Here is a 43,336-nt window from a genome sequence, read left to right on the forward strand (position 1 = left end):
ACCATAAGGTGATATCATTCAGCACAATTTTTTCATGGGCTACGCCACCGTCGGGCATCATCCCTAAACGGCCATTACCCAGGGGCAGGGTTTCTTCCCAGCGCGATGCCGGTTTATCATAGTGCAGGGTAAGCGGCTGTTTTTGCGCTAATGCTGCAACCGAGATTAATAAAAACGCCGTTGTAGCGGGTATAAAGCTTTTAAGTTTCATTTAAGTTTATGATTTTATTACGGGGATGTCTAAAGCGTTCACATCCAGTTCCAGTACAATTACAGAACAATTTTCGTCGGGCAAAGTAGCGGGCAACTCTATATGGTACCCCTTACTATCCGATTTCATGGCAACCACATTACCATTTAAAAAATATGATTTTAAAACTTTGGCATTAGGCAACAGCGGAATATCAAGCGTGCTATCCTTGCGCTGAAAAACATTGATGTAAATTTTGTTGCCGCTGCGGGTCGCGCCATATTCGGCAGTGGGCACATAGGGGCCGCCTTTGGTACCATAAATGGCTTCGCCGTTTTGCTTTAACCAAGTACCCATTTCTTTTAAACGCGCAACCTGCCTTGCCTCCATATGGCCATCCATTGCCGGCCCAACGTTAAACAACAGGTTACCATTACCCGATGCAGATGTTACCAGGGTTTGGATACATTGCTTTAATGATTTCATCTGGTCGTTTGGTTTCCAGGCCCATTGGTTGCAAATGGTGATGCAGCTTTCCCAGGCCTCATCCATATTAAGTTTGCCAATGGTTTGCTCGGGCGTTAAAAAATCGCCCACGGCATCACCACCCAATTTATCGCTTATTTTACCCAAACGGTTATTTACAACCACATTAACATTCACGCTTTTAATGTATTCGTAAATCTCTTTGCCATCGGCCTGCGTCCATGGTTTTTCCCAGTAGCCATCAAACCAAAGCATAAAGGGATGATATTTGGTGATCACCTCTTTCAACTCGTTTTTCATGCGGGTTTTAAAAGCAGTCATATCGCCGGGGCGGGCATTTATTTCCGGGTGATGCGGGTTATCAATAGGATAATCCTTATCGTGCCAGTCAAGCACAGTACAATAGATGCAAAAAGTCATCCCCTGGCTTTTGCAGGCACGGGCCAGTTCGCCAACTATATCACGTTTAAATGGCGATTTGGATACATTATAATCCGAAAACGCGCTTGGCCACAGCAAAAATCCATCGTGGTGTTTAGCGGTGATTACCAGGTATTTCATACCGGCATCCTTGGCCGCTTTTACCCAGGCATCAGCATTAAATAAGGTAGGATTAAACTCTTTGTACAGGTTATCATAATCATCTTCGGACACCTGGTCATTACGGCTCCAGCCAATTTCGGTTCCGCGCTGCGTAACCGGGCCAAAATGAATAAACATCCCAAACCGTTTATCCATAAATTCATCAACCGCCGCTTTAGGCGTTTTGAGCTGGCCAAATGTCAAACAGGTGCTTAATAAAAAGGCTGTTATCAGCCCTACTTTTCTTTTCATATAGTTTAAGTTAGATTAGGTTGATTAAGTTGGATTGAGTTGATTGAGGAGCTGCTTAAATTTATTTAAATACTTCATTTACCCCATTGAACACATACACAGCCGTCATTGCGAGGTACGAAGCAATCCCCGATCCACAGAGTCACCGTGCAAATCCGCTCTGTAATTGGGGGATTGCTTCGTCGTTCCTCCCCCCCATGACAAGTTGTAAAAAACAAAGAGGGCTGTCAGTCTGAGCCTGTCGAAGACTCGCGCGCAGAGGCCTTCGCCCGCGTGCTTCGACAAGCTCAGCATGACCCCATTTTTTTTTGATGCTGTCATATCCACTTTCAAAGCCCGCCGGTTTTATTCCTCGCAATGACGATCTTTTTATCATTTTTAAACAGACTATTATTTGCATAACCAAACTATTCAACCACTCAATCAACTCACTTCCCCACAAAAAAATTAACTATTCTACAGGCATTACCTTTACTTTGGTTATTTTTTTTGTCGCTTATTTTTATTTTAATGGTGTGGTTACCGTTGGGCAGGTTATCGGCCAGCAGGTGATAAACGCCCAGGTGAATCCAGCTGTAAAACTCGGTTAACAGGTCGAGGTCTTTGTAAGCTCCGCCATCAACCGAATAGGATATGATCCCGGCGTCCGGTCCGGCTACAACAGCTATGCCGGCGGCTGTACCTTTAAACGGCAGGGTTAGTTCGCTGCCGGGTTGGGTAGCTATCAGCATGGGCACATCAACAAAACCAGGGCGGGTTGAAAGACCATCGCGCGGGTTCCATTTCGGGTCTATGGACCAGCCCTTACCCAATTGCGCGTTATTAATATTGTAGTAGCTGCCGTTGTTATAGCTGGCTTTATCAATTGGCTTTGGCAGGTTGGTTTTTACCGGTTGTTTATAGTCTGCCGCAACACATTCCTGCAGCAGGGTTTTCATGGTTTCAAAGTACAGTTCCTGCCCATGATACCAGGGATGAATATCTTTAAAATCATCGGCCCAGGTTAGCTCCTTGTTTTTGATCTTATCATTTACCTCGAGCGCCAGGTTAACATAAGGCAGGTTGTAATGATCGGCCACTAACTGGTGGTTCAATAATTCGGGCGATACTTTCCCTTTAGCATAATTGTCCATCTTTTGCGGATCAACAAAGGCCATCATAATCACATCCATCATGGGGTTGCTTAGTTTGGCATGGCGTACAATACCTTCCAACGCGCGCACTTGGGTAGTACTATCGGTACCACGATCATTAACGGCAGCTTCTAAAAACATCAGGTCGGTTTTACCGCTATCCAAAATATCACGTTGTACCCTAAAGGCATGCGGCAAACTGCCCAGCGATGGGATGCCAGCCGCTATAAAATGGAAATCAGTTTCGGGGTAAGTTTCTTTGAGGTATTTACAGATCTTATCGCGCCAGCCGGGATTAAACGTAATAGAACCGCCCAGAAAAGACACGGTAGCTTTCTTTTTAACCGTTACCGCGTAGTAAAAATTATTTAAGCCGCCCGCGGTTTTAACATAATCGGCATAGGGTAATATTTTTTGAACCGGGTACGAGTTATTGTAAATGAAATCGGCATAATACGCCGGCCTGTCTACCGTAAAATGGTGCCCCTGCAACTCCAGCGGACCTTGCGTTATGGGATGAATGCTGATAGGGCCGCCCAGGGCGATATACCGTTTAGCTAAAATATCGCTATTCTCGGCAGGTGGGGCAAGTTTGTCTTCCAGGCTAATGGTATGCAAAATTGGCACACGGAAGGATGCCAGGCCTTCCAGGTTATCTATCGGGTTATCATTATAAGCTACAGCCTGTTCTTCGGTAAAATGGTAAACCTGTTTCAGCTCGTTCCATGAACCCGCATCGCCAGGGCTTTTTAGTTTACCAGCGGGCCAGCTTTTAAAATCGCAAACCGGGGTTTCGGCGTAAATACAGGTAACTTTATCGGGGTTTCGTTTTGCCCATGCATAAGCGTATAAGGCTCCCCTGCTTACCGCCTCAAGCGCTGCTTTAGTAGCAAAGCCGTGTTTACGGGTAAGTTCGGCATAAAAAGCTTCATAGGCGTTCATAGCTGATGGCGCGCCGTATTGGTTATCTACATTAATAAAAGCAACATAAAATCCCTTGGCAAGCAGGATATTGTCCATCTCGGTATGCCAATCAGGAAAAGACGTACGCCAAACCCAGGGATTACCAGGTAGTGGATGCGCAGGTTTAACGTAATAAGCATCATGACCCGCTACACTCATTTGCACCTTTTCAAAACCATTCCAAAGGGTGTTTTTTTCCTGGGCTTTTACAGATGCAAAACCAAGGGTTAAGAGTAGTAAAATAACAGTGTATTTACGTTTTAACATTGACTATTCTATTATTGATAAATGAGCTAATTGGTTTAATTTATTGGTGTTTTGCCCCAACAAATATTCCTGAACTATGACATAGCATGGCCCGGGATAGATGTTATAAAAGCGCTTCATTTACCTGAATTTGTTATTATTGGTTAGGGTAAATGTATTTGCTTATTGGCTTTCAAAAAATGGATAAAGCCTTTAAAAAGATGGATAATCCGCTGATAATTTATTAATAAGATACGCTCTGTACTTTGGCGACGACTCACCCCGACATCGCTACGCTCGTCTGCCCCTCTCTCCGACTTCGTCGCATAGAGGGGCATGGAATTTTTTGCATTATTTCCCCTACCCTCTTTGCGGCTTTAGCCGGAGAGAGGGTGGTCCAGCGCAGCGTAGACCGGGTGAGTCGTCCCTTGGTTAGTTCATACTATGCTCATAAACCATATCAGGGAAATCCGTTTTTCAAACCCAGCTATGCAATTTGGGCTAAGGCCACCTTTATATTTATTTTCTTTAACGGCAATGAGTTAAGAAAATCAACTTTGAAAGCTATCTGAAAACTCATTGCCGTCCCATTTATGGGGCGGAAAAAAAGCAATAAGCAAAATGGCTTTAGCCCAAAATGCGCTATAAAATTCTAAAAGCGATTTCCCTGTAAACCCTATCTCTTTTCAACACTTATCTTATTATCCGATACCTCCGTATTAACACAATCTTTAAACTTTACTAAATCCTCCGCTTTTTTCAATGCGTCTGAAAGGTTGAAATAATTACCGGTTACCTTAATGTTTGATGTACTTTTCACCGATACCGCAGTTGAAGCTTGCAACTGAAACCAGTTACGGGCAACTACAATATTGCTATGCACTTTTTGGGGAGCATCCAAAGTGTTTTCCGGTTCAATAAGCACAACAGGTTCACCACATAAATTAAATTTATTATTGCTGATGAGCATATTGTTCACCATGCCCGATTCATACCAGCTCGCGGCATCATCGGCTACCGAAATGGCGCTGTTATGGGTACGCAGAAAAACATTGTTTTCGATAACAGATTTACGGCGGGTAGTTACCAGCACGCCCCGGGTAGGGATTTGCGCTATGGTATTTTGGTGAATCCAAACTTCGGGCGTCCAGGTTATGTTTTCGATAACATCTGTCGAATCGGGGCTTTGGCTTACCGCGTTTTTCAACGTAAGCAGGATATCTTTATCATTTACCCGTTTTACTTCTGTTACCACATTTTGCGCGTATTGCAGCAATGTTTTGGAATGAATAAAGCCTACGCTATCCCCTACCACAAAAGCCTCAAAACCAAAAGTTTGCCCATGCATAAAGCGCAGCAAAACCTGGTTAGGTTTTGGCGTTTCAACAATACGCAGGTAGGTACCATGGATATTGACAGCATCATCATTAGCGCCCGATAAATACGAATTGCTGATAATGATCTTACCCCTACACCCCGAAAAGTGCAAAATATCTGCCCAGGCCGAGCAGGTGCGACCGGAACCAACCGCGGGTTTTACCAATACAGAATCGAGCGAGAGATTTTGACAAAACTGGCTTACCACACCCATGCCGTGCATAAAGTTGATGTGGATATTTTTTAATTGCAGATTTTTGCTGCGCACTAAAAAGATGCCGCTGCAATCGCGGGTGATATCCCTGCTTTGATAAATAAAATTTTGTACAAAGCCAGGGTTGGTTTTAAAATATACCCGTACCTGGTTTTTACCGGTTTCGGCATACTTTAAGTTGTCCATGCTGATGTCCTTGCGTTGCAATTCGTTGGTTTGCGTATTCAACTCCTGCCACAACCAGATTGGTTTACAACGCCAACCCTCCCCTTCCCAGGTGAGCAGGCTATCTTTGATGCTGTATTTTGAGTCGGGATGAATTTGCAGATCGGCATAATCAGCACTGGTTTTCAATATCTTTAATTCAGATACTGTAGGGCGTTTATAATCATAAGTAATGCCATGTAAACTAATGTTCTGGCTATGATCAACACAGGTTTCTATCATTTTACCCCGCATCAAAAACTTAGCGCCGTTGGCTTCAATATCTACATATTGTGAGCTATCAATATAAACCGCTATAGCTTTGGGCGTATAGGCATCATCATTGGTGTTGGTAATAAAAAGCTGTTTTTTAAAACTTGTTTCGGGGTAAAAATTATAAGTACCCGGCCCAAACATCACTTTCACATGTTTTTCGCTATTGCCATAGCCAACTAAAAATAAAGACTCCCTGATATCGCCGCCCCCGGTAATGATAACCCTATCACCGGCGGTTAAGGCAATCCTATTTACATGCGCAAATGTTTTCCAGGCCTTTTGCGGAGTTGAGCCGGCATTGTTATCATCGCCCTTAACCGGGTTTACGTAATAAGCTGCACTTCCTTTTGAAGCAACCCGTTGGTTAACACCATGGTAACCAACGGCCGATTGAGCGGATGCACGCGCATGCCAGGCAAGCATAAAAACAGATAGTAGCAAATAACTGTAGCGCGGAAATGCAGCGCGATAAACTGTAGCCATTATTTAGTCGATACTTTTAAAGACGTAAGCCTTACCAACCTGGGTTTGGAAACTGTATTGGTGATCGGCGCCGGTTGTGCCTACATTAATACCTGCAAAATCGGCTTTCAAAGCGTTTGGAACACGCAATTTACAAATGCCGCCGGCGCGTGATTTAACAATAAGCCTGGTAACTTTATCGTCTTTCCAATCCATAGATATTTCAAAATTGCCACGGGCTATTAAACCTTTCACATTGCCGGTTGGCCATGCTTTTGGCAAGGCAGGCAGTAGCTGAATTTCATCGGTTTGGCTTTGCAGCAGCATTTCGGTAACACCGGCTGTATAGCCAAAGTTACCATCAATCTGAAACGGCGGGTGCGCGCAGAATAAATTAGAATATACGCCGCCGCCCTCATCGTAATTAACACCCGACTTGCCAACAAGGGTAATAAAATTGTTCAGAATTTTATAAGCGTGGTCGCCGTCCTGCAAGCGTGCCCAAAAGTTCATTTTCCAGGCCATCGACCAGCCAGTTGATATATCACCACGCGCGGTTAAACTCACTTTGGCTGCCTGTGCCAGCTCGGGCGTTTTTATGGTACTGATCTGTTTACCCGGATGCAGGCCAAACAGGTTTGATGAATGGCGGTGCTTATCGTTAGGATCGTCCCTATCGGTTTCCCATTCCTGTAGCTGGCCCCATTTGCCAATTTTAGGTTTAAGCAGATGTTCGCGCATATCGGCCACATGATCGCGGTAACTTTTATCGGTACCTAAAATATCGGCAGCCTCTACGTAATTGGTGAACAGGTCATAAACAATAGCCTGGTCATAAGTTACGCCATCCTCGGTAGGTCCATGCTCCGGCGACCATCCCAGCGGCGATACCAAAGTACCATCAAGGCGGCGTTTTAAATGATCGTCCCAAAACTCAACTATCTCTTTTAATATAGGGTAGGCAAAAGTTTGCAGGTAGTTTTTATCCCTGGTAAAAGCATAGTGCTCCCAAATTCCCTGGGCATACCAGGCGCTGCCGGGCGTATTCCATAAATAACTGCCGCCGCCAAAAACGCCATTTTCAGTTTTTACCGTCCAACCGCGAACGCCGGGGTATTCTTTTTGTGTACTTACCTTTCTTGCTTCGCGAATACTATTGATATAATCGAGATAAGGGATATGGCTTTCAGACAGGTTGGTTGGCTCGGCCAGCCAGTAATTCATTTGTATGTTGATGTTGGAATGATAATCGCTGCGCCATGGCGGGTTATTGCTATCGTTCCAAAGGCCTTGCAGGTTGGCCGGCAAGCCGCCTTTGCGCGATGAGTTGATAAGCAGATATCTGCCATATTGAAATAGCAAAGCTTCCAACTGCGGGTCAGCTTGTTTATGATAATTTGCCAGGCGCGAATAAGTTGTTGCCGATGTAATATCTTTAGGCGTTTGCCCCAGGCTAAGATCCACACGATTGAACAAACCCTGGTAATCTGCCACATGAGTACGCAATAACTCATCGTAAGTTTTAAGCGATGCGGCAGCCAGATCACGTTTTATTTTAGTTGCTGGTGCTTCGCCGCACCAGTGTTGGTCACGTTTGTTGCTGTAATCCGTTGCCGCCGAAAGAAGGATGGTAAATCCATCGGCACTGCTGATATTTAGTTGCGAACCGCCTTTGCCGTCGCTTTCTACCTTAGCGGTACCGCCTTCTGTTTTTACTACTATTGATGCCTGGTAAGCCAGGCCGTTTACTAATTTACCTTCAAACTGTAAACCTTTACTACCGCCTGTTACCTTTGAGCCATGCGCATCTGTTAAACCAATAATAGCCGAGTAAGCTGCTTTTCTATCTGCAGTAAAATGCAGTACCATTACTTTATCCGGCAAGCTGCAAAAGTATTCCCGCTTGTAAGTAATGCCTTCATCGGTGTAAGCTATACGTTGCACAGCCTGGCTAATATCCAGCTTACGGGTATAGTTGGCAGGGATGGCCATGCTGGTATCTTTACCTTTAAAGCTGATGAAAAGATCGCCAAAATCCTGGTAGGCGCCGGTATCTTCTTCGTCGCCGGTCCACAGGCTGATCTCATTAAACTGGATATGTTCCTGTGCCACGCCGCCAAAAACCATCCCTCCAAAGCGCCCGTTACCCATGGGGTAAGCTTCGGTCATCCAGGTTTTGGCTGGCTTATCGGCCCAAATGGTTAAATCTTTTCGGGGTAGTGTAGCATGCTTGTTTTGCGCTTTTACTGTTTTTGCAGCACAAAAACCAAGCGTTAAAATGGTAATACAAAGTATCTTTTTAATCATGTTTGGTTTAAATTGAATGTCTTAAATATCTATATAAAAGGGGCTGCGTTTAACATCGATCTTGGCAAATTACTATGAAATTATAGTAACAGGTGTAAATTTTGTGTGATAAACAGCGATGATATTCTATAAAAAAAGAAAGTCCCGGGCATTACTACCCGGGAACATTTCCTTCCATCTATTCTAATTATAAACAATTAAACTTTTAAGCTTTAGTTAAGCACATCGTAAAATAATGATACCTGGGTCATGTTGGTATAGCTGCCTTCATTATCAGCGTTGTGGATAACCCTTACACGGATGTAACGGATTGGCGTATTAACATTATCCAAATCCGATTTTAATGGCGCCTGGCCATCATCGGTACGTTTAACTTCTTTTAATAATTTCCAGCCTTTTGCAATAGCTTCCGCTTTCCAACCGGCATCATTTGGTTGCAGGTTTGTAGCGGCATTGGTAATATCGGCTATGCCCCATATTTCGTAATCATTAGGGTTGTGGCAGCAGTTACGACCAATTTCCTCAACCTGGGTAAGTTTATTGTATAGTTTACCCATATCAAAAGTTAAAGTTTGCGGTAACGGGTGCGCGCCATCGCTATGGAAAATTTGCGGATAACCTTGCGGCGTGGTATAACCATCCCATAACCTATCTATATCGGTATCCCCTTCATATGGATTCATGTCATTAGGCAATTTCACTTTCTTGAACAGCGATTTATCGCACATGGCATAACCTAAAACGGTTGGGAAGGTATCAAACCTCGACGCATAAAAAGTATCAATAGCCGTACGCTGCGGAATGTACCCTGAGTTATAGGTAAGCGCTGTACCCCCCTTGTAATCAGGGATAGTTATTGAGGAGCTATCCGCGCTTAAAACTTTGGTAACTACCTGCCCCGCCCTATTGGTATACTTTATTTTAGTGCCAACGTTAATGGTATCCGGCGTAATAAAGTTAAGGGTAACATTTCCTTTAGCATCTACCGTATATGGCGCATTAGCATTATACGCCCTGTTTAATAAAGTAGACTGATAAATAGGGCCATAAACTTTGGCGTTATTTAATTCATAAGGAATTGACTTATTGCCTTTTGCATCATAAGAATAAATAGTAAATGAGTAGGTATATTCAGATAAACCTTTAATTACGGTTCTGATGGTATCTGTTTTTCCGGATACGGCTACCACCTGCGAATCGGCTTTGTTGTTGTAATAAACAACGTACTTAACAATGCTTGGATCGCTGCTTGCTTTCCATTTTAAACCAATTTCCAGGTTGCCCGGTTGTATAATGGCCAAACCAACAGCGCCTGTGTAAACAATTTCGTGACCGTTGTAAAAGTTTTTATAATCTGTAGCGTGGTTATCTTTTTGGCAACCATACCACGTGGCTAATGTTACGCAGCCTATTAGTAATAATATAATCTTTTTCATGTTTTAATTACTATTGAGGTTTACCATAAAATGAAAGCTCCATAATGTGGGCAAAGTTACCGCCCGACCATGTTTCGTTAACGCCTACACGTATAAAGTGAACCGGTGGCGCGGTAAGCGGAATATTAAAGCCAACCCCAGCCAGCACAAACGCGTTATCAGCAGCATTGTGAAGCGCCGGTGGTAGCCCCGATGGCGGGTTAGGATAAGTATAGTTACCCAGGTTAGTCCAATCGCCCACAACCGTACCTACCAGCGATGATGCCGGTAACTGGGCATCTTTAGGCGATGCCACATTTGAACCCCAAATAGTGAACTTGCGTGGGTTACCATGTCCAAAAGCGTATTGATCCGGACGTTCCCAGATTATAAAACGACTTAGCTTGTAGCTTAAACCAACATTGAAAGTACACACAAACGGTGCGGTATGGCCTGGGTTGGTATGCCAGCCGGCAGAGTTACCGTCGGTTTTTCCGTCCCAAAGGTTTGGAAGCACCCAACCATAACCTATCTCGGTATCGGTAGGTAACTGGTATACGCTGAATTTACTTTTATCCAAAAGCTCTTCAAACAAGGGGGTAATAGCCTGTTTAAGGGTATCAGATATATTGCCAAACCTATCTGTAATGTACACGCCAAAGTTACGTGGATCTGTATTATAACCTCGTACCGAGTAATTTATGGTATCGGATTGAGTGTAATGCTGATCCTGTATTTCCATTTGCCCGGTTGATTTATCAAAGGCGGTTACAATAACCCCTATGTCTTTTTTCAATGGATTTAAGGCCACCACGTTTACCCCGCCAAAATCGGCTGTTAAAGCGGTGGTACTTTTAATTGAAATATAGGGCGGTGTTTTTGGATGTACCGTAACCTTTACCGGATCTGATTGCACGTTTGAGCGCGACACAGTGTACAAGGTTACATCGTAATCGGCCTCTTTGGCAAACCCTTCAACATTTACCGTATCTGAGTAATATGATGATTTGGTTTGTCTTGTAACACCCTTCCTTATCTCGTACTGGGCCGATACATACAGTGTATTATCAGAGTTGGGTAACGTATAGGTTATATAAGCACCTCCCTCGTAATTAGTTACTTTAACATTGGTGATAACACCAGGTTTTGTTTTATCGGTTGATATGGGTTCCCTGTCTCCGTTATCGGTTTTACAGGCATATATGCTTGTCATTATCAAACCCATTACAAGCAGCAATGCGTAATTTTTTATCTTTTTCATACCTTTTAATATGTTGATGATCACTATTCTGTTGATTACCAGTTTAAATTTTGGACAAGGTTATCATTAACTATAAGGTCGTCATTATATATTGGCCACAGGTAATTACGAACATTGAAAACAGGAGATACCAATGTTCTTGGGCGGTAGTAGTTTATAGCATCCGGCTCGTAAATATTCCATCCTTGTAATGGTTGGCTTAACACTGATTGCAGCTCTTTCCAGCGGCGCAGGTCCCAACCCGGCTGGCATTCAAATGCAAGCTCGATGCGCGATTCCTGGTGTATAATCTGGCGTAAACCATCTTTTGTAGTAAACTTTGTTGGATTATTTGAATAAGTGCTCCAGGCGTTTACAACACCTGGTAAACCCGCCCTGGCTCTTACTTTATCTAAGTAAGGGACTACTTCGTTATATGTTTTGCCCTGTTCGTTCAACGCTTCGGCATACAATAAGTATAAACCGGCCAAACGGATAAGCGGCAAACGGAAATCGGCAATAGTATAACCATCATCATAAACGGTTAAGTAATTAACCAGTTTTTTGGGCCAGTAACCGGTAATGTTTAACCTCACATTATCTGTAGGACCTGCAAAAGCCGAGCTACCACGTCCCTGCAGATAGTACAAGCTTTCCTGGCTAACTAAACCATTACCAAACCAAATGCCTCCGTCAAAACCTAAATCGGCATAAAATCTTGGCTCGCGGTTAAAGTGGGCTTTAACGGTTGTATAGTTGTTGCCAATGTAAAACCGGCTCGCGCTATTACCAGTTTGCAAACTATAGCGGTTCGTATAATCAAAGGTTTTGTCTTCGTTGATAGGTACGCCCTTATCGCTGTAAAATAACTCCTGCTCAGAAATAGGCACAGCAAATGTTCCCTGGAATTGAGGGTTGGCTGCCGCCTTTGAAGTTAACCTTGGGCCGCAATAGGTTTGACCAGGAAAATACGGATTTAAGGCCCAGATGATTTCGGTATTCAGATCCCATTTTTCGGTGATGGCCGTTTGCAGGTCAAGTACGGTTTTCAATGAATCAGACAGGGTGGTGATATTTGCCGGCGCTATAAACGTGTGCAATTTGTTACCATTTGTCTCGGCCGATTGAATGGCCGCTAAACAGGCCGCTGCTGCTTTATCCCATTTAGTTGGATCATAAGCAGATGTAAACAGCGCTTTACCATCCTTATTTTTAATACCCGTATAATCCGGGTTGCCGTTAAACAATGGGCTGGCCGCAGTTGCCAATATCTGCGCTTTTACAGCCAAAGCTATAGGCTGTGTAATACGGCCCAGTTCTTTAGCCTGGTTTTGAATTACGGCAGGCAAATCCGGGGTAGCCTGGTCAAGTAACCTAACCATGTAGTTTACCACAGAATCGGCAGGATCTCTTTTTACCTTTACCTGTTCGGTTGAAGCGTTGATGGGCAAATTCACATCCGTAATAGGGATTGGACCATACATACGGTATAAAATAAAGTGATAATATGCCTTTAAAAACTTCACCTCGGCTATCCATCTCTTTTTTTCATCCGCACCTAAATCAACCGGCTTATCAATATTTTCAAGCATGGTATTACAACGCCTGATAGCCCTGAAGGTAGCCTGCCCGCCATTATAACCATCCCAGTAATCAAGACCGGGACTTTGAGCACTTTGGGTGCCCCGTATAAGGTTAAAACCGGTTGGGTCGATACCCTGGTTATCCGTTAAGTCATTCGGGAAAATAATTTCGGCCGAAGTTGTAAAACCAGCGTTATTTTGGGGGTAAATTAATTGTTGTAAGGTAGCGTAGCAGCTAAAAAGATAATTTTCTGCTTCGTTACGGTTCCTGAAGGCATAATCTATGGTACCTACGTTATCAGGCGTAACATCAAGGTATTTTTTACATGACACGCAAGAGACTGCAAGAAGTGCCATGAACAGATATTTATAATATGATTTCATATATCGAATTATATTCAGTTAATGCTATAAATTGGCGTTGATACCTATGTTGTATACTTTTTGAATTGGGTAAGCAAAACCATTGCCGCCAAGTTCGGGGTCCCATAATTTGAAAGGACTCCAGGTTAACAGGTTTAAGCCATTAAAGTATATCCTTAAATTTTTCACCCTTATAGCTTTAGCTATGCGCGGTGGCAAGGTGTAGCCAACCTCAAGCGATTTTAACCTCAGGAAGCTGCCATCACGTAACCACCAGGTACTGTTTTGCCTGTTGTTTTCAATAACAGCGCCATCAGGACCAAGCCTTGGATACAAAGCGTACAGGTTTTGATTATCCTCTGACCAGTGATCATCGGCATAAGCTTTTAACAATTGGGTATTACCGGTGTACTGCGATTCGGGACTTTTGATAAATGGTGACGTTGTACCCGGATTAATGAAGAACGATACTTTTGCCTGTCCCTGGAAAAAGCCAGATAAGTCAAAGTTTTTGTACGAAGCAGATATACCAAAACCATATACTATTTGCGGTACCGTGGGGTTACCAATAAAGGTTTGATCGGCACCATCAATTTTGCCATCGCCATTTAAATCGCGGTATTTGATATCGCCTCCTTTAGGGGCAAAACCACCGTTGCTAAATATTTGCGAAGGTGAGTTGGCAGCCTCATTATCATCTACAAATAAACGTTCGGCTACATAACCGTACTGACGATTAATTGGCTGACCTATGTTACTGCGGTAAGCTTCCGGATAAGCAGGTTGTTCAAACTGTGTGTATTTGTTGGCCGAGTAAGTAAAGTTACCCCTGGCAGCTATTGAAAAATTACGACCGATAGTTTGTTTGCCATCTAAAGAAATATCAATACCTTTTGAATTGGCTTTGCCAATATTAGCGGCTATGCCCGATTCAAGACCAAGTGTTGTTGGTACCGATGAACGGTTTTGTAAAATATCGTACCGGTTGTTATTATAAACCTCGGCAATAACATTTACTTTTTTCAGAACGGTAAACTCAAGTCCTAAAGTGGTTTGTTTTGATTTTTCCCAGGTTACATCGTCATTTTCGTAGTTATTGATGCTAACACCGTTACGGGTATAACCATTTGTTGTACCAAACGATGCGGGGTTACCGCCATTTAAGTTTACATCAGATACATAGTAAAACCGCTGGCCGCTTATCTGATCGTTACCTACCAAACCGTAGCTGGCACGTAATTTAAACCTGTCGATTACATTGTACAAATCGCCCCAGAATTTTTCTTCGCTCACTATCCATGATGCACCAATTGTTGGGAAGAAACCGAAACGGTGATTGGCCGAGAAACGCTCGGAACCATTGTAACCAAAGTTGCCCTCTAAAAAGTACTTGCTTTTGAATGAATAGGTTGCACGGCCCGCAACAGTTTGGTTACGATAAGGTAACGAACCTAACAAACTGCTGGCATTACTATAACGCGTTTGCTGCTCGGTACCTATCAACGCTGCGCTAACGTTATGATCTTTTGCAAATGTGTGCGAATAATCAACCACGCCCTGCAAATAAAGGAATGATGATGATACGTTATTACCAAACGGAACATATTGCAGATACTCGCGGGCCACGTTATTACCTGTAGGCAAACTGTTTATCCAGCTTAACTGGTAAGTATTGCTTGCTTTATCATAATTGGTTGCCTGGTAATAGAAAGGCGAGTAAGCCACATATGATTGAAAGAACGAATAACGGTTAGTACTTAAAATAGCATGAAAATTTAAGCCCGATGCTAAAAAATCCATGTTTTGATTTAACTCCAACTGAGCCAGCATTCTTGACTCTGATGAGTTTTGGTGACCTTTCAGCAATTCGGCATAAGGGTTAAGGTATTGGCTTGCACCATCACCGCCCGATGCCGACGCTACGTTACCAAATAAAATGTGTTTAGTAAGTACATTGGCCGAATCTGGCGGGTAATAGGCAGGGAAATCGACAGGGCTGGTATGCGTAGCCAGGTTATACAACTGGGTTTGCTGTGTACCATCGCTTGTAAGCGGACCATTGTAATCGCTAAATGTACCTGATAAACGTACAACCAATTCTGTTTTGCTGGTAACGTTTATATTAATGTTTGAGCGTAACTGGTAGGTTTTATAGTTAACGTTATTGTTATTGTTGTTCCTGATATCTGATCTTAATATACCGTTATCATTGTTGTATGAACCAGCTACATAATAGCGGGCCACACCACCGCCACCTTGCAAGCTTAAATCGCCGCGTTCGTTATTGGTGTGGTTTTTAAACAACATACCTAACCAATCAACAGCGGGGTAAACGTAAGGATTATTACCTGGCGCATGATTGATGGTGTTTTCGGTATTGATAATTTTATTTTCGCTGTATGGCAGCGGATTCAAGGGGTAACGTGTGCGGGTAGCTTCGTTAAAATCCCTCATGTACGTAATAGGATCGGCAAGTGCAATTGTTTTTACAGATCTTGAAGATGAATTTTCGACCCTGAAATTAATTTGCGCCTTACCGGCTTTACCTTCTTTAGTTTTAACCAAAATTACGCCGTTACCACCTCGTGCACCGTAAAGCGCTGTAGCGCTCGCGTCTTTTAATACCGAAAAGCTTTCGATATCATCTACGTTTAAACGGGCAAGATCATTGGTGGTTAACTCCACGTTATCAATCAAAATCAAAGGATCTTGCTTGTAACCAAAAGTAGTTACACCGCGGATAAAGAACTGGGCATTATCCTGACCAGGCTGACCGCTTGGTGTATAAGCAATAACACCCGCAACCTGGCCTGCCAAGGCATTGGTTAAGTTACTTGCCGGTATTTTTAAATCGCCGGGGCGTACCGTAGTAACCGAGCCAACTATGGCTTCTTTTACCTGCTTACGGCCATAGGCTGTTACAACTACTGTTTCGGCGGTGGCAATATCCTCTTCCAAAACAATGTTATACACCTTTTTATCGGCTGTAATGGTAAACGTTTGCGATTTAAAGCCAATGTAGGAAACCTTGATTACAGTACCCTCTTTTACATCTAACACAAACTTACCGTTGTTATCTGTTAAGGTGCCGCTTTTTTTCACTCCGCCAGCCGCTATGGTAACGCCTACCAGGGCTTCCCCTTTTTCATTTTTCACCGTACCGGTTATGGTAATATCCAGCGCTGCCGCATCGGTTGCAATTGCAGCGTTTACACCAGCTACATCTTTAATGATCACCGTTTTACCTTCAATAAGGTAAGTTAGCTGCATATCTTTTAAAGATTTGCCAAGCACCTGATCTATAGATGCATTGTTAAAATCGGCATCTATTTTATGGTTGCTGTCGATGTTTTTGGGCGACCAGAATATGTTGTAACCCGTTTGTTTATTAATTTGCTTAAATACTTGCTTCAGCGTAGCATCCTTATTTACATAAGTGATTTTTTGTGAAAAAACCGCTGCGCTCACCTGCATAAAGGCAAGCGTGAGAATAAAGCTTGTTATCTTCATTATGAGCAGAAATTTCTTGATGTAGCCCGAAGGCATACAAATGTTTGTAGTAAAATTTTTATACATTTGTTAAGGCTGTTAAAGTTAAAAAGGGTGTAGTCACATCACATTTAGCTTATAAGCTTTCATGATCGGGAACATCGCGAGTGTTCCTGATCTTACTTATCTATAAGCTATCATTTTACTTTTCAGGTAGCGTTTTTCTTCATACTCATTGTTTTTAATTAGGGTTAATAATTGGTTTATATTGGTATTGGATGGTTTATTTTTTGACCTTTTTACTGATAATGATCTTTGTCCCTTCAACACTAAAATTGGCATCAACAGTTTGATCCATTATTTTAAGCAGGGTTGAAAGGTTATCAAAACGCGTAGTCAGCGCGGCAAACAGGTAATTTTTCACCTCGTTATCCCTGTACTCTACATCTACGTTATACCAGCGGGATACTTTGCGCATAACGGTTTCCAGCTTTTCGTCGTCAAACCTGAAGTAGCCATTTTTCCAGGCTACGGCTTCTTCAGCATCCACGTCAGATACTTTAATACCATCGGTAAGGTTGGCCTGCTGCCCTGGTTTTAGCATGGCGCTTTCTTTATCGCCGGTAACTTTTACAGAACCTTCAAGTAGCGTAGTTTTGGTGTTGGGTTCATCTTTATAGGCATTCACGTTAAAATGGGTACCCAAAACCTCAACAACCTGCCTGCTGGTAACCACCCTAAAGGGGCGGCTTTTGTTATGGGCTACTTCAAAATAAGCTTCGCCGCTTAGTTCAACCTTACGCTCGCTGCCGGTATTAAAATCAACAGGATATTTGATTAAAGATGACGCGTTAAGCCACACCCGGGTGCCATCGGGCAACAGTAACTGGTATTGACCGCCCCTTGGCGTTTCCATACTATTGTATTGCACGGCCGCGGTAGCATTAGCAGCGTTTTTATCATCCCGGGCGGCGGTGTAAACCAATTGACCATCAACTGTTTTTGATATTTGTACCCCGCTTTGATTAATAACTGTACCTTTTTGAGCGTCGGTAAGAGAAATTTTTTGACCATTGGCCAATGTTAAGATAGCTTTGTTGCTACCGGGCACAATAACGGTATTATGAACTAATTCATTTTTTTTTGAATCGGCTGTTTTCCTGGTAAAGAAGTAGGTACCAAACGAAAGCACAAAAATTACAGATGCCGCAACCGACCAGTTCCTGATAGAATGACGACGACGCTTTAACGGATTAATTTGGTTATTAATGCGAAAAAGCATTTCCTCTTCCACAGTTTCTTCATCATCCGGAAATTCTGCATTCTGGTTAGCTACATTACGGTACCATTCGGTCAAAGTTTCCTTTTCCTGTTCCGTAGCAGTATTATCTCTATACTTGCGTATTAAGTTATAAATGGTTTGGCGGTTCAATTGGTTATTGCGCTTATTATAGGTATGTACCGCAAAAGCATCGATACCCTACATGGTTTATAAAAAAAACTTGATTATTTTTAAAACGACAGATTTGTCGGCTTTTTATTTAAACAGACGATACAATATGGACGCGGCGATGATCATCCAGCCGTGGTTTTTAAGTTCGCCCTTTATAATACGGAGGGCTCGTGTAAGGTTAGCTTCTACGCCTTTTTCGGTAATTTGAATTTTGGTAGCTATTTCTGAATTTTTCATGCCCATGTTACGACTGTAACTAAAAACAAGGCGGCATTTTTCGGGCATTTTTTCAACAATGCCGTTTACATACTCCTGCAAAAAGATGGCATCCAGTTTATCTTCGTCATTGACAGCAGTCTCAAACTGGTAATTTTGCGCGGCCAGGTCATTTCTGCGTTGCTCTTTCTGGTAATATTTATAAATGGTGAACTTTACCGATGTTGCCAAAAATGCAGGCAGGTTATCAATATCTACCTGGGCGTACCTTTCCCATAAGGATATAAAAACATCGTGCACAATATCTTTTGCAACAACTTTATCTTTACTATGATTCCAGGCTATTAACAGTAGCTTTTTCCAATATCTGCGGTAAATTTCTGTATAAGCTGCCTCATCTCCCTCTTTTAAAAGGGCAGTAAGCTGCTCATCGGTATAGGTGCTGTAATCAAACATAAAGCTTCACCTTTTTATTAAAAGGTTTTACCAGTGTTTGCAGCAAAGTATATCACATTTTTTTGCGGTAAATTAAATGGAGAAAAATCGCGAAAATGGACATCTAACTTAAGAAGTAAAGTTTTACTCATATTTTACGTTAACAGGTTAATATTCAAATTTATATTTAGTGTTTTTTACTCGTAATCTGTTTTATATAAATACCAAATTCGCTGTCAATACACAAAAGGTATCCACATATAAAATTAAAGCTAAAACTACGTTTGGTTTATAAGGTGTTTGTCGATAATGGTCGTTCGACAATTTTTAAAAATCAAAAATATAAAAATCCATTAAAAGTAGATATTCCATTTGTTACTAACAATGGAATATTCACCGCTGTGGCGCTTATTTTCCGCAAAGCCATAAAGCGGTTGTTAAATAATCTAATCAATTAGTATGGAACACCTCTTCCATTTTTTGCCATTGCTGCTTGCTTGCGGCGGCTTCGGGCAAAGGAATTTGTGTTGGGTCGGTTTCTTTCCACCAGCGTTGTGTAGTAGTATCGGCTGCCATTTTAGCCATATCTGCTTTAAAATCAGTTCCGGTATACTCAAAATAGCTAAACAGAAAATACCTTCCCTCTATTTTTTGAAGGTAGATAGAGTAATTGCGAATGTTGCATTCCTTTATCTTTTTCAATACATCCGCCCAGGCATGGGCGTGCAGTTTTTTATAATAAGCCATCTTTTCGGCCTTCAGCCCGGTTACCATGCCAAAGCGCTGTATTTTTACCGTTTGCTGTTCGGTTGATGCAGTATTCTGTTGTTTGGGGTTTTGTTGCCCGCTATGATTATATGCCGCTAAGCCAATACATGCAGCAACGAAGACGATAGAAAACAGGCTGATAAAGTTAATTTTGCTGATCATAATTGTTATCTGAATAAGTAAAATAAAACAGCCATAATGCCAATGAGCAATACGGATAGTACCTTATAATTTCCCAACCCACTCCAGGCAACGCCTCTTAGCGGTTCCAATGGCGATCGCCAGTAAAGGACATCGCTTTCCGCGGAATGTTCCACCGGGTACATATATGATAGTACTACCTGCATTAACAGGCAAATTAGAAACAAGTAAAAAGCCATCATCATAAATGGTATCGACCCAATAAACCCTGTAGGGTAAACTTTGCCTATAACGAATACAGCCACTCCAATTGCCGACCCAACCCACAAAGTATATTTTGCAGATATGGCCGATGCTTTTTGCCAAAACACACCTAACAAAAACACACAGGTTATGGGTGGGGCTATATGGGCTATGATATCATTTAGCCCGTTAAAGATGCTTTCATAATTATTTAGCAGCGGTAACATCAGCAGGGAAACTATGAGCGATATGGCCGCGGCAATTTTACCTACGCTTACCAATTTGGCATCAGTAGCCTGCGGCTTGTAGCGTTTATAGATATCGTAACTCACAATGGTTGATATAGAATTAAGCGCTCCCGAAATCTGGCTCATCAGCCCCGATAATAACGCCGCCACCAATACACCTATTAATCCGGGCGGAATTAACTGGGTGATCATCAATGTATATATACCTTTACTGTTTACAACCTCTTTCCCGTTTACAATACTCTTTAAAGCCGAGATATCCAGGTGGCCGCTTTGCGCCAACGTGTAAGCAAACAGGCCGGGCATCACAAAAATAAAGACAGGCAAAATTTTAATAAACCCACAAAACAGCGGACCGACGCGGGCATGGTTTTCGTCCTTAGCACCCAGTACCCGTTGTACAATAGTTTGATCGGCACACCAGTACCAGATGCCTAAAACAGGGTAGCCTAAAAACACAGCGTACCAGGGCATACCGCTGGCATCGCCATGCGGCCGCAGCATAGATAGCTTATTTAATTCGCCGGTGTGTTTCAATACATCAACCATTGGTTGCCAGCCCCCCATTTTGGTGTAGGCTGCAATACTCATGATAATGGCTCCTCCTAATAATACTATCGTTTGGATAGACTCTGTTACCACCACGGCAGTTAAACCTCCTACTACCGTGTATATGGTAGTAATTACCGAGATTACAATAACACTTGTATACATATCAACCCCAAACAACGTATGCAGTACAATACCACCTGCCAGTAAAGAAAATGCAATATGAATCAGCACGGCGGATACTACAGATATAATAGCCAGCCAGTCGCGGCTGGCACGGTCATACCGTTTCTCTAAAAAATCGGGCAGGGTAGCTACGCCCGATTTGATGTAGAACGGTGCAAAAAAAAGTGCCAGCAAAATAAGTGTAAAAGCTGCCATCCACTCAAAATCGCCATTGAGCAAACCTGTGTCAAAACCACTTTGTGCCAGACTTACCAAATGCACGCAGGAGATATTGGTGGCAAACAAAGCCAAACCAATCATGGGCCAGCGTAGCTTTTTACCCGCCAGGAAATATTCGCCGGCAGCGTTATTGTTATTTTTAGTACGGCGCTGATGACGAATGCCCGACCATAGCCCGATAATAAATATCACGGCTATGTACAAAGCGCTAATGATCAAATCTGGTGTGTGTATCATATCTTTTGGGGAATAGAATCAAGAGGCAAGAATCAAGAGTTAAGACTTTTTTTGTCAGGTGTTCCTTGATGTCACAGTTCCCAGACTTACGAAGTTTTAAAAACTTCGTAAGTCTTTCACCGCTTTGCTCCCCGTCTTGATTCTTGGCTCTTAATTCTTGATTCTTATTCTAAAACTTCGTAAGTCTTTCACCGCTTTGCTTCTGTCTTGATTCTTGACTCTTGATTCTTGACTCTTATTCTAACTTTTTCAAATCGCAACTGCTACCCGGCGTTTGCGGGGTTTTGTATACGCCGCCTTCAATATTCACGGGGTTTACAAAATGCTTTTGCAGGTGTGGGATGTGCTCTAAAAACAGCGCCTCGTGGCCCATGGCTATGTGGTTAAACAGTACCAGGTGCTGGTGCAGCTGGCCCATATCCCCTACGTGCGGCACTACCGGTACGCCATATTTTTTGCATAACAGACTCACGGTTATAAATTCGCTTACGCCCCCTACCCTTACGGCATCAACCTGAATAAAGGAGGCGCTGCCGGTTTGCAGGTAGTTTTTAAAGATGATCTTGTTAGGTACGTGTTCGCCAAGGGCAAGTTTTAAAGGAGATATGGCGTTGGCTAATGTTTTATGCGCCAGTACATCATCCGGGTGCGTAGGTTCTTCTATCCAGTAAGGGTTCATGCTTTTAAGCTTATTACATATGGATATGGCTTGCGGCAAGTTCCATTGCTGATTGGCATCTAACATCACTTTAACGCTATCGCCAGCTACTTCCCGCACGATGTGCGCCCGGCGAATGTCGCGCTCGGGATTTACAGATCCTACTTTTAGTTTCATGGCGGTAAACCCTTCTGCAAGGGCCATTTTGCAGTTTTCGCGCACTTTTTCGTCCGAATAGTTGAACCAGCCTATCGAGGTATCGTAACCCGGGTAACCTTTTTCAAGAATCCCTTCCCTGTTGCTTTTGGTTCCTTGTTGCGAACGCAGCATTTGGATAGCTTGTTCGTGGTTTAACTCATCCTCTAAATAGCTCAAATCCAAAGTGGCTACAATTTGCTCAGGCGATAGATCGATCAATAGTTTCCAGAGCGGTAACCCCCTTTTTTTAGCCCAAAGATCATAACAGGCATTGGTTACCGATGCCAGCGCCAGGTGTACCACGCCTTTATGCGGCCCCAACCAGCGAAACTGCTGATCATTAGATAAGCTTTTGAACAACTCGCCAAAGTTGGCCATGGTATCTTCAATATCTTTACCCTTAATCTTTTCGGCATAATATTGGGCGGCTTTGCAAACCAGGTCGTTACCTTCACCTAACGTAAAGGCAAAACCAATGCCGGTATGGCCGCTATCGTCAAACAAGCGGGTTACGGCGTATGAATAAATTGGATCGGTATGGATGGCATCGCTACCGGCCGCGCCATCAAGGGCGTAACGTACATCATCAACTTGTATATTTTTAATCATCTTAAATAGGATCGTTTTTTTGGGGGATAGATTGAACAGTTTGATTTATTACACGGCGATAACCTAATTCGGCACCACCGCTTACGGGCAAGATACAGCCGGTAACAAAACGGGCCTGGTCTGATATTAAAAAAAGACAGGCATCGGCTACCACGTCGCCTTCGGGGCAATAGCCCAGTGCGTGAATGTCATCAAGGTAATGTGCTATCGCGCCGGCGTCGGGCTGTTGCTGGCTCCAGGCACGCAGCATAGGCGTCCACACGCCAGCCGGTGCCACCGCGTTCACCCGTATGCCGTAAGGCGCGTAATCCAAGGCCATTGATTTGGTGAGGGCACTTATGGCACCTTTGGTGGCACTGTAAGCGGCGTGAATTTCCTGGCCTATTTCGCCAACCAGGCTACCGGTGTTGAGGATATTGCCCCTTGTTTTCTTCAATTCTTCAATACCGTACCGGGTGGTATTAAAAACACCTTTCACGTTCACATCAAACAGGGTATTCCATTCCTCTTCGGTAGTTTCATGAAGCGCTTTGGAGGGATTACTGACGCCGGCGTTGTTATGTATTACATCTATTTTACCAAAATAGACTACCGTTTGGGTAATGGCCTGTTGAATATCGGCAGCAGCCCCTACATCTGCTTTAATATATAGTATATCTTCCGTTTGTAGTTTCGTTCGGGCTTGCTCAATGCTTTGTTCCGAGTTGGAAATAATGCTGAGCCTTGCCCCTGCAGCGCTGTATGCTTTAGCGCACTCAAAGCCAATACCTTCGGTACCCCCGGTTAAAAAAATCACTTTATTTTGTAGTAGCATATTTAAAAATTGAGGCTGAGGCGTAAAATCCCACGGGCAGTTTAAGCTTATTGCCATAAGCGGCATTAGACTAAACTTTGTAAAGAATTACCTGCAGACCTGGTTATATTGGTTATGATGAACAAATCAAAAGTAAAGCGCTGTATTGACGTTTATAATAGCCAAAACATTTTTTTTAATGGATTATTCCACTAAACCAGATATTAAAATATGCATTTTTGGCATAATGGTATGCGCAGTATACATTTACCCCTAATTGGTTGGTATTTACAAATTGTTTATCTATAATAGCATCTTTTACACAAGGCTATATATTTCCTGTAATGTAGTATCCCACTGTAAAACCAATTATATCTAACATTTATTTTTGATGAGTACGAGCTTAAAAAGACGGCAGGGTTTTGAGGGTGAAAAATTCATTAGCATTCCGCAAAAAGTATTACGCGATGCTAAAGAGCGCGATCCCGAGCTTTTTCATATTTACATTACTCATATTGGTTACTTCCCCAAAGCAGCGTTCCATTACCGTGAGCGCCGTAAAGGGTGTGAAGACAACATCCTTATCTATTGTTTACAGGGCAAGGGCTATTTTATTGTAGATAACAAGCGTTACGAGGTGCGCAGCAATCAATACATCCTGGTGCCAGCCACAGATAAATACATGCGCTATTGGGCCGATAACGATGATCCCTGGACAATTTATTGGGTACACTTTACCGGCGATAAGATCCAGGATTTTAACCGGTCGCTTAATTTAACCATCAGCCGAGGACCGGTTCAAACGCCTTTTAACGAAAACGCTATCAATATATGGCATAACATCTACCAAACATTAGAGATGGGCTACAGCCTGGAAAACATCAACAGCGCCTGCTTTTGCCTGTACCATATTATAGCCACCTTTTTAATGCCCGAGCGGCATATACAAAGCGACAAGGATGATGACGGCGATATCATTACCAAAACCATCCATAACATGCGCGATAACCTCAGTAAAAAGCTAAGTGTAGAAGACATGGCTGGCAAACATAATTTATCGGTATCGCACTTTTCCAACCTTTTTCGCAAAGCTACCGGCATGCCGCCTATTGATTATTTTATTCATTTAAAAATGCAAAAGGCCTGCCAGCTGCTGTATGCCAACGCCGATAAAATAAAAGACGTAGCCGCGTACCTGGGTTATGAGGACCCCTATTATTTTTCGCGCATTTTTAAAAAGTATATCGGCTCATCGCCAGAGCAGTACCGTATTACCGCTAAAAACACCGGCTGAGCCTAATATTTAAGGGCGAATATTCAAATCAAAAGATTGTCCATCCTTTTTGGCATTTTATCTATTGGTATAGCCCTCTAAGGGCTATACATTCGTCCATGCAGGCGTTTGCGTTAATGCAAGCTAATTACGCCTGTTAAAATCAATTATAATTGCCTCCTATTTTTATGACACCAAAGCTGTTCATTAAATCGCTGCTTGTTTTAAGCTGTGGTCTGCCGTTCCTTACATCGGCACAAACAAACCCTAAACTAACCCAATATGTTAACCCGTTTATAGGGACCGGTGCGGTAAAAGGCAGTCTATCAGGCAATAATTATCCAGGTGCTACTGTACCCTTCGGCATGGTGCAACTAAGCCCCGATACGCGCGACGAGCCGGAATGGGATGTAGCCTGTGGTTATGACCATAACGATAATTTTATAGCCGGTTTTAGCCATACCCATTTGAGCGGCACCGGCGCGCCGGATTTATTTGATATTTTGTTTATGCCCTGCACGGGCGACGAAAAAACCAGGGCCGGCAACGCGCAGCAGGTTGGCAGTGGTTATGGCTCAAGATTTTCTCATGACCACGAGTCGGCAAAGGCGGGTTATTACCAGGTTAAGTTAGATGATTATGGCATCAACGCAGAACTTACCGCCACCGAACACGCCGGCTTTCATAAATACACGTTCCCTAAAAATAGCCAGGGCCGGGTGGTTATTGATTTAGCACACTCTATTAAAAAACCAAACTTTGGCTGCCACGTTATTGCAGCTCAATTTCATATGGTGAACAACCACACTATTGAAGGTTTTAGGGTGATTACCGGCTGGGCCAAACTGCGCAAAGTTTATTTTTATGCCGAATTTAACAAGACCATTAAAAGTAATGACCTGGTTGATGGCGGCACCCAATACTTTGATCAAAAATTATTAAACGGCACAGATTTACGCGCTGTACTTAATTTTGATACCGGCGATGGCACGCCATTGTTGGCCAAAGTAGGCCTATCAACGGTGAGTACACAAAATGCAAGGTTAAACCTTAATACCGAAATCCCCGACTGGGATTTTAACAAAACCGTTGCCCAGGCCAATGCCAAATGGGAAACAAAATTAGATAAAATTAAAGTTGATGGTACGGAGCAACAAAAGCAAATTTTTTACACGGCCCTTTACCATACCTTCATCCAACCCAATAATTACGCCGATGTAAACGGCGATTATACCGGTATTGATTATACTATTCATAACAACAAAGCGGGCTTTTACAGCACTTTTTCGCTATGGGATACTTACCGCGCAGCCAATCCGCTTTATACACTGATACAGCCGCAACGCACAGCTGGTTTTGTAAACAGTATGCTGAGCCAGTACCTGGCCTATGGTTATTTACCCATTTGGCAATTATGGGGACAGGAAAATTACTGTATGATTGGCAACCATGCTATCCCTGTTATTGTAGACGCGGCGCTGAAAGGCATCCCGGGTTTTGATATACAAAAAGCGTACGAGGCAGTTAAAAACTCATCGGTTACAGATCATCCCGGCTCGCCGTTTAAGGTTTGGGAAAAATACCATTACATGCCCGAGAATTTGCTGACCCAATCGGTATCGGTGACCCTGGAGTCGGCTTACGATGATTGGTGCGTGGCGTAGTTGGCTAAAAAACTCAACAAAACCGCCGATTATGAGCACTTTATGGAGCGCTCGCAATATTTCAAAAATCTATATGATGCGCAAAGCGGTTTCTTTAGGGCGAAAAACAGCGATGGAAAATGGCTAACGCCTTTTAACCCCTTACAGTACGGCGGCAATGGTGGCAACCCTTACACCGAAGGCAACGCCTGGCAATATTACTGGTATGTGCCCCAGGATGTTAAAGGACTGATTGCCTTAACAGGTGGCGACAATAAATTTACCGCTAAGCTGGATACCTTTTTTACCCTTGATAGCAAACCGGGAGAGGTTAACGGCAACGCGTCGGGCTTTATTGGCCAGTACGCGCATGGTAACGAGCCGAGTCACCACATCAGTTATTTGTACAACTACGCCGGGCAGCCCTGGAAAACCCAATATTACGTGGCTAAAATTTGCAGGGAATTGTATAATACCTCATCATCGGGCTATGCCGGTAATGAAGATTGCGGACAAATGTCGGCATGGTATGTTTTCAGCGCAATGGGCTTTTACCCGGTTAATCCAGCCAGCAGCGTTTATGTTATTGGTACACCGGTGCTGCGCAAATCAGTGATGCAGTTATCAGCCAATAAAAAATTCACGGTACTTGCGCCAAATAGCTCGGTGGATAATATCTATATCCAATCAGCAAAGCTAAATGGTAAAACATATACGCATACTTATATTACGCAGCAGGATATTATGAATGGCGGCACGTTGGAATTTGTGATGGGCGATAAACCTAATGAGCATTGGGGTGTGGGCGTAGCCGACAGACCGGTGAGGTAATAGAGCTATAAAATCGTGATTGCCGGGTATTCAGGAGCAAAATAGCAAAGCGACGAAAGATTTACGAAATTTTAAAAACTTAGTTTACGGCAGCTAAATTTAGGGATATTATCGCTTGGGGCATATCAGAAAAAAAGCTTTTAGAGAGGAGGCACCTAACGGAGCCAAAAAGTCACGCGCGTTTGATATAAACAGATACTCCTACAGAGTGTTGAAAAAAGCGTCGACGTAAAACTATTAATAATTACAGGTTACAGCGTAGCCCCGTGTTTGTAGCAAAAATGACGTTGATGATTTGGCTCCGTAGGTGCCTCCTGGTTTTATGTTTTAAAATGCTATTCTGCTACCCCAGCTGCTCTTCCAACTGAAACACATTCCCTTCAACATCTTCCCCATCACAGAACAAAGCCTTTATACCTTCAAAAGATTTAATCTCCCCCAATAAAACGCCTTTATCTATCAATCGTTCCCTTAAACCAGCAAGGTCACCTTCTACTTTGAAAATCAATTTCGTATTGCTTACCGCTTTGAACTCTTCGGTAGTTTGGTATGCTTCGCCAATTTTATGAAAAGCGAGTTCCATTGATCCGGCTTTTAAAACTGCCCATTGGTCTTCAATCTCTTCAACAAGTGAAAAGCCAAAGTTTTCGATGTAGAAATCTTTTAGTTTGGTAATATTTTGGCCGAATAATATGATTCTGTATGGGGTGACTTGCATTTTGTTAAATGGAATTAACTTACCCCCTCACCAAACGCTCACCCTCTATCTTCTTCTGCAGCTCCAATATTGAGCCAATCAGCGCTTCGGGGCGGGGTGGGCAGCCTTGTACGTATACGTCAACCGGAATTACCCTATCAACGCCTTTTACCACGTGGTAACCGTGCTGCCAGTATGGACCGCCACAGTTGGAGCATGAACCCATCGATATCACGTATTTGGGTTCGGGCATTTGTTCGTACAGGCGTTTAATACGCTCGGCCATTTTGAAGGTAACGGTACCGGCTATAATGATAACATCGGCCTGGCGGGCAGATGGGCGCGGGAATACCCCAAAACGATCCAGATCATAAGTAGATGCCATAGAACCCATCATTTCTATCGCGCAGCAGGCTATTCCAAAACTTAGCGGCCATAAGGATGACAGGCGCGCCCAGTTTAGTAAATCGTCTATCTTGGTGACTACTACGCCGCCGCTTTCGCTGGTGATATCACTACTCATTTGCAGGCTTTTTAAAGGTGGGTTTAAACATTGGCTTTTTTACAGCCGGGGTTTCGGCAGGTGCATCAGCGGTAACAGCCTCTGCAACTATAGGCTCGTTTGTCATGCTAAAAGGTTTTACAACAAACTTGCCCTGTTCCAGGTTCAATTGCTCATAAAAAGATGCAGGGATATTTACATCTGTTGTAGGCACCAGTGGCTTGGCTTTTATCCATTCCAGATCGCCTTTTGCCCAAACATAAACCAGGCCCAGGATCAGGATGCCCAAAAACACAAACATTTCGGCCAGCGAGAACCAGCCCCAACGGCTGTCCTGTGCTATCAATTCATGGTTACCAAAAACCGTAGCCCAGGGGAACACAAAAACCATTTCTACGTCAAACAATAAAAATATTAAGGCAATAACGTAAAAACGCGAATTGAAAGGTAACCAGGCATTGCCTGTAGGCTCTTCGCCACATTCATAGGAACTTAGCTTTTCGGGATTGGGGTTATTTGGTGCCAGTAACCTGTTGATAAAAAATATCACGCACACCATAATTATTCCGGTGAGCAGAAAGATGAGTATCTTTCCAAATTCTGATATTTGCGAAACCTCGGTCATGACAACAAAACTAACAAAACAAACCCATTTTGACGCAATAATTATTGGCGGCGGGGCATGCGGACTCATGTGCGCCGTACAAGCCGGCTTTTTGGGCAAGCATACGCTGATATTGGAAAAGGCCGACCGCGTAGGCGCCAAAATATTAATAAGCGGCGGAGGCAGGTGCAATTACACCAACCTTTACGCTACAGATCAGCAGTTTATTTCACAAAACCCACATTTCTGTAAATCAGCGTTTTCACAATGGACGGTGGAAGATACCATCGGCTTTTTTGAAACTTATGGTATTGAAGGCAAAGAGAAAACCTTAGGTCAGCTTTTCCCTGTAAGTGATAAAGCCAAAGATATTGTACAAGTTTTTACTAACCTGTGCGACGACCTTGACCAGGAGATTTGGTGCAATGCCGAAGTTAAAATAGTTGAAAAAACTGACGATGGCTTTACCGTTCGTGTGGAAATTGACGGCAAACAGGAATACATTAGCGCGCCAAGTGTAGTTATAGCAGCGGGTGGCTTACCTATCCCCAAAATGGGCGCTACCGATTTTGGATTGAGAACGGCGCGGCAGTTTGATATGAAAATTGCAGACACCGCCCCCGCCCTGGTGCCTTTAACCATTACCGGTAAAGACCAGCCCTGGTACGAGCAATTAAGCGGAAACAGTATTTTTTGCCGGGTTTGGAACGACAGGATCAGCTTTGAAGAAAACATTTTGTTTACCCACTGGGGATTGAGCGGGCCGGCTATATTACAGATCTCGTCATATTGGAAACCCGGAGAATCAATTTACATAGACCTGCTCCCCAATCAAAACATTGCCGACCTGATACAACAGGAAAAGGAAACCAACGGCAAAAAAATGCTGCTGGCTTATCTTGCAGGCCTGTACACCCGCAAATTTGCCGAAGCACTGAGCGAGAAACTCCCGGTTGAAAAGAACCTGGCATCGCTTACCAAAGCAGATATAGAAGACCTGAGCGAGCTGATTCATAACTTTAAAGTTAAACCTGCCGGCGATAAAGGCTACGATAAAGCCGAAGTAATGCGCGGCGGTGTATCAACAGATGAACTATCGTCCAAAACGTTAGAGGCAAAGAAAGTACCGGGAATGTTTTTCGGCGGCGAATGCGTGGATGTTACCGGCTGGCTGGGCGGCTACAATTTTCAATGGGCCTGGGCTTGTGGTTTTGTGATTGCGCAGAATATTTGAGGGGGAAGAAGTCGGGAAGTCCGGAAGTCGGGAAAGTCCGAAAGATAGCTTCTATCCCGCGGGGGTAGCGAACCTTTCTCCCGCGGGGTTAGCGCAGCGTAACCCGTGGGTAAATCTGGTGTAAGCTTTCAGCTTACGTCACTAATGCAGTGAGCAGAGCAGCTAAAAGCTGCAACCATGATAACCCACGGGCTGAAAGCCCGCGGGAGTTTAGATCTTCACAAAATACCTTCCGGACTTTCGGACTTCTCCGACTTCCAGACTAACATTAAAAGTTTGTGTTTATTTGATTTCTTCTGTACTTTGCAAAGTACCTTCCGGACTTTTGGTCTTCACCGACTTCCGGACTAAAAACATATATATATATGTCGCCCGGAGTATTACTTTCTTTTATTATAGGTTATTTTTTGGTGCTACTGGTAATTTCCTGGCTTACATCTAAAAAATCCGCAGATAACGATACCTTTTTTGTAGCCAACCGCAACTCCAAGTGGTACCTGGTTGCTTTTGGCATGATAGGCACAGCGTTGAGCGGCGTAACCTTTATTTCGGTACCGGGCAAAGTAGGTGCGCCATCGGGCGATGAATTTTCTTACTTTCAGTTTGTATTGGGTAACGCGGCCGGGTTTATTATTATAGCCACTGTACTACTGCCGCTTTATTACCGGTTAAAGCTAACTTCCATTTACAGTTATATTGAGGGAGCCTTGGGTACCTGGAGCTATAAAACCGCGGCGGGGATCTTTTTAATCAGCAGGGTAATTGGCTCGGCATTCAGGCTTTACCTGGTAGTGATTGTTTTACAGAAATTTATTTTTGATAGTTACCATATCCCCTTCGCGGTTACGGTGTTAATTTGTTTGTTGCTCATTTGGTCGTACACGTTTAAGGGCGGCTTAAAAACTATTATTATTACCGATAGTTTACAAACGTTTTTCCTGGTGTTATCGGTTTTCCTGTCGATATATTTTATTTGCAGCAGCCTGAATATGAATATTTTTGAAGCTGCCGATGCTATCAAAAACAGCAGCTACGCCAAAATATTTTTCTTCAATGACTTTTTGAGCAGTAAATTCCATTTCACCAAAGCGTTTTTAGGCGGCTTGTTCATCACCGTTGGCATGACCGGACTTGACCAGGACCTGATGCAAAAAAACTTAAGTTTAAAAAACATCAAAGAGGCGCAAAAAAACATGTTCAGCTTTACGGGGGTGTTTGTGGTAATCAATATTTTCTTTTTAAGCGTAGGCGCTTTACTTTGGATGTACGCCAACAAATACGGCATTCACGTTGAAAAAACCGACTACCTATATCCAACCATCGCCCTCAAATACCTGGGTATTGTACCGGCCATGGTTTTCATGTTAGGCTTAACGGCAGCAACCTTTGCCACTACCGATTCAGCCTTAACCGCGCTTACTACCTCTTTTTGTGTAGATTTTTTGGGCTTTAATAAAAAGGCCGATATCAACAGTAAAAAAATGGTTACCACACGCCACGCCGTACACATCGCGTTTTCGGGGTTGATGTTTTTGACTATAGTAATTTTTAACGCTATTAACAATGATGCCGTAGTAAGCGCCATATTCGCGGTGGCATCTTACACCTACGGACCACTATTAGGCTTATACTCCTTTGGTTTGTTTGTAAGTAACCGCCAGGTGAGGGATAAACTGGTGCCATTTATTTGCGTGGCATCGCCCGCCATATGTTACTTTTTAAACGCAGAGTCAAAATCGCTTTTAGGGGGCTACGTTTTTAGCAATGAGCTGATCATTGTAAACGGATTAATTACATTTGTTGGACTGTGGGTGGCTTCCCGTCCGAAAGTCGGGAAGTCCGAAAGTCGGTAAAGTCCGGAAGGTTGGAAGTTCATTTGCAAAACATTTAAAAATCGCATCAACAACAAAAACATAAATAATTAAAAAAGTATTAATAACTACTTCCGGACTTTCCGACTTCTCGGACTTCCGGACTAAAAGAACTCTTCCGGACTTTCGGACTTCCCGACTTCCGGACTAATAACAAAAAGATATGACCGGAGAAGATAAAATAAGACAAGCGTTTGAAAACAAAAACTGGCAGGAAATTAAGGTAACTGATAGCTGGCAGATTTTTAAAATAATGGCCGAGTTTGTGGACGGCTTTGAAAAACTGGCTAAAATAGGCCCCTGTGTATCCATCTTTGGATCGGCACGTACCCACAACGATAATAACTACTACAAACTGGCCGAACAAACCGCCCGCCTGCTTACCGAGCATGGTTATGGGGTAATATCGGGCGGTGGACCGGGCATTATGGAAGCTGCCAACAAAGGCGCTTATGAGGCCGGCGGTAAATCGGTAGGTTTAAATATCGAGTTGCCTTTTGAGCAATTCCATAATAAATACATTGATAGGGATAAGATCATGGAATTTGATTACTTCTTTATCCGTAAGGTTATGTTTATGAAGTACTCTCAGGGCTTTATCATTTTGCCGGGCGGCTTTGGTACTATGGATGAATCTTTTGAGGCGATGACACTGATTCAAACCGGTAAAATCGCCCGCTTCCCCATCATATTTGTGGGCATTGATTACTGGAAAGGTTTATTTAGCTGGATAGAAGATAAGATGCTGAACGATCAACACAACATTAATCCTGATGATTTGAACCTGTACAGGTTAGTTGATACCGCCGAAGAAGCGGTTGACCACATTACACGTTTCTACAATAAGTATGTGCTGAAACCGAATTTTTAAAGGAACCTATTTTCAAAGAAATCGTCATTGCGAGGAACGAAGCAATCCCCAACTATCCAGATTCGCTCTGTAAATTGGGGATTGCTTCGTCGTACCTCCTCGCAATGACGATTTTTATTTGACCAGGCTTTGATATTCAATCTACCCTATTTACTCTTAACCTCGGTTGATGCCGTTGCTGGTTCCTTAGCCAGATCAATCATCGCGCTTACTTCATCAACCAAACCATCAGCCGAGCCGTCAAAGCCGACTACTTTAAAGCGAATATTTCCGCTTTTGTCGATGACAAATTTAGTAGGGATACCATCTACCCCAAATTGCGATACCACTTTTGATTGCCTGCCATCGGTACCTTTTTCGTCAAGCAAAACATAAAAGCTGTATTTTTTATCGGCTATAAATTTCTTTACGCCATCGGTGTATTTGTCGCCGTTTTCCCAGGTATCAACAAATAAAAACTTCACATCGGCATCATCCTTATATTTATTCACCGCTGTCTGCATACCTGGGAATGATGCTTTACAAGGGCCGCACCAGGTAGCCCAAAAATCAACTATTACAACTTTGCCCTTTAAGCTTGCCAGCGATACGGTATTACCATCAAAATCTTTTAAAGCGAAAGCCGCGGCTGGTTGATTGATCATTTGCTTAGTAATTTCCTCGCGTTTTTTGTTTTTCGCAAAATTTGTAAGGGAGGCCAGGTATTCATCATAACCGGCATCGGTGCCTTTTAATTTGGCGTAACCGATTTTTAATTCACTTTTCAAAATATCAGAACCTTTACCATCTTTTAAGGCGCTTTCAATAACGGCCTTTGCGTCGGCATATTTACCCAAGGCATCTAAAATCAAAACGTAGTGCTCATTTATTTCCGGGTCGTTATAAGTATTAGTGGCGTAAACTTGCTTTTGGTATTTTAAGGCTTCGTCGTACTTTTTCTCTTTATATAAAATAAAAGCGTAAGTATCGGCGTACATATCATAAGATGCTTTGGCGTTTTTTGCGGCTGCTTTAGGAGATGTATATAATCCGGGTTGTGGGTTTTTAACCTGATCAGCCATTATATCCAACGATTGCTTCGATAACTTTTCAGCCTCATCCAGCTTTTCGCCTTTTTTAGCCAACTCATAAGCAAAGTTATTGTAGGCACCGGCCAGGCTTGCCTTATTCTGAATTTTGCTTGCGTAATAGGTAAATTTGGCATTATCACCTTTTTGCATAAAACCTGTAGCAAGCTGGCCGCGGGCGTAATCAACCATGCCATTTTTATCATTCGCTTTTGAAGGAAATTTCTGTTCAAATGCCTGATAAAGTGAATCTTTTTTAGCGAGATCCTGCTCCCGGTAAACAGCCATGCCGGCCTCATTGCTAACAGATATGCCCTGAGGAAACTTTGCTGTAATAATTTTGCCTAATGAATCGGCAGATGCGGCGTGTTTTGTCCAATTAAGAATATTGGCGGCAAGAATCAAATCCTCCTCTTTATTACTTGTTTCAAGCGATTTTACTTTAGCATTCAGTAATGCGATAGTTTCAGCATCATTGTTCTTCGCCAGCATCGAGTAATATTGAATACCGAATAACTTTTCGGCCGTTGGGTTAAGCTCGTCTTCTTTTTTAAATAGTTCTAAGGCCCTTTCTTTATCGGCTTTCATTTTTCCAAAGCGCGTTGCCAATCCACTGGTTAGTATAAATGCCTCCGATTCATAAGCGCCTACTACAGGTTGCTTTTCTTTATAAACAGGATATAGATATCCTTTATCGCCATTATTATCAACATCTTCGCCACCGGCCACTTTAATAAAAAAAGCCTTGGCATTGGCCGGTACGGTAAAATCGCCGGTTAGCAGACCGCCATTAGCTTTAAAATCAACATCAGCTACGGGGTTATCCTTGCCATCAATAAAATATACCTCGGCGCTGATATCTTTTTTACCTTCAAGGGCCGTCCCTTTTGAATTATAAGTAATTTTTAGTTTTTCTGATTGTTTGGGAAACGCATCTGATAAGGTAAGCGCATTGGTTTGCGCAAATGAGGTTTGCAGGGCAAATAACGCCGGCAACACCAATAACAGTTGTTGTTTTTTCATGATAAGTATATTTTCAGTCAGTCGAAATGTATTTTATAAATATATAAACATTGATTCAAGGTTTCATAGTTTCAATATGTTAAAAACACTTAAATAATACCCATCAAGAAATAATAGCACATCGCTTTTTTTAAAATTGCAGCTTTTTTCTCGGCTCTTGATTCTTAACTCTTGACTCTTTTTCCTAATTTGCGGATTATGGACCAACCTGCCAAACTCAAACCACAGGCTGCATTAGGCTTTATTTTTGTTACTATACTTATAGATGTTATTGGCTTTGGTATCATTATACCAGTGATGCCTACACTGATAGAAACATTGATACACGGAACGGTAAGCCAGGCTTCACTTTATGCTGGTTTGATGCTATTAGCGTATTCGGCCATGCAATTTTTGTTTTCACCGGTTATTGGTAATTTGAGTGATAAATATGGTCGGAGACCTATTTTGTTAACTTCACTTTTGGGGTTTGGCGTAGATTATCTTTTCCTTGCCTTCGCTCCGTCTATAGGTTGGCTTTTTGTTGGTCGTGTTATAGCTGGTATAACCGGTGCAAGCTTTACTACCGCATCTGCCTACATTGCAGACGTTAGTCCGCCCGAAAAACGTGCGCAAAACTTTGGATTAATTGGAGTGGCCTTTGGGATAGGGTTTATTATTGGCCCCTTGATTGGTGGTGTTTTAGGCGAATGGAACATACGATATCCGTTTTTTGCAGCAGCTGGTCTTGCTTTGTTGAATGCGGCTTATGGTTTCTTTATTCTGCCCGAATCGTTATCCATGGATCACAGACGTCCATTTGAATTGAAGCGCGCTAACCCTATTGGTTCGTTATTACAACTCAAAAAATATCCTTCTATTATTGGGCTCGCCGTTTCCTTATTTCTGATTTATTTCGCGGCACAATCTGTACAAAGTGTCTGGACATTTTATACTATCCTTAAATTTAACTGGAGCAAGTTTTTAGAAGGCTGTTCATTAGCTTTCATAGGTACAATGATAGCTTTAGTACAAGGAGGCTTAATACGAATAACGCTGCCCAAACTTGGAATTGAACGAAGTATATGGATGGGCTTATTGCTATACAGCCTTGGCCTGATATTGTTTGCATTTGCTACCAATAGCTGGATGATGTTTGCATTTATGATTCCCTATGCACTTGGCGGTATAGCCGGCCCTGCCTTACAAGGTTTGATGAGCAACCAGGTACCGCCAAACGAACAGGGAGAACTACAGGGTGGATTAACCAGTTTAATGAGCTTAAGTTCGGTATTTGGACCGTGGACAATGACCACGTTGTTTTACTATTTCACCAACTTTAAAGACAAGCGATATTTACCCGGTGCGCCGTTTATACTTGGCGCGTTGTTGATGCTGATAGCAGCCCTACTTGCTATAAGGAGTTTTAATAAAACTAAAAAAACAGCCCCGAAAGAAGCCACTGTAACCGATTTATTATAATCGGCGCAAAACTTTTATAGCGCTTAAACCTTTAACAACTTAATGAGTACAAAACCTAAAAAGCACTCAGCAGCGCTGGGATTTATATTTGTTACGCTGTTTATTGATGTGCTGGGTTTGGCGGTTATTATTCCGGTGATGCCCAAATTGCTGGAAACCCTGGGCCATGTTGATGTAAGTACCGCGGCGCAGTATAGCGGCTATTTAACGTTCACTTACGCCTCTATGCAATTCCTGTTTTCGTCTGTAGTTGGTAACCTGAGCGACAGGTATGGCAGACGACCTGTTTTACTCAGCTCATTAATAGGTTTTGGTATCGATTATGTTTTTATGGCCTTTGCCCCTACCATAGCCTGGTTGTTTGTGGGCAGGGTGATAGCCGGCATTACCGGCGCAAGTACATCTACCGCCACAGCTTATATTGCAGATATCAGTACAGGTAGAAACAGGGCGGCGAACTTCGGCCTGGTGGGTGCTGCTTCGGGCGTTGGTTTTATTGTGGGCATAGCCATGGGTAGTTTCCTGGGCGAACTGAATATCAGGCTACCTTTTATGGCTGCCGCTGCATTCGCGTTTATCAACGCGGGGTATGGTTATTTGGTACTACCCGAGTCCTTAGCACCGGAAAACCGGCGTCCGTTTGAATGGAAAAAATCAAACCCAATAAGTTCATTACGCAACCTTGCCAAATACCCCGCTTTAACCGGTTTAATCGCAGCTTTTTCCCTGGTATACGTAGGGCAAAAAGCGGTGGAGTACGTAATGTCGTTTTATGTTACCCTTAAATTCGACTGGCAATTGAAAAGCATTGGCTACCTTGGTTTTTTCATCGGCGTGGTATTGGTAGCCATACAGGGCGGCTTAATTAGGTATACTATTCCCAAATTCGGACAGGAAAAAAATATCATCTGGGGCCTGCTATTTTATACGCTCGGCCTTACGCTTATCGCCTTTGCAAACCAGGGTTGGATGATGTACGTTTTCATGATCCCTTACTGCCTTGGCGGTATATCCGGGCCATCATTACAAGGGATGATCACGAGTACGGTATCGGCCAAAGAGCAGGGAGAATTACAGGGATCATTGGCCGGCATCAGCAGCCTTGCGGTGATTATCGGCCCACTGCTCATGAGTTCGGTATTTCACTTTTTCACCCATAAAAACACAGCTACCTATTTCCCGGGCGCGCCATACATATTAGGTGCCTTGCTGATGTTGCTGAGCACTTTTATGGCGATACGGAGCTTTAAAAAGAATCCTTCACTGGATGTAAAACAGAGCGAGCCGGCTACTCCAGCCCACTAACACCGCCGGATATTACAAACTTCATCATATCGGCTGCGCTTTTATCAATATGCTTAACCTTGGTGGCATCAACAATAACAACCTGCCCGGCAAACGAGTAGGAATAAGGAAAATAAACAGCTACTTCGCCGGGTAAGCCCAGCGTGGCTAAATCTTTTTGCACCAGGAAACCTATTTTTTTTAAGCCAAATTCATTCACCTCCACCAAAACCGCTTCATTAAATTTTTTCTCTTCGCCTACAAAAGCTTCGGTCAAATCTTTTATAGACGAATACAGAAACGCGAAAATTGGCAAACGGTTAAACCAGCGCTTAAACCAACGTTTTATAGGTTCGGTAATTACATTGGTTACCAATACGCCGGCAATCATAATAACCACAACTACATTTAGTATCCCAAGACCCGGGATATACAAATGCTTCCCCGCCTTATCAACCAGCAGATCACTTAAATTTAAAGCTTTATCAATAGTTGATACGCCCCAGTACATTAAAAATATGGCAGCCCCAATGGGTACCACTACCAATAATCCCTTTGCAAAATACCGGAATAATATACGTGCAAAATTGTTCATAAGCCCCCTGAATTTCTACTCGTAAAAGTACACTCTTTTAACCCTTTGCGAAACATTAGTTAGTATTTCATACGGGATAGTACTTATTTGCCGGGCCAATTCTTCAATACGTTGATGCCGCGGATCAAACACAATTACTTCGTCGCCTTCGCGTACATCAAGACCGCTTACATCAAGCATGCACATATCCATAGTGATATTGCCCACCGTAGGTACCAGGGTACCTTTCACCAGCATTTTACCAATCCCGTTACCAAAAGCACGCAGGTAACCATCGGCATAACCAATGCGAACTGTGGCTATTTTACCATCTTTATTTAATTTACCACTACGGCCATAACTAATGGTATCGCCGCCTTTTATCTTTTTCACCTGGGCTATGCTTGTCTTTAAAGTAGCTATAGGTTGCAATTCACTTTCGTTAGCACCAACGGCCGAATCTACTCCGTACAAGCCTATACCCAATCTCACCATATCATAATGGGCCGGCGGCCACCTGATGATGCCTGAAGTATTGCACAGGTGTTTAATTACTTTATAACCCAGCGTTTTTTCTATCTCTTTAAAAGCTTTCTCAAAACGTTTGATTTGCGTTTTGGTAAAGTCATCGTGTTTTAAGGCCTCACTTGCTGCCAGGTGCGAAAACACCGACTGGATACGCACATACCGGTTTTGCTCCAACATATCGCAAAGCATTTCTATTTCATGATTTTCAAAACCCAGCCTGTGCATACCAGTATCAATTTTAAGATGTACCGGGTAATTTGATATGTTACGATCAAGCGCGTACCCTACAAAATCATCCAACAAGCCAAAACTATAAATCACAGGTTCTAACTTATACTCAATGAGTTTATCAAATGCCGATGCTTCGGGATTTAACACCATAACAGGCAAATTAATACCCGCCTGCCGTAGTGAAACACCTTCATCAATATAGGCCACTGCCAGATAATCAACTTTGTTATATTGCAGCATATTGGCTACCTCAAAAGTACCACTACCGTAGCTAAAGGCTTTTACCATAGCCATTACTTTTACTCCTGGTGCTATTTTTGACTTGTAAAAATTAAGGTTGCCCAACAAGGTATTCAGGTTAATTTCTAATATAGTTTCATGGGCTTTTTGCGCCAATGCCCTGCTGATGCGTTCAAACTCAAAACTCCGTGAACCCTTAATCAGTATTGTTTCCTCTTTGAAATTCAACTGTCTTAACTGTTGTAGCATGGCGGCCGTATCTTTAAAAAAGTGCTGTTCGGCTACGTTAAAAAAATGTTCATATGCCATTAAGGCCTCGCCTACCCCAACAAATTTATCAACCTTTTTACTGCTGATGAGGTTGGCAACTTGCCGGTACAGTTCGTCCAGATGCAAGCCCGATTGGTAAATATCTGACAGGATGAGTGTCTTTTTCTGATGCTGATTTTGCTGCCCCAAAAAGTTAAGCGCGATCTCTAACGATTGCAGATCTGAGTTATAGGAATCGTCAATTACCGAGCAATTGTTGACCCCGTTTTTTAACTCCAAACGCATACTTACCGGAGCCAAACGCTCAATACGTTTATCGGCTTCAACAGGGCTATAGCCCAAAGCAAGCATGGTAGCCCAGCAAACAATGGCGTTTTCTACCGAAGCTTCGTCGGCAAAAGGGATCAGGCATTCGATCTCACGCTTTTGGTAATGCGCACGCAGATAATAACTTTTACCAATGGCTGTTTCACTAAATACATGCAAATCGGCCTGGTTCATTTTGCGGCTCCAGGTAAAGGTTTCCTTCGCTTTGATATCAGCCTGAAAATTGAGAAGCTGATCATAATTATAAATCAGTTTTTCGCAATACTTAAATAGTTGCAATTTTTCGAGCACCTTTTCCCGGCGGTTTTTAAAACCCTCATCATGTGCCGTGCCTATATGAGTCAAGATACCTATCTGGGGCTTTATAATAGCCTCCAGCTTATCCATTTCGTCTACGGTTGATATTCCTGCTTCAAAAATCCCAAGTTCGTTACGGCTGTTTATTTGCCATACAGAAAGCGGCACCCCAATTTGCGAGTTATAACTTTTAGGGTTGCGTACTATATTCTTATCTGCAGCCAACAGCTGGTATAGCCATTCCTTTACGATGGTTTTGCCGTTACTGCCGGTAATACCAATCACCTGGAGGTTAAAACGACTGCGATGGTAAGCCGTCAAAGTTTGCATCGCCACCAAAGGATCATCCACAATTAAAAAATTAGCTTGTGGCAGGTTAAACTCCGGGCCATGCTCAACCACAAAATTACGTACACCTGTTGCATATGCCTCGGCAACAAACTCGTGCCCGTTACGCCGGCCGCTTAAAGCAAAAAACAAGCCCTCAGCTGGGTTGTTAATCCGTCGGCTATCGGTAAACAGGGTATTAATAGTATATTCTTTAACAATTTGCCCACCTGCGTTAATGATTTGCTTTACCTCGGTTATGGCGTACTGATTGCTCTGCATGGTACGAAATTGCTTATATTAATTTAACAATAGAAAGATTTTTAACGAATTTTGACGCTATAAATGGATGGCCAAAAGAAAATAAAGATCACCGACGAGAAAGTTGCCCTTGTAAAAGCCGAACATTTTTGTGCCTACCAGGAACGCTCGCAACAGGAAACCCGCGATAAACTTTATGAAATGGGCCTATATCCCGATGCGGTTGAACGGGTAATAAGCGAACTGATACAAGGCAACTTTTTAAATGAAGACCGTTTTGCCAAAGCCTACACCAAAGGCAAATTTGCGCAAAAGGCCTGGGGCCGCATCAAGATAAAACAGGGCCTTAAGTTTAAACGAGTGCCCGATGTTTTGATAAAAAAAGCCCTGCAAACCATCGATCTCGATGATTATCACGCCGCATTAACCCGCATTATTGAGAAAAAAGCGGCCACCCTTACCGAAAAAAACGAGCTAAAACGTCGCTACAAGCTACAACAGTACGCTATGAGCCGTGGTTACGAAGCTGACCTCATAGCTGATATTTTGAAAACCAGCCAGTTATAAACTATTTAAAAAAAAGTAAAAATTTCTCTTGCAGAACATTCAATTCTGTCTATATTTGCACTCCCGCAAACGAGATAGGCACACAGCCAACTCCAAGCAGGAAAATACCAATGCGAAAGTAGCTCAGTTGGTAGAGCACGACCTTGCCAAGGTCGGGGTCGCGAGTTCGAATCTCGTCTTTCGCTCAAAGCCTTTCTTTTAAAAGAAAGGCTTTACTTTGAAGATCAAAAGGCTGTTAAAAGGCATGATCATCATGCTCAGATGGTGGAACTGGTAGACACGCAGGACTTAAAATCCTGTTCCCGTAAACGGAGTGCGGGTTCGATTCCCGCTCTGAGTACAGAAGCTGAGGTCAAACGCTTCAAAAAGCCCTTAAATCAATGATTTAGGGGCTTTTTTATTATACCCCCCCTCCAAAAGATTCATTCAATCGCATGTTTTAGTTGAACGATTCGTTGAACTCGGAAGTGATTTCAAAATCGTTCAACGAAAAGCTTACAAACAACTGTATATCAAGATGTTCAATAACTGAACATCTTGATAAAAAAGCCGTCAAAATCGACATTTGTTTAACTTTTTATTGAATGATTATGTTAGAAAAAAGCTTCGGGTTGATGTTCTTCATCCGCAAACCCAAAAACAGCCCAGAGGGCGTCTACCCTATTTACCTGAGAATTACTGTCGACGGCAAATCCAGTGAACTATCCACTAAACGAAAATGTCACACTTCAACCTGGAATGCGAAGACTGGGCGATCCTCCGGCAACAAAGAGGCCACAAAGGAGTTCAATTTTTTTCTGGATACGCTGATGCAACAGGTTTACCAGGCTAAGCGACGATTGATGGACGCCGATAAAGAATTAACATCTGATGCCATTAAAAAGAACATGACGGGTGCAGATGAAGAAAAAAGAACGATTATTGAGGTATTCACTAAACATAACCAACAAATTAAAGCACTTGAAGGTGCCGAATTTGCGAGTAATACCGTTAAGCGATATGCGACAACATTGGAGCATACGAAGAGTTTTTTAAAATGGAAGTATGGTTCCGAAGATCTCGATATCAGAAAATTGGATCATGAAACGATAGCTGAATTTGATTTCTGGTTAAAAGGAATTCAAAAATGCAACCATAATTCGACCATGAAATATCTGTCCAATTTCAAAAAAATTGTTTTGATTGCCGTTAAAAACAAGTGGTTACCATCAGATCCTTTCGCTAATTTCAAATTCACTAAAAAGCCGGTTCAGCGACTCGCATTAACCGAACATGAACTAAATAGCATCGCCACTAAAAATTTCAGAAATGAACGCCTGCAGACCGTGAGAGATATTTTCATTTTCAGCTGCTATACAGGACTCTCCTACGCAGATGTGCAAAAATTACGAGCTGAAGAAATTCACATCGGAATTGATAAAAACCTATGGGTATTTACAAACCGGCAGAAAACCGGAGCTGCCTCCAGGATGCCACTAATGCCCGAAGCTATGGCAATTGTCGAAAAATATAAGGAACATCCAAAGTGCATTGTATGTATATTATGGAGATGTTGACCACCCTGTTCCGGGCCAAATTGACCACTGGGTTAGCTGACTTTTGAGTTGCAGCAAATGCT

At 42.8% G+C, this 43,336-nt stretch carries 29 protein-coding genes, 2 tRNA genes and 1 pseudogene (1 of these 32 only partly in view); 11 read left to right on the forward strand and 21 right to left on the reverse strand.

Annotation, left to right across the window (positions count from 1 at the left end; all coding sequences use genetic code 11):
- The 15 genes from QWZ17_RS16465 to QWZ17_RS16535 form a co-directional block, all read right to left on the reverse strand.
- Positions 1 to 211, reverse strand: the 5' portion of a protein-coding gene (locus QWZ17_RS16465) for a glycoside hydrolase family 95 protein (RefSeq protein ID WP_290306370.1). 2,126 nt of this gene lie to the left of the window's left edge; only the first 211 of its 2,337 coding nucleotides appear in the window; its start codon is at positions 209 to 211; its stop codon lies off the left edge, out of view.
- 6 nt (positions 212 to 217) lie between these two features.
- The gene (locus QWZ17_RS16470) at positions 218 to 1,510 is read right to left on the reverse strand and encodes an alpha-L-fucosidase (protein WP_290306371.1); all 1,293 of its coding nucleotides are present in this window, start codon (positions 1,508 to 1,510) and stop codon (positions 218 to 220) included.
- Between the two features lie 428 nt (positions 1,511 to 1,938).
- Positions 1,939 to 3,873, reverse strand: a complete 1,935-nt coding sequence (locus QWZ17_RS16475; RefSeq protein WP_290306373.1) for an SGNH/GDSL hydrolase family protein — start codon at positions 3,871 to 3,873, stop codon at positions 1,939 to 1,941.
- A 655-nt stretch (positions 3,874 to 4,528) separates the two neighbouring features.
- Positions 4,529 to 6,406: an alpha-1,3-galactosidase-related protein gene (locus QWZ17_RS16480; RefSeq protein ID WP_290306374.1), complete on the reverse strand. Its 1,878-nt coding sequence runs from the start codon at positions 6,404 to 6,406 to the stop codon at positions 4,529 to 4,531.
- 3 nt (positions 6,407 to 6,409) lie between these two features.
- On the reverse strand, positions 6,410 to 8,692 hold the full coding sequence (locus QWZ17_RS16485; protein WP_290306375.1) for a glycoside hydrolase family 95 protein: 2,283 nt from the start codon (positions 8,690 to 8,692) through the stop codon (positions 6,410 to 6,412).
- A 212-nt stretch (positions 8,693 to 8,904) separates the two neighbouring features.
- Positions 8,905 to 10,128 (reverse strand): DUF4998 domain-containing protein, encoded by a 1,224-nt coding sequence (locus QWZ17_RS16490; RefSeq protein WP_290306376.1) that lies wholly within the window; start codon positions 10,126 to 10,128, stop codon positions 8,905 to 8,907.
- Between the two features lie 10 nt (positions 10,129 to 10,138).
- Complete coding sequence (locus QWZ17_RS16495; RefSeq protein ID WP_290306377.1) at positions 10,139 to 11,368, reverse strand: DUF5000 domain-containing lipoprotein; 1,230 nt, start codon at positions 11,366 to 11,368, stop codon at positions 10,139 to 10,141.
- Positions 11,369 to 11,403: 35 nt separating this feature from the next.
- Complete coding sequence (locus tag QWZ17_RS16500; protein ID WP_290306378.1) at positions 11,404 to 13,287, reverse strand: RagB/SusD family nutrient uptake outer membrane protein; 1,884 nt, start codon at positions 13,285 to 13,287, stop codon at positions 11,404 to 11,406.
- Between the two features lie 51 nt (positions 13,288 to 13,338).
- Positions 13,339 to 16,869: a TonB-dependent receptor gene (locus QWZ17_RS16505; protein WP_290306379.1), complete on the reverse strand. Its 3,531-nt coding sequence runs from the start codon at positions 16,867 to 16,869 to the stop codon at positions 13,339 to 13,341.
- A gap of 196 nt (positions 16,870 to 17,065) precedes the next feature.
- The gene (locus QWZ17_RS16510) at positions 17,066 to 18,214 is read right to left on the reverse strand and encodes a FecR family protein (RefSeq protein ID WP_290306380.1); all 1,149 of its coding nucleotides are present in this window, start codon (positions 18,212 to 18,214) and stop codon (positions 17,066 to 17,068) included.
- Positions 18,215 to 18,319: 105 nt separating this feature from the next.
- Positions 18,320 to 18,907: a sigma-70 family RNA polymerase sigma factor gene (locus QWZ17_RS16515; RefSeq protein ID WP_290306381.1), complete on the reverse strand. Its 588-nt coding sequence runs from the start codon at positions 18,905 to 18,907 to the stop codon at positions 18,320 to 18,322.
- A gap of 429 nt (positions 18,908 to 19,336) precedes the next feature.
- Positions 19,337 to 19,816 carry an L-rhamnose mutarotase gene (locus QWZ17_RS16520; RefSeq protein ID WP_290306382.1) on the reverse strand — a complete coding sequence of 160 codons (480 nt, stop codon included), beginning with the start codon at positions 19,814 to 19,816 and terminating at the stop codon, positions 19,337 to 19,339.
- A gap of 5 nt (positions 19,817 to 19,821) precedes the next feature.
- Positions 19,822 to 21,477, reverse strand: a complete 1,656-nt coding sequence (locus QWZ17_RS16525) for a sodium:solute symporter (RefSeq protein WP_290306383.1) — start codon at positions 21,475 to 21,477, stop codon at positions 19,822 to 19,824.
- 235 nt (positions 21,478 to 21,712) lie between these two features.
- A complete protein-coding gene (locus QWZ17_RS16530; RefSeq protein WP_290306384.1) occupies positions 21,713 to 22,942 on the reverse strand; it encodes an enolase C-terminal domain-like protein in 1,230 nt (409 codons plus the stop codon).
- A 1-nt stretch (position 22,943) separates the two neighbouring features.
- Positions 22,944 to 23,756, reverse strand: a complete 813-nt coding sequence (locus QWZ17_RS16535; RefSeq protein WP_290306385.1) for an SDR family NAD(P)-dependent oxidoreductase — start codon at positions 23,754 to 23,756, stop codon at positions 22,944 to 22,946.
- Between the two features lie 370 nt (positions 23,757 to 24,126).
- On the opposite strand from QWZ17_RS16535, the gene QWZ17_RS16540 reads away from it, so the two are divergent.
- Together QWZ17_RS16540 and QWZ17_RS16545 are read left to right on the forward strand one after the other, a co-directional pair.
- Complete coding sequence (locus tag QWZ17_RS16540; protein ID WP_290306386.1) at positions 24,127 to 25,029, forward strand: AraC family transcriptional regulator; 903 nt, start codon at positions 24,127 to 24,129, stop codon at positions 25,027 to 25,029.
- 167 nt (positions 25,030 to 25,196) lie between these two features.
- A pseudogene (locus QWZ17_RS16545) lies at positions 25,197 to 27,482 on the forward strand (GH92 family glycosyl hydrolase).
- Between the two features lie 343 nt (positions 27,483 to 27,825).
- On the opposite strand, the gene QWZ17_RS16550 reads toward QWZ17_RS16545, so the two are convergent.
- The 3 genes from QWZ17_RS16550 to QWZ17_RS16560 are packed head-to-tail and all read right to left on the reverse strand — an operon-like array spanning position 27,826 to position 29,306.
- Positions 27,826 to 28,200, reverse strand: a complete 375-nt coding sequence (locus QWZ17_RS16550) for a VOC family protein (RefSeq protein ID WP_290306387.1) — start codon at positions 28,198 to 28,200, stop codon at positions 27,826 to 27,828.
- A 19-nt stretch (positions 28,201 to 28,219) separates the two neighbouring features.
- On the reverse strand, positions 28,220 to 28,702 hold the full coding sequence (locus tag QWZ17_RS16555) for an NADH-quinone oxidoreductase subunit B (RefSeq protein ID WP_290306388.1): 483 nt from the start codon (positions 28,700 to 28,702) through the stop codon (positions 28,220 to 28,222).
- Positions 28,695 to 29,306: an NADH-quinone oxidoreductase subunit A gene (locus QWZ17_RS16560; RefSeq protein ID WP_290306389.1), complete on the reverse strand. Its 612-nt coding sequence runs from the start codon at positions 29,304 to 29,306 to the stop codon at positions 28,695 to 28,697. Before QWZ17_RS16560 ends, QWZ17_RS16555 begins: the two co-directional genes overlap by 8 nt.
- Here QWZ17_RS16560 and QWZ17_RS16565 point away from each other — a divergent pair.
- The 3 genes from QWZ17_RS16565 to QWZ17_RS16575 all read left to right on the forward strand — a co-directional run bounded on the left by QWZ17_RS16565 (position 29,305) and on the right by QWZ17_RS16575 (position 33,261).
- On the forward strand, positions 29,305 to 30,519 hold the full coding sequence (locus QWZ17_RS16565; RefSeq protein WP_290306390.1) for a BaiN/RdsA family NAD(P)/FAD-dependent oxidoreductase: 1,215 nt from the start codon (positions 29,305 to 29,307) through the stop codon (positions 30,517 to 30,519). The genes QWZ17_RS16560 and QWZ17_RS16565 overlap by 2 nt on opposite strands.
- 365 nt (positions 30,520 to 30,884) lie before the next feature.
- The gene (locus QWZ17_RS16570; RefSeq protein WP_290306391.1) at positions 30,885 to 32,372 is read left to right on the forward strand and encodes a sodium:solute symporter; all 1,488 of its coding nucleotides are present in this window, start codon (positions 30,885 to 30,887) and stop codon (positions 32,370 to 32,372) included.
- A gap of 181 nt (positions 32,373 to 32,553) precedes the next feature.
- Positions 32,554 to 33,261, forward strand: a complete 708-nt coding sequence (locus QWZ17_RS16575; protein WP_290306392.1) for an LOG family protein — start codon at positions 32,554 to 32,556, stop codon at positions 33,259 to 33,261.
- 146 nt (positions 33,262 to 33,407) lie between these two features.
- Here the strand turns inward: QWZ17_RS16575 and QWZ17_RS16580 are convergent, their stop codons facing one another.
- The gene (locus QWZ17_RS16580; protein ID WP_290306393.1) at positions 33,408 to 35,351 is read right to left on the reverse strand and encodes a redoxin domain-containing protein; all 1,944 of its coding nucleotides are present in this window, start codon (positions 35,349 to 35,351) and stop codon (positions 33,408 to 33,410) included.
- Between the two features lie 198 nt (positions 35,352 to 35,549).
- On the opposite strand from QWZ17_RS16580, the gene QWZ17_RS16585 reads away from it, so the two are divergent.
- Positions 35,550 to 36,812 (forward strand): TCR/Tet family MFS transporter, encoded by a 1,263-nt coding sequence (locus tag QWZ17_RS16585; RefSeq protein WP_290306394.1) that lies wholly within the window; start codon positions 35,550 to 35,552, stop codon positions 36,810 to 36,812.
- Positions 36,813 to 36,854: 42 nt separating this feature from the next.
- Positions 36,855 to 38,117 (forward strand): TCR/Tet family MFS transporter, encoded by a 1,263-nt coding sequence (locus QWZ17_RS16590; RefSeq protein WP_290306396.1) that lies wholly within the window; start codon positions 36,855 to 36,857, stop codon positions 38,115 to 38,117.
- Here QWZ17_RS16590 and QWZ17_RS16595 read toward each other — a convergent pair.
- Both QWZ17_RS16595 and QWZ17_RS16600 read right to left on the reverse strand, forming a co-directional pair.
- Complete coding sequence (locus QWZ17_RS16595) at positions 38,101 to 38,691, reverse strand: DUF502 domain-containing protein (protein WP_290306397.1); 591 nt, start codon at positions 38,689 to 38,691, stop codon at positions 38,101 to 38,103. The genes QWZ17_RS16590 and QWZ17_RS16595 overlap by 17 nt on opposite strands.
- A 15-nt stretch (positions 38,692 to 38,706) precedes the next feature.
- Positions 38,707 to 41,172 carry a bifunctional UDP-N-acetylmuramoyl-tripeptide:D-alanyl-D-alanine ligase/alanine racemase gene (locus QWZ17_RS16600; RefSeq protein WP_290306398.1) on the reverse strand — a complete coding sequence of 822 codons (2,466 nt, stop codon included), beginning with the start codon at positions 41,170 to 41,172 and terminating at the stop codon, positions 38,707 to 38,709.
- Between the two features lie 63 nt (positions 41,173 to 41,235).
- Here QWZ17_RS16600 and QWZ17_RS16605 point away from each other — a divergent pair, with 63 nt between their 5' ends.
- The 4 genes from QWZ17_RS16605 to QWZ17_RS16620 all read left to right on the forward strand — a co-directional run bounded on the left by QWZ17_RS16605 (position 41,236) and on the right by QWZ17_RS16620 (position 43,274).
- The gene (locus tag QWZ17_RS16605; RefSeq protein WP_290306399.1) at positions 41,236 to 41,718 is read left to right on the forward strand and encodes a regulatory protein RecX; all 483 of its coding nucleotides are present in this window, start codon (positions 41,236 to 41,238) and stop codon (positions 41,716 to 41,718) included.
- A gap of 112 nt (positions 41,719 to 41,830) precedes the next feature.
- Positions 41,831 to 41,903, forward strand: a tRNA-Gly gene (locus QWZ17_RS16610).
- Between the two features lie 70 nt (positions 41,904 to 41,973).
- Positions 41,974 to 42,058, forward strand: a tRNA-Leu gene (locus QWZ17_RS16615).
- A 244-nt stretch (positions 42,059 to 42,302) separates the two neighbouring features.
- Positions 42,303 to 43,274, forward strand: a complete 972-nt coding sequence (locus QWZ17_RS16620; RefSeq protein WP_290306400.1) for a site-specific integrase — start codon at positions 42,303 to 42,305, stop codon at positions 43,272 to 43,274.
- The last annotated feature ends 62 nt before the right edge of the window (positions 43,275 to 43,336 follow it).

Source organism: Mucilaginibacter flavus, assembly GCF_030409315.1.
GTDB lineage: Bacteria > Bacteroidota > Bacteroidia > Sphingobacteriales > Sphingobacteriaceae > Mucilaginibacter > Mucilaginibacter flavus.

Coding starts and splice junctions, on each gene's coding strand:
- QWZ17_RS16470 (WP_290306371.1), bottom strand. CDS start 1,510: ATGAAAAGAAAAGTAGGGCTGATAACAGCCTTTTTATTAAGCACCTGT.
- QWZ17_RS16475 (WP_290306373.1), bottom strand. CDS start 3,873: ATGTTAAAACGTAAATACACTGTTATTTTACTACTCTTAACCCTTGGT.
- QWZ17_RS16480 (WP_290306374.1), bottom strand. CDS start 6,406: ATGGCTACAGTTTATCGCGCTGCATTTCCGCGCTACAGTTATTTGCTA.
- QWZ17_RS16485 (WP_290306375.1), bottom strand. CDS start 8,692: ATGATTAAAAAGATACTTTGTATTACCATTTTAACGCTTGGTTTTTGT.
- QWZ17_RS16490 (WP_290306376.1), bottom strand. CDS start 10,128: ATGAAAAAGATTATATTATTACTAATAGGCTGCGTAACATTAGCCACG.
- QWZ17_RS16495 (WP_290306377.1), bottom strand. CDS start 11,368: ATGAAAAAGATAAAAAATTACGCATTGCTGCTTGTAATGGGTTTGATA.
- QWZ17_RS16500 (WP_290306378.1), bottom strand. CDS start 13,287: ATGGCACTTCTTGCAGTCTCTTGCGTGTCATGTAAAAAATACCTTGAT.
- QWZ17_RS16505 (WP_290306379.1), bottom strand. CDS start 16,869: ATGTATAAAAATTTTACTACAAACATTTGTATGCCTTCGGGCTACATC.
- QWZ17_RS16515 (WP_290306381.1), bottom strand. CDS start 18,907: ATGTTTGATTACAGCACCTATACCGATGAGCAGCTTACTGCCCTTTTA.
- QWZ17_RS16520 (WP_290306382.1), bottom strand. CDS start 19,816: ATGATCAGCAAAATTAACTTTATCAGCCTGTTTTCTATCGTCTTCGTT.
- QWZ17_RS16525 (WP_290306383.1), bottom strand. CDS start 21,477: ATGATACACACACCAGATTTGATCATTAGCGCTTTGTACATAGCCGTG.
- QWZ17_RS16530 (WP_290306384.1), bottom strand. CDS start 22,942: ATGATTAAAAATATACAAGTTGATGATGTACGTTACGCCCTTGATGGC.
- QWZ17_RS16535 (WP_290306385.1), bottom strand. CDS start 23,756: ATGCTACTACAAAATAAAGTGATTTTTTTAACCGGGGGTACCGAAGGT.
- QWZ17_RS16540 (WP_290306386.1), top strand. CDS start 24,127: ATGAGTACGAGCTTAAAAAGACGGCAGGGTTTTGAGGGTGAAAAATTC.
- QWZ17_RS16550 (WP_290306387.1), bottom strand. CDS start 28,200: ATGCAAGTCACCCCATACAGAATCATATTATTCGGCCAAAATATTACC.
- QWZ17_RS16555 (WP_290306388.1), bottom strand. CDS start 28,702: ATGAGTAGTGATATCACCAGCGAAAGCGGCGGCGTAGTAGTCACCAAG.
- QWZ17_RS16565 (WP_290306390.1), top strand. CDS start 29,305: ATGACAACAAAACTAACAAAACAAACCCATTTTGACGCAATAATTATT.
- QWZ17_RS16560 (WP_290306389.1), bottom strand. CDS start 29,306: ATGACCGAGGTTTCGCAAATATCAGAATTTGGAAAGATACTCATCTTT.
- QWZ17_RS16570 (WP_290306391.1), top strand. CDS start 30,885: ATGTCGCCCGGAGTATTACTTTCTTTTATTATAGGTTATTTTTTGGTG.
- QWZ17_RS16575 (WP_290306392.1), top strand. CDS start 32,554: ATGACCGGAGAAGATAAAATAAGACAAGCGTTTGAAAACAAAAACTGG.
- QWZ17_RS16580 (WP_290306393.1), bottom strand. CDS start 35,351: ATGAAAAAACAACAACTGTTATTGGTGTTGCCGGCGTTATTTGCCCTG.
- QWZ17_RS16585 (WP_290306394.1), top strand. CDS start 35,550: ATGGACCAACCTGCCAAACTCAAACCACAGGCTGCATTAGGCTTTATT.
- QWZ17_RS16590 (WP_290306396.1), top strand. CDS start 36,855: ATGAGTACAAAACCTAAAAAGCACTCAGCAGCGCTGGGATTTATATTT.
- QWZ17_RS16595 (WP_290306397.1), bottom strand. CDS start 38,691: ATGAACAATTTTGCACGTATATTATTCCGGTATTTTGCAAAGGGATTA.
- QWZ17_RS16600 (WP_290306398.1), bottom strand. CDS start 41,172: ATGCAGAGCAATCAGTACGCCATAACCGAGGTAAAGCAAATCATTAAC.
- QWZ17_RS16605 (WP_290306399.1), top strand. CDS start 41,236: ATGGATGGCCAAAAGAAAATAAAGATCACCGACGAGAAAGTTGCCCTT.
- QWZ17_RS16620 (WP_290306400.1), top strand. CDS start 42,303: ATGATTATGTTAGAAAAAAGCTTCGGGTTGATGTTCTTCATCCGCAAA.